The organism is Clostridium mucosae, assembly GCF_024622765.1.
Taxonomy (GTDB): Bacteria; Bacillota; Clostridia; order Clostridiales; family Clostridiaceae; genus Clostridium.
The window spans coordinates 57,672-115,342 of record NZ_JANKAF010000006.1 but is presented as its reverse complement, the minus strand read 5'-3'; the positions used below and the strand labels follow the sequence as shown (position 1 = coordinate 115,342).

57 protein-coding genes (2 of these 57 cut by a window edge) are annotated in these 57,671 nt (G+C 27.4%); 45 read left to right on the top strand and 12 right to left on the bottom strand.

Features of this window, described 5'->3' with window-relative positions:
- Positions 1 to 124 carry the 5' portion of a CD3324 family protein gene (locus NSA50_RS09070; RefSeq protein ID WP_257444551.1) on the bottom strand. 152 nt of this gene lie to the left of the window's left edge, so 124 of the gene's 276 nt are visible here — the first part of the coding sequence; the start codon lies at positions 122 to 124; its stop codon lies beyond the left edge, outside the window.
- Positions 125 to 764: 640 nt separating this feature from the next.
- On the opposite strand from NSA50_RS09070, the gene NSA50_RS09065 reads away from it, so the two are divergent.
- The 6 genes from NSA50_RS09065 (at position 765) to NSA50_RS09040 (ending at position 6,392) form a co-directional block, all read left to right on the top strand.
- Positions 765 to 1,613, top strand: a complete 849-nt coding sequence (locus NSA50_RS09065; protein WP_257444549.1) for a ligand-binding sensor domain-containing protein — start codon at positions 765 to 767, stop codon at positions 1,611 to 1,613.
- A 63-nt stretch (positions 1,614 to 1,676) separates the two neighbouring features.
- The gene (locus NSA50_RS09060; protein WP_257444547.1) at positions 1,677 to 2,924 is read left to right on the top strand and encodes a ligand-binding sensor domain-containing protein; all 1,248 of its coding nucleotides are present in this window, start codon (positions 1,677 to 1,679) and stop codon (positions 2,922 to 2,924) included.
- Positions 2,925 to 2,952: 28 nt separating this feature from the next.
- Positions 2,953 to 3,282, top strand: a complete 330-nt coding sequence (locus NSA50_RS09055) for a triple tyrosine motif-containing protein (RefSeq protein WP_257444544.1) — start codon at positions 2,953 to 2,955, stop codon at positions 3,280 to 3,282.
- 23 nt (positions 3,283 to 3,305) lie between these two features.
- The gene (locus NSA50_RS09050; protein ID WP_257444534.1) at positions 3,306 to 3,527 is read left to right on the top strand and encodes a hypothetical protein; all 222 of its coding nucleotides are present in this window, start codon (positions 3,306 to 3,308) and stop codon (positions 3,525 to 3,527) included.
- On the top strand, positions 3,490 to 3,909 hold the full coding sequence (locus tag NSA50_RS09045; protein WP_257444533.1) for a sensor histidine kinase: 420 nt from the start codon (positions 3,490 to 3,492) through the stop codon (positions 3,907 to 3,909). Before NSA50_RS09050 ends, NSA50_RS09045 begins: the two co-directional genes overlap by 38 nt.
- A 260-nt stretch (positions 3,910 to 4,169) precedes the next feature.
- Entirely contained in the window at positions 4,170 to 6,392 is a 2,223-nt protein-coding gene (locus NSA50_RS09040; RefSeq protein ID WP_257444531.1) for a bifunctional diguanylate cyclase/phosphodiesterase, read from the top strand.
- 115 nt (positions 6,393 to 6,507) lie between these two features.
- On the opposite strand, the gene NSA50_RS09035 is transcribed toward NSA50_RS09040, so the two are convergent.
- Positions 6,508 to 7,059: a TetR/AcrR family transcriptional regulator gene (locus NSA50_RS09035; RefSeq protein WP_257444529.1), complete on the bottom strand. Its 552-nt coding sequence runs from the start codon at positions 7,057 to 7,059 to the stop codon at positions 6,508 to 6,510.
- Between the two features lie 215 nt (positions 7,060 to 7,274).
- Between NSA50_RS09035 and NSA50_RS09030 the strand changes: the two genes are divergently transcribed.
- The 9 genes from NSA50_RS09030 (at position 7,275) to NSA50_RS08990 (ending at position 16,819) form a co-directional block, all read left to right on the top strand.
- A complete protein-coding gene (locus NSA50_RS09030; RefSeq protein WP_257444527.1) occupies positions 7,275 to 7,976 on the top strand; it encodes an ABC transporter ATP-binding protein in 702 nt (233 codons plus the stop codon).
- A 9-nt stretch (positions 7,977 to 7,985) separates the two neighbouring features.
- Complete coding sequence (locus NSA50_RS09025; protein ID WP_257444525.1) at positions 7,986 to 11,393, top strand: FtsX-like permease family protein; 3,408 nt, start codon at positions 7,986 to 7,988, stop codon at positions 11,391 to 11,393.
- Positions 11,394 to 11,630: 237 nt separating this feature from the next.
- Entirely contained in the window at positions 11,631 to 12,173 is a 543-nt protein-coding gene (locus NSA50_RS09020; RefSeq protein ID WP_257444523.1) for a hypothetical protein, read from the top strand.
- Positions 12,174 to 12,439: 266 nt separating this feature from the next.
- Positions 12,440 to 13,030, top strand: coding sequence for an ECF transporter S component (locus NSA50_RS09015; RefSeq protein ID WP_243241960.1), 591 nt, complete (start codon positions 12,440 to 12,442; stop codon positions 13,028 to 13,030).
- 151 nt (positions 13,031 to 13,181) lie between these two features.
- Positions 13,182 to 13,724 carry a UBA domain-containing protein gene (locus NSA50_RS09010; protein WP_195262920.1) on the top strand — a complete coding sequence of 181 codons (543 nt, stop codon included), beginning with the start codon at positions 13,182 to 13,184 and terminating at the stop codon, positions 13,722 to 13,724.
- A gap of 129 nt (positions 13,725 to 13,853) precedes the next feature.
- Positions 13,854 to 14,153, top strand: coding sequence for a hypothetical protein (locus NSA50_RS09005; RefSeq protein ID WP_207733748.1), 300 nt, complete (start codon positions 13,854 to 13,856; stop codon positions 14,151 to 14,153).
- 210 nt (positions 14,154 to 14,363) lie between these two features.
- Positions 14,364 to 14,903 (top strand): UBA domain-containing protein, encoded by a 540-nt coding sequence (locus NSA50_RS09000; RefSeq protein ID WP_195262921.1) that lies wholly within the window; start codon positions 14,364 to 14,366, stop codon positions 14,901 to 14,903.
- The gene (locus NSA50_RS08995) at positions 14,896 to 15,576 is read left to right on the top strand and encodes a response regulator transcription factor (protein WP_195429833.1); all 681 of its coding nucleotides are present in this window, start codon (positions 14,896 to 14,898) and stop codon (positions 15,574 to 15,576) included. Before NSA50_RS09000 ends, NSA50_RS08995 begins: the two co-directional genes overlap by 8 nt.
- The gene (locus tag NSA50_RS08990; RefSeq protein WP_195429832.1) at positions 15,569 to 16,819 is read left to right on the top strand and encodes a sensor histidine kinase; all 1,251 of its coding nucleotides are present in this window, start codon (positions 15,569 to 15,571) and stop codon (positions 16,817 to 16,819) included. The genes NSA50_RS08995 and NSA50_RS08990 overlap by 8 nt, the downstream gene beginning before the upstream one ends.
- Positions 16,820 to 16,945: 126 nt before the next feature.
- On the opposite strand, the gene NSA50_RS08985 is transcribed toward NSA50_RS08990, so the two are convergent.
- Positions 16,946 to 17,785, bottom strand: coding sequence for a helix-turn-helix domain-containing protein (locus tag NSA50_RS08985; RefSeq protein WP_195429829.1), 840 nt, complete (start codon positions 17,783 to 17,785; stop codon positions 16,946 to 16,948).
- A 143-nt stretch (positions 17,786 to 17,928) separates the two neighbouring features.
- Here NSA50_RS08985 and NSA50_RS08980 point away from each other — a divergent pair, with 143 nt between their 5' ends.
- The 3 genes from NSA50_RS08980 (at position 17,929) to NSA50_RS08970 (ending at position 21,188) form a co-directional block, all read left to right on the top strand.
- A complete protein-coding gene (locus NSA50_RS08980) occupies positions 17,929 to 18,990 on the top strand; it encodes an FtsZ/tubulin family protein (RefSeq protein ID WP_195262925.1) in 1,062 nt (353 codons plus the stop codon).
- 549 nt (positions 18,991 to 19,539) lie between these two features.
- Positions 19,540 to 19,986, top strand: a complete 447-nt coding sequence (locus tag NSA50_RS08975; protein ID WP_347707746.1) for a helix-turn-helix transcriptional regulator — start codon at positions 19,540 to 19,542, stop codon at positions 19,984 to 19,986.
- 32 nt (positions 19,987 to 20,018) lie between these two features.
- Positions 20,019 to 21,188, top strand: a complete 1,170-nt coding sequence (locus tag NSA50_RS08970; protein ID WP_195429827.1) for a macrolide family glycosyltransferase — start codon at positions 20,019 to 20,021, stop codon at positions 21,186 to 21,188.
- 106 nt (positions 21,189 to 21,294) lie between these two features.
- Here NSA50_RS08970 and NSA50_RS08965 read toward each other — a convergent pair whose 3' ends face one another.
- A complete protein-coding gene (locus NSA50_RS08965; protein ID WP_195429826.1) occupies positions 21,295 to 22,050 on the bottom strand; it encodes a MurR/RpiR family transcriptional regulator in 756 nt (251 codons plus the stop codon).
- A 185-nt stretch (positions 22,051 to 22,235) separates the two neighbouring features.
- Here NSA50_RS08965 and NSA50_RS08960 point away from each other — a divergent pair, with 185 nt between their 5' ends.
- The 6 genes from NSA50_RS08960 (at position 22,236) to NSA50_RS08935 (ending at position 29,409) form a co-directional block, all read left to right on the top strand.
- Positions 22,236 to 23,558: a 6-phospho-alpha-glucosidase gene (locus tag NSA50_RS08960; RefSeq protein ID WP_111927970.1), complete on the top strand. Its 1,323-nt coding sequence runs from the start codon at positions 22,236 to 22,238 to the stop codon at positions 23,556 to 23,558.
- 164 nt (positions 23,559 to 23,722) lie between these two features.
- Positions 23,723 to 25,282, top strand: a complete 1,560-nt coding sequence (locus NSA50_RS08955) for a PTS transporter subunit EIIC (protein ID WP_257444518.1) — start codon at positions 23,723 to 23,725, stop codon at positions 25,280 to 25,282.
- Positions 25,283 to 25,582: 300 nt separating this feature from the next.
- A complete protein-coding gene (locus NSA50_RS08950) occupies positions 25,583 to 26,911 on the top strand; it encodes a family 4 glycosyl hydrolase (RefSeq protein WP_195262930.1) in 1,329 nt (442 codons plus the stop codon).
- Between the two features lie 29 nt (positions 26,912 to 26,940).
- Positions 26,941 to 28,500 (top strand): PTS transporter subunit EIIC, encoded by a 1,560-nt coding sequence (locus tag NSA50_RS08945; protein WP_195262931.1) that lies wholly within the window; start codon positions 26,941 to 26,943, stop codon positions 28,498 to 28,500.
- A 102-nt stretch (positions 28,501 to 28,602) separates the two neighbouring features.
- The gene (locus tag NSA50_RS08940) at positions 28,603 to 28,839 is read left to right on the top strand and encodes a MurR/RpiR family transcriptional regulator (RefSeq protein ID WP_257444513.1); all 237 of its coding nucleotides are present in this window, start codon (positions 28,603 to 28,605) and stop codon (positions 28,837 to 28,839) included.
- A 51-nt stretch (positions 28,840 to 28,890) separates the two neighbouring features.
- The gene (locus tag NSA50_RS08935) at positions 28,891 to 29,409 is read left to right on the top strand and encodes a MurR/RpiR family transcriptional regulator (RefSeq protein ID WP_257444512.1); all 519 of its coding nucleotides are present in this window, start codon (positions 28,891 to 28,893) and stop codon (positions 29,407 to 29,409) included.
- Between the two features lie 148 nt (positions 29,410 to 29,557).
- Here the strand turns inward: NSA50_RS08935 and NSA50_RS08930 are convergent, their stop codons facing one another.
- On the bottom strand, positions 29,558 to 30,184 hold the full coding sequence (locus NSA50_RS08930) for a hypothetical protein (RefSeq protein WP_195429824.1): 627 nt from the start codon (positions 30,182 to 30,184) through the stop codon (positions 29,558 to 29,560).
- Between the two features lie 232 nt (positions 30,185 to 30,416).
- Here NSA50_RS08930 and NSA50_RS08925 point away from each other — a divergent pair, with 232 nt between their 5' ends.
- The 3 genes from NSA50_RS08925 (at position 30,417) to NSA50_RS08915 (ending at position 33,853) form a co-directional block, all read left to right on the top strand.
- A complete protein-coding gene (locus NSA50_RS08925; protein ID WP_257444511.1) occupies positions 30,417 to 31,538 on the top strand; it encodes an SGNH/GDSL hydrolase family protein in 1,122 nt (373 codons plus the stop codon).
- A gap of 13 nt (positions 31,539 to 31,551) precedes the next feature.
- On the top strand, positions 31,552 to 32,634 hold the full coding sequence (locus tag NSA50_RS08920; RefSeq protein WP_257444510.1) for an SGNH/GDSL hydrolase family protein: 1,083 nt from the start codon (positions 31,552 to 31,554) through the stop codon (positions 32,632 to 32,634).
- A gap of 199 nt (positions 32,635 to 32,833) precedes the next feature.
- The gene (locus NSA50_RS08915; RefSeq protein WP_257444509.1) at positions 32,834 to 33,853 is read left to right on the top strand and encodes a glycoside hydrolase family 130 protein; all 1,020 of its coding nucleotides are present in this window, start codon (positions 32,834 to 32,836) and stop codon (positions 33,851 to 33,853) included.
- 71 nt (positions 33,854 to 33,924) lie between these two features.
- Here the strand turns inward: NSA50_RS08915 and NSA50_RS08910 are convergent, their stop codons facing one another.
- Positions 33,925 to 35,064, bottom strand: a complete 1,140-nt coding sequence (locus NSA50_RS08910; RefSeq protein ID WP_257444507.1) for an SLC13 family permease — start codon at positions 35,062 to 35,064, stop codon at positions 33,925 to 33,927.
- A 182-nt stretch (positions 35,065 to 35,246) separates the two neighbouring features.
- Between NSA50_RS08910 and NSA50_RS08905 the strand changes: the two genes are divergently transcribed.
- Positions 35,247 to 36,206, top strand: a complete 960-nt coding sequence (locus tag NSA50_RS08905; protein ID WP_257444505.1) for a tRNA dihydrouridine synthase — start codon at positions 35,247 to 35,249, stop codon at positions 36,204 to 36,206.
- Between the two features lie 366 nt (positions 36,207 to 36,572).
- Here the strand turns inward: NSA50_RS08905 and spoVAE are convergent, their stop codons facing one another.
- Genes spoVAE through NSA50_RS08880 form a run of 5 tightly spaced genes read right to left on the bottom strand, consistent with a single transcriptional unit; the run spans position 36,573 to position 39,522 of the window.
- A complete protein-coding gene (gene spoVAE, locus NSA50_RS08900) occupies positions 36,573 to 36,926 on the bottom strand; it encodes a stage V sporulation protein AE (RefSeq protein WP_195262939.1) in 354 nt (117 codons plus the stop codon).
- A 22-nt stretch (positions 36,927 to 36,948) separates the two neighbouring features.
- Positions 36,949 to 37,950 (bottom strand): stage V sporulation protein AD, encoded by a 1,002-nt coding sequence (spoVAD, locus tag NSA50_RS08895; RefSeq protein ID WP_195262940.1) that lies wholly within the window; start codon positions 37,948 to 37,950, stop codon positions 36,949 to 36,951.
- Positions 37,951 to 38,430 (bottom strand): stage V sporulation protein AC, encoded by a 480-nt coding sequence (spoVAC, locus tag NSA50_RS08890; protein WP_195262941.1) that lies wholly within the window; start codon positions 38,428 to 38,430, stop codon positions 37,951 to 37,953.
- A gap of 12 nt (positions 38,431 to 38,442) precedes the next feature.
- Entirely contained in the window at positions 38,443 to 39,303 is an 861-nt protein-coding gene (locus tag NSA50_RS08885; protein WP_257444503.1) for a DUF421 domain-containing protein, read from the bottom strand.
- 12 nt (positions 39,304 to 39,315) lie between these two features.
- On the bottom strand, positions 39,316 to 39,522 hold the full coding sequence (locus NSA50_RS08880) for a DUF1657 domain-containing protein (RefSeq protein WP_097033275.1): 207 nt from the start codon (positions 39,520 to 39,522) through the stop codon (positions 39,316 to 39,318).
- Between the two features lie 261 nt (positions 39,523 to 39,783).
- Here NSA50_RS08880 and NSA50_RS08875 point away from each other — a divergent pair, with 261 nt between their 5' ends.
- The 7 genes from NSA50_RS08875 to NSA50_RS08845 all read left to right on the top strand — a co-directional run bounded on the left by NSA50_RS08875 (position 39,784) and on the right by NSA50_RS08845 (position 45,720).
- Positions 39,784 to 39,987: a DUF1657 domain-containing protein gene (locus NSA50_RS08875; protein WP_195262943.1), complete on the top strand. Its 204-nt coding sequence runs from the start codon at positions 39,784 to 39,786 to the stop codon at positions 39,985 to 39,987.
- A gap of 374 nt (positions 39,988 to 40,361) precedes the next feature.
- The gene (locus NSA50_RS08870; protein WP_195429821.1) at positions 40,362 to 41,258 is read left to right on the top strand and encodes a Cof-type HAD-IIB family hydrolase; all 897 of its coding nucleotides are present in this window, start codon (positions 40,362 to 40,364) and stop codon (positions 41,256 to 41,258) included.
- Positions 41,259 to 41,417: 159 nt separating this feature from the next.
- A complete protein-coding gene (locus NSA50_RS08865) occupies positions 41,418 to 42,080 on the top strand; it encodes an HAD family hydrolase (protein ID WP_257444502.1) in 663 nt (220 codons plus the stop codon).
- A 123-nt stretch (positions 42,081 to 42,203) separates the two neighbouring features.
- Positions 42,204 to 42,476, top strand: a complete 273-nt coding sequence (locus NSA50_RS08860; protein ID WP_195262945.1) for a hypothetical protein — start codon at positions 42,204 to 42,206, stop codon at positions 42,474 to 42,476.
- A 162-nt stretch (positions 42,477 to 42,638) separates the two neighbouring features.
- On the top strand, positions 42,639 to 43,211 hold the full coding sequence (locus NSA50_RS08855) for a hypothetical protein (RefSeq protein WP_257444501.1): 573 nt from the start codon (positions 42,639 to 42,641) through the stop codon (positions 43,209 to 43,211).
- Positions 43,212 to 43,307: 96 nt separating this feature from the next.
- Positions 43,308 to 43,877, top strand: a complete 570-nt coding sequence (locus tag NSA50_RS08850) for a TetR/AcrR family transcriptional regulator C-terminal domain-containing protein (protein WP_195262947.1) — start codon at positions 43,308 to 43,310, stop codon at positions 43,875 to 43,877.
- A 148-nt stretch (positions 43,878 to 44,025) separates the two neighbouring features.
- Complete coding sequence (locus NSA50_RS08845; protein WP_195262948.1) at positions 44,026 to 45,720, top strand: oleate hydratase; 1,695 nt, start codon at positions 44,026 to 44,028, stop codon at positions 45,718 to 45,720.
- Positions 45,721 to 45,836: 116 nt separating this feature from the next.
- On the opposite strand, the gene NSA50_RS08840 is transcribed toward NSA50_RS08845, so the two are convergent.
- Entirely contained in the window at positions 45,837 to 46,358 is a 522-nt protein-coding gene (locus tag NSA50_RS08840; protein WP_195262949.1) for an excisionase family DNA-binding protein, read from the bottom strand.
- Positions 46,359 to 46,679: 321 nt separating this feature from the next.
- Between NSA50_RS08840 and modA the strand changes: the two genes are divergently transcribed.
- From modA to NSA50_RS08790, 10 genes are all read left to right on the top strand, one after another.
- Positions 46,680 to 47,480 carry a molybdate ABC transporter substrate-binding protein gene (gene modA / locus NSA50_RS08835; RefSeq protein WP_257444496.1) on the top strand — a complete coding sequence of 267 codons (801 nt, stop codon included), beginning with the start codon at positions 46,680 to 46,682 and terminating at the stop codon, positions 47,478 to 47,480.
- A gap of 9 nt (positions 47,481 to 47,489) precedes the next feature.
- Complete coding sequence (gene modB, locus NSA50_RS08830) at positions 47,490 to 48,161, top strand: molybdate ABC transporter permease subunit (protein ID WP_195262951.1); 672 nt, start codon at positions 47,490 to 47,492, stop codon at positions 48,159 to 48,161.
- Between the two features lie 11 nt (positions 48,162 to 48,172).
- Positions 48,173 to 49,240, top strand: a complete 1,068-nt coding sequence (locus tag NSA50_RS08825; RefSeq protein ID WP_195262952.1) for a sulfate/molybdate ABC transporter ATP-binding protein — start codon at positions 48,173 to 48,175, stop codon at positions 49,238 to 49,240.
- Positions 49,241 to 49,501: 261 nt separating this feature from the next.
- A complete protein-coding gene (locus NSA50_RS08820) occupies positions 49,502 to 50,668 on the top strand; it encodes an iron-containing alcohol dehydrogenase (RefSeq protein ID WP_195262953.1) in 1,167 nt (388 codons plus the stop codon).
- Between the two features lie 156 nt (positions 50,669 to 50,824).
- On the top strand, positions 50,825 to 52,624 hold the full coding sequence (locus NSA50_RS08815) for a WG repeat-containing protein (RefSeq protein ID WP_195429806.1): 1,800 nt from the start codon (positions 50,825 to 50,827) through the stop codon (positions 52,622 to 52,624).
- A gap of 745 nt (positions 52,625 to 53,369) precedes the next feature.
- Positions 53,370 to 54,440: an ABC transporter ATP-binding protein gene (locus tag NSA50_RS08810; RefSeq protein ID WP_195262955.1), complete on the top strand. Its 1,071-nt coding sequence runs from the start codon at positions 53,370 to 53,372 to the stop codon at positions 54,438 to 54,440.
- Positions 54,440 to 55,321 carry a carbohydrate ABC transporter permease gene (locus tag NSA50_RS08805; protein ID WP_257444492.1) on the top strand — a complete coding sequence of 294 codons (882 nt, stop codon included), beginning with the start codon at positions 54,440 to 54,442 and terminating at the stop codon, positions 55,319 to 55,321. Before NSA50_RS08810 ends, NSA50_RS08805 begins: the two co-directional genes overlap by 1 nt.
- 8 nt (positions 55,322 to 55,329) lie before the next feature.
- Entirely contained in the window at positions 55,330 to 56,148 is an 819-nt protein-coding gene (locus NSA50_RS08800; RefSeq protein ID WP_195262957.1) for a carbohydrate ABC transporter permease, read from the top strand.
- Positions 56,132 to 57,427 (top strand): MBL fold metallo-hydrolase, encoded by a 1,296-nt coding sequence (locus NSA50_RS08795; protein WP_257444489.1) that lies wholly within the window; start codon positions 56,132 to 56,134, stop codon positions 57,425 to 57,427. The genes NSA50_RS08800 and NSA50_RS08795 overlap by 17 nt, the downstream gene beginning before the upstream one ends.
- A 19-nt stretch (positions 57,428 to 57,446) precedes the next feature.
- A protein-coding gene (locus NSA50_RS08790) for an ABC transporter substrate-binding protein (protein WP_195262959.1) crosses the window boundary here: on the top strand, positions 57,447 to 57,671 show its start. 1,032 nt of this gene lie beyond the right edge of the window; only the first 225 of its 1,257 coding nucleotides appear in the window; its start codon is at positions 57,447 to 57,449; its stop codon lies off the right edge, out of view.

The window sequence follows — 57,671 nt, the reverse complement described above, 5'->3', positions numbered from 1 at the left end:
CTTCACCCCAGGATTTATGAGTAGCACTTTTTTTAGGAATATAAAGATATTTTCCATCTACATATTTTTGTATTAGTTCAATTATTTCATCTGGTAACACATCATTTGCTTTTGCGTATTTCATTTTTCTTACTCCTTAATTTTTTATAAAGAATTAAGGCAAAGAATACAATTAAGCTATGTGTTACAGAACCTAAAAAGTATAGAACTTTCAGCTAATTAAACAGTTTAGGCTCCAAACAAAGCATAGCTGACTTTTGTAATCCTTGCAAAGAGCAAACTGACTTAAGGCTGAATGTATTACTAACCTTCATAAAAAAACACCCCCTAACATAAAAAGTTTAGAAATATTATAGCATAATTAATATAAATCAATAAGTTATTTGCGTAATTTATAACGATAAAATTTATTAGAAAATTTTTAGCTCTTGTTAAAGTTTAATAATGAAAAAAGAATCTTAGAGCATGTTAAATCAGGAAAAAATAAATATGAAATTAAATTTATTAAAGATAAGGCTTTTATATCAGAATCGAAAGGGCTAGAATGTTTAGTTATGTAAGGAATAAAAATAAATAGAGATAACAATTAACACAAGGATAATAATGTCGAAAAAAATAACAAAATGTATTTTTGTGTTAATAATTGATGTAGTTGGATGAAATTATATAAGAAAAATGTTATTATTAGGTATATAATTGGTTATTTTATAATTGAAATTATATTAAAAATAAATGATGTTTCGGAAATGTGAGGTAATAATTTAATGAAGTTAACATTGTTAAAATGTAAATTGCTGATATTTATTTTAATAATAACTTTAATTAGTAACTTAATCAATATAAAAGTATCAGCAGAAATATTAATAAGAGAACAGTTTGAAAGTTTATCTATTGATGAAGGGCTTTCTAATGAGTATGTAACAACAATATTTCAGGATAGCAGGGGATATATGTGGATAGGCACAGTAGATGGTCTTAATAGGTATGATGGCGAATTTATAAAGATATATAACTGTAGTTATGAAGATGAAAATACTTTAAGTTCCACATATATAATGGGCATAGAAGAAGATAAATATGGGAATATGTGGATAGCTACAGACCATGGATTAGATTTCTTAATTAGGGACAAAGATACTATAGTAAGAATGAAGGATTTACCAGAAGATAAATATAATTTAGGTAAATTAAAGATTACATCGTTATTAAAAAGTAGCTATAATGACAATATTATGTGGGGTGGTACGGAATATGGATTAATGCAAATAAATCTTGAAAGTAATGATATTAAAGCATTCTATTATGATAAAAATAATGAAAAATCTTTAACTAACTCATCAATAACTTGTTTAGTAGAAGGAGAAGAGGGGGAGGTATGGGTTGGTACAAAATATGGAGTAAATATCATAGACGAAAATTTAAATATATTTGTTAACAAATATAAAATTCACTCGGATAAATTGTATATTTATAATATAGAGATTGATAATTTAGGAAGAGTATGGATTTCTATAAAAGATAGTACTATTATGTGTGATATAAAATCAGAAGAAATAGGAGTAATATGGGTAGTAGATTTTGATGGAATAAAGCAATATAATATTGAAGAATAAGAGATAAAGACCGTTTATAATTGCTCTATTGATATAGGAAAAATTAATAGCAACTATTTTGTTATGAATGATAGTAAGGATAATATATGGACGGCTAGCAATAATGGGATAGTAGTGTATTCACCTGAGAGAAATAATGTGGATATATTAAGAAAAAATGTAAGTGTATCTTCATCTCTTACAAGTAATGTTATAACATGCTTTTATGAAGATTTTAATGGAACAATATGGATTGGAACAGATAAAGGTGTGAATATATTAAATACTAATAATCAATTCAATTACATATTAGATCAAGTGAATTTAGGGGATAAAAGTATAGTATCTATACTTGAGAATAAGGGGAAAATATGGGTAGCAACTAAATATAATGGAATATATATATTTGAATATCCTACTGGTAAATTATTAAAGTCAATATATGAAATTAATGATGAGATAAGCTTAAAAGATAAATATATAAAGAGTTTATTTAAGATAAATGACAGGTATATTATTGTTACAACTAATAATGGAACAATATCATTTGATACAGAAAAGTTGTTAAGTAAACTACATCTGGTTGAAGACGGTTATGCTTCCGAGTTAAATTATGTATATAGTGATGGAGATATTGTTTGGGTTGCGTCCACATTTAATTTTTTTAGTTGTGATCTTAATACTGGAAAAAAAATATATCATAGTGATAATTTAATAAAATTTAATATAAATCCTGGACGCATAAACTATATATTGCCAGATTATAAAGATAAAGATATTCTTTGGTTAGGTGGAGTTGATACAGGCTTAATAAAGTATCATAAGAAAAATGGAGTTATAGAGCAATATTGCAATGATTGTTCCTATGGGAATTCCTTAATAGATAAATATATAAATTGTATGGCATTTGATAGGGAAGGAAAAATGTGGATAGGGACAAATATAGGACTTATCAAATTTGATATAGAAACAAATCAAATTACTCAATACACAACAGCTAATGGATTAACAAATAACTTTATAAATTCGATTTTATTTGATGATAACAATAGTGTTTGGATAAGCACAAATAAAGGGTTAAATAAGTTTGATATAGAAAAAGAAAGCTTTACTAAGTTAGATGGATTAAGCGGCTATCAATTTAATTTAAATTCAGGTATAAAGCTTGAAAGTGGATTTATGATTTTTGGAAGTACAAATGGCGTAGTATATTTTAATCCTAAGGATATAGTTTCTCCTAAGGGATCTAACAATAAAGTTGTAGTTGGTGATATGTATATTGGCAAAAATAAAGCTATTTATGATGGAAATGAATTAGTTTATAAAATATAAAAATAGAGATTTATATATTAATTATTTCTTGCCTAACTATGAAAGATTAAATCAAATAACTTATGAATATATGCTTAAAGGAGTTGATTCTGATTGGTCATATATAGAATCTACAAGTAATTTATATTTTAAATCCTTAGAACCCGGTAAATATACTTTGAAATTAAGAGCTAGAGATGGGCATGGGGAATTAACTGAAGAGGCAAGTATGAATATAAGAGTTAAAAAACCAATTTGGAAAAGTCCATTAGCTTATTTAATATACTTAATTTTAATAATATTAATAGCTTTTTATATATTAAATTATGTTAAAATACTAAAAAAATTAGTAGATCAAAAAATCGAGATAAATCATTAACACAAGAGAGATCTAATAAATATATGAATATTATAAATAAAAGCTGTGGCAATTTATTAAAAATAATAAATGATATTATAGATAGTTCAAAAATAGAGACAGGCCAGTATAAAATTAATAAAACAAATAATGATATAGTATATGTAGTTGAAGAAGCTGCACTTAATATGAGTAAGTTCATAGAAGACAAAGGGCTATCTCTTATAATTGACCCAGATATGGAAGAAAAAAATTATTTCTTTTGATGATACTGAAATAGAAAGATGTGTAATTAACTTATTAGGAAACGCAGTTAAGTTTACTCCAGAAGGTGGGAAAATCCGAGTATTTATTAAAGAGGTTGAAAATAATATTGAGATTACTATAGAGGATACAGGAATAGGAATATCAAAAGAAGATCAAGAGTTTATATTCCAAAGATTTTCACAAGTTGAGGGAACTGGTGTTACGAAGGCAAGTAGTAGTGGTATTGGACTTACCCTTGTTAAACATATAGCAGAACTTCATGGTGGTTATGTTAAACTTGAAAGGGAACCTAATAAAGGTAGTAGATTTACAATAGGACTACCAGATGTAGCAGAAAATATTACTTGTGATAATGAAGATTATCATGAAATGAAACTTTAAAAAAATATAAGTATCGTTATTAGATAGATAAGCTAGATGAGGTGAGAATTACTTCATCTAGCTTATTTTTTATAAAGATAAAGTTAATAAGATAATTAGGATGAATTCATTAATAACAAAAAAAAGTATACAAAAGTGTAAAAATGGTATTGATATAGGTTATAAAATGGTTGATAAATGAGTAGATATATTTTGAAAACTCTTTTTATAAAGAGAATTTAATCTTAAAAATAAGAATTTGGTATGGAGAGCAAAATTTTATGATAAGTGTAGCAAAGTTTAATAACAAATATAAAAAAGGATTATCTATATCAATATGTATAGTGTTTATTTTAATTTTAATTATAGGAGTATTTTTATTTAGATATCACAATAGACGTTTAAGTGATTTGATTGATAAAGAGGCTAGGGCAAAACTTAAAAATGTTTCTTCACAAAATGTTATAGCAATGCAGGCAGAAATTGAAGCAAAACAAAAAGTATTAGAATCTTTAGCGAAAAGTATAGAAGATATTAATAGTAATAAAATTTTGAATATAGTTGAGAATTTAAAAATTTATAGTAAATCTTATGGGTTTTACAATATGGGTATTATTAACAAAGGCGGTATTTGCTATACGACTTTAGGTGAAGTATTAGACTTAAGTAAATATGATTATTACAAAAATGGAATGAATGGGATTGCGGGCGTATCTAAAAGTTATTTTAGTGAAGATAAACAATTTATGTTAAATATATTTACATTTCCAATTTACAATGGAAATGATGTAGAGATGATATTAACAGCTACATATAAATCTGAAGATTTTTATAATATTTTAAATATCGATTCTTTTAATGGAGAAGGAAAAAGCGTTGTAGTTGATAAATTAGGAAATCTTGTTTCTAATCCTAATAAAATATATGATAGGGATTTCAATGTCTTTCATAAGTTAAAAGTAGAGGATTCAGAATTATATAAAGTAGTTCAAGAAAATGTTTCAAGAGAAGAAAGTGGATTTATTAGTTATAATTATGAGGAAGAAGATTATTTGATATATTATGAGCCTCTTAATATAAATGATTGGTATTTAATATCTTATGTACCTAATAGGCGTGTATATCAAAATGCGGATATAATATTTAGAGGTATTCATATAGAGAGTGCATTATTTTATATTACGTTTATTTTGGCTGCTGGAATATTTATTTTATCTTATAACAAATATCAAAAGAAGATTTCTTATCTTATCTTTATAGATGAATTGACAAAAGAAAGAAATTATCAATGTTTGAGATTGCATTTTGAAAATATGAAGCAGATTGATAGAAAAAATAAATCATTAGTGGTTTTTGATATAGATAAGTTTAATGTTATAAATATAATGCATGGAACTGATATAGGAGATGATGTTTTAAAATATATTGTTAGAATATTTAAGGAAGTGCTACCTAATGATGAGTTATATAAGGATAAGGCAGACGCGTTTATAGGAATTCTATATCATGATGACAAAGAAGAAATAATTAAAAAATTAAATATGCTTGATTATAGAATTAAAACGGATATTGAAAGAAATGAAGTAATACCTATAAAAATATCTATGGGTATATGTTCTTTAGATAACTCTGAGAGTCTGCATAGTGTATATAGTAACGCTCTTATGGCAAAAAGAGAGATAAAAGATAAAATGAATCAAAGTTATAAGTTTTTTGATGAGCAAAATAAAAGAACTATAATAGACAATAAAAGAATAGAATCTGAGTTTTCAGAAGCTTTGAAAAATGATGAATTTGAAGTTTGGTATCAGCCAAAATATGATATGAGAAATAAGAAAATCTGTGGAGCAGAAGCATTGATAAGATGGAGAAAAAAAGATGGTTCTTTAATATCTCCTGCTAAATTCATACCTGTGTTTGAAAATAATGGACAAATTATTCAACTAGATGAGGAAGTTATAAGAAAAGTATGCAAAGATATTAAGGAAATGAGTTATTTAGGATATCAAATTCATCCGATTTCTGTTAATTTATCAAGGATGCATCTTGAATATCAGGGAATTGTAGAAAGAATTGAAGCTTTGTTAGAAAAATATGATATAGATTCATCTAAAATTGCTTTTGAAATAACAGAAAGCGTATTTATTAATAATAATGATAAATTAAATAGTATTGTTGATGAATTGCATAAGTTGGGGTTTAAAGTAGAAATGGATGATTATGGTACAGGGATTTCTGCACTTAGTTCAATATCAAGATCAAGTTTTGATACTTTAAAACTTGATAAATCATTTATAGATAATATAGGAAATCCTAAGATGGATATTATTATAAAATCTACGATAGATATGGCAAAAAAATTAAATATGAAAATTATTGCGGAAGGAATTGAAACTCAAGAACAAGTTGAATTTTTGATAGCAAATAATTGTTTTGTTGCTCAAGGATATTATTTTTCTAAGCCTGTTCCTAAAAACGAATATATTTCGTTATTATCAAAATAAGTGTTTAGTTAATATTTAATTTCTAAATACCCTATAAAATACTCATATCAAATTGGTATGAGTATTTTATATTTTAATGCACTTATCTAAAATAAGATTATGTTTTTTATTAAAATTAAGGATGAAATGAAATAATATCATTTATAATTTTAGATATTTCTTTTGGGTGTTCCTTTAAATCATTTTCTAACCACGTTTGAATAACTGAAACAACTCCTCCTACAGTATATTTTATAAAATAATCTAAAAACGCAGCATCAATATTTGCACTTCCAACCAGCTTATCAATTTCAGATTTGCTTGTCACGTAAATAATACGATCCATAATGTTAGTCTCCATTTGTTTACTGAATAATATTTTGCATAAATCTTTATTCTCGTAAATCAATTCAAGGGCTTTGAGTAATAAAACTTCTTTGTAATCTTCTACAGGGGTTTCCTCAATATATATGGATATTTGATTAAATATCTCATCTTCTATTGATTTAAGTAAATCATAAGAATCTTTATAATGAGTGTAAAAAGTTCCCCTATTAATATCTGATTTTTTACAGATATCAGTAACTGTAATTTCATGAATTTTTTTATGTTGAAGTAAATCAATTAAACTTTCTTTTATTATTTTTTTAGTATATAAGGTTCTTCTGTTTCCTTTAATTCCTGCCATTTAACCCATCCTTTTATGTATTTATTTAAAAGTTTTAATTATATGTTAATAAATCAACAAAAACAATCAAAATGTATATTTAATAACATTAGAAAAATATGTGATTATTGTAATTAGAGTATATATTATTTATACTTAATTATAGCATTAACCAAACAAGGTGTCTATTTAATAACGTTGAGTATTTTGAGTAGATAAAGATAAGGGAGAGAGAGATGTCATATATAGAAATAAGAGACGAATATAAGAGATACAAAATTGGAGAAAACACTATTATTGCAAACAATGGAATTGATTTTTCAATAGAAAAAGGAGAGTTTGTTATTATTTTAGGACCAAGTGGTGCTGGGAAAACAACTGTATTAAATATTCTTGGAGGAATGGATACTTGTGATGAAGGTAAGGTAATTATTGATGATGTTGATATATCAAAGTTCAATAATAAACAGCTTACAAATTACAGAAGATATGATGTAGGGTTTGTATTTCAGTTTTATAATTTAGTTCAAAATTTAACTGCAAAGGAAAATGTGGAACTTGCTACACAAATTACAAAAAATGCTTTAGATGTTGATAAAACTCTTGAGTTAGTTGGACTTGGTCATAGAAAAGGTAATTTTCCATCTCAATTATCAGGAGGGGAACAGCAAAGAGTATCTATAGCAAGAGCCATAGCTAAAAATCCTAAATTACTTTTATGTGATGAGCCAACTGGTGCCCTTGACTATAAAACAGGAAAGCAGATTTTAAAGACTCTGCAAGATACATGTAAAAATACAGGAACAACAGTAATTGTTATAACACATAATTCAGCTCTTGCACCAATTGCAGATAGAGTTATAAAAATAAAAGATGCAAAGGTTAGAAGCATAGAAGTAAACGAAAATCCTGTTTCAGTTGATTCTATAGAGTGGTAGAGGATAAGGATGAAAAATATAGCATATAAAAAATCAATAACAAGAGAAATACTATCTTCAAAAGCAAGGTTTATTTCAATATTAGCAATAATATTTTTAGGCGTAGCTGTTTATTCTGGAATAAAATCAGCTGGTCCAGACTTAAAAGATTCTATAAATGAATTTTTTAATCAGCAAAAATTAATGGATAGTAAGATAGTATCTAGTATAGGTCTTAATGATAATGATTTAAAGTTACTTGAAAATAACGATAAAATTTTAGATTATTATGCAACACATAGCATAGATGTAAATTTAACTAATACAAATAATGTTGTTAGATTTATGGAGTATAATCCTAATGATTCTATTAATATGAATAATCCTATTGTTATAGAAGGTAAGTTACCTGAAAATAGTGGAGAAATAGCTTTAGATAAAAATGCTTTAAAGGAAAATGAAAATATAAAAATAGGCGATAATTATACAATAGAATCTGATATAAACTTAGATGAGTATTTTAGTAAGAAAACTTTTAAGATAGTTGGATTTGTTCAAAGTCCTATGTATATAGAAAATATATCTAGAGGGACAACTACTGTTGGAAAAGGAAGTATTGATTATTTTGCAATTTTAAATAGTAGTGATATATCAATGGATGTATATACTGAAATATATGTACGATTTAAAAATGTAGAAAGTCTTGGCTCATATAGTGATGAATATAAAGAAAAGATGGAAGAAAATAATAAGTATCTTGAAGATTTATATTCAAATAGAGCTATAGAAAGAGTTGAAGAAATAAAATCAGAAGCACAAAAAGAGTTTGATAAAGCTTATAAAGAAATAGAAGATGGTGAAATAAAGCTTGAAGATGCTCAAAAAGAAATAGATGATGGGAAGATTCAACTTATTGACGGGAAAAATCAATATAGAGAAGCTGTAGAAAAATATAATCAAGAAATTAAAGATGGTGAATTAAAACTAATTGAAGGTGAAAAGCAATTAGTTGATGGACAAAATGAATTAGATAAGCAAAAAGAACAATTTTCAAATGGAGAAATAAAGCTTCAGTCAGCTAAAGTTGAACTTGATAATGCAAAGCAGGAATTTTTAAATAAAGGAATTGATCCTACTAAAAGTACAAAAGAATATGAGAATCAAATAGAAGGATTAAATATGTTAATTAAAACATATGATGAACTTTCAAATAATATAAAAGAAACAACAAGCAATCTAAAAGATGGTGATAGAATTCCAAATGAGAAAATTCAATATTGGAAAAGAATTATATCTAACCAAGGCTTAGGATTAACTGCTTTAAATGATTTAGTAAATGCTTTAGAACAAAATCCAGAAAATATTTCTCTAGCACTTAATATTTCTAATGCTATAGAAGAAGCTAGTAAAACTGTAAGTGAAAATAAATCCAAATTAGATACTTTAGTGGCGGGAATAACTAAGTATCAGCAAGGAGTAACTGCTTATGAAGAGCAAGTTAAAGTATTTAATGAAGGTAAGATAAAACTTGAAGAAGCCGAAAAGCAATTAGATAAAGGACAAGAAGAAATTATAAAAGGAAAAGCAGATCTTGAAGAAGGGAAAACTCAAGGTCAGTTAGAGCTTGATAAGGCTAAGAAAGAGCTTGAGGATTCAGAACAAAAACTTCTTGATGGAGAAAAAGAAATTGCAGAAAATAGAGAAAAGCTAATAGATGGACGAAAAGAAATAGATAAGGAAAAGGAAAAACTAAATGATTTAGATGATAGCAAATATTATTTCTTTGATAGGGAGGATAATCCTGGTTATACAACTTATAAAGGTTCAATTGATAGCTTAGATAAGATAGCTTTAGTATTTCCTGTGTTTTTCTTCTTAGTTGCAGCACTTATATGCTTAACTACAATGACTAGAATGGTAGAAGAAAATAGAGTAGAAATAGGAACACTAAAAGCTTTAGGATATAGAGATTTAGAAATAGCTAAAAAGTTTGTAGTTTATGCAGCATTAGCTAGTATTATAGGAAGTATTCTTGGTATAGCAATTGGAAGTAGCATGCTTCCGTATATAGTTAGCCAAGCGTATTCAGCTTCATTTACTTTACCAAATGTAAATATATATTTTTATCCATCTTATATAATTCAATCTTTAGTAGCTTCAATAGTTTGTACAGTAGGAGCAGCTTTAATTGTATTAAAAGGAGAATTAATAGATAGTCCTTCTAACTTGATGAGAATAAAAGCTCCAAAGGTTGGTAAGAAGATATTATTAGAAAGAATTACACCATTATGGAAAAGATTAAACTTTAATCAAAAGGTTACTTTCAGGAATCTTTTTAGATATAAACAAAGGATGTTAATGACAATACTTGGTATATCAGGATGCATGGCTATGCTTGTTGCAGGATTAGCCCTTGAAAAATCTAATTCTTCAGTCATGGGTATTCAGTTTGGTAAATTAATTAAATATGATGCTATGGTAATATTTAATGACAAGAATATTGAAAAAGAAAATGAAGAATATAATGAGTCTTTAAATAACTTAAGAGGATATGAAAGTAGCTTAAACATTTATCAAGATTCAGTTACTTTTAGCAAAGAAGGTGTAAGCAAGCAAACTGCCACTATTTATGTACCAGAAAATACAGATGAATTAAATAAGTATATATTATTAAATGATAGGGAAAGTGGTATTGAGTACAAATTATCAAATAGTGGAGTAATTATAAATGAAAAACTAGCAAAAATTTTAGATGCATCTGTAGGTGATAATATAATTGTAACAGATTCAAAAAATAATGATTATGAAGTTAAGGTAGATAATATAGTAGAAAATTATGCTGGACACTATATGTATTTATCACCAGACTATTATAAAGAAGTATTTAATAGTGAGCTAATATATAATGCGCAATTATTAAATTTAAATTCAGAAAGAGAAGATGATGATAAAGTATCTACTACTCTTATGGATAATGATAAAGTAATAAATGTTACACTTGCCTCAAAGATGAAGAGTTTAAGTGAATCTGCTGATTTAGGATTAGTTATGATAGTAATAATAGTAGCTTCAGGAAGTTTAGCATTTGTTGTATTATATAACTTAATAAATATAAATGTATCTGAACGTATAAGAGAAATATCTACAATAAAGGTATTAGGTTTTTATGATAGTGAAGTAGCAATGTATATATTTAGAGAAAACATAATACTTACTATATTAGGAATACTTTTAGGTACAGTCCTTGGTAAAATACTATATGTATTCTTAGTAAGTACGGCAGAAATGGATAATATGATGATGATACCAACTGTAAATATAAGTGGCTATATAATTGCTGGATTAATTACAATGTTTTTTGCAATATTAGTTATGATAATGATGCATATAAAACTAAAAAAAGTAAATATGGTAGATGCATTAAAATCTATAGAGTAAAGGTCAAAGTAAAGGAAGTCGCGTTTCGCGACTTCCTTTATTTATGAATAGGTTAACTTACTATAGATGGATTATGATGGAGATTTTTAATTCTTTAGAGGATATTATTTGTGGTACTATTATACAGAAATAAAAAATTAGAAGAATATATAAATGAATTAATATTTTAGTAACATAATTATATATTTGTAATACACTATATTACAAAGCTTTTATATAATTTTGAGGTGATTCAAGATGTTAAATGATTATTGTTTTAATAATAAACTAGAATTCAAATCATTAATATTCAATGCTGGAACAATTAATGATGCTGAAGAAACTTCACCTGACACTGTACCTCTAGGAAGTGCTACTTCTAGTATTAGAATATTAGGATGGCTTCTTCCTCAAGGTGATACAAATGAGTATTCACTAACTTTTAGCGTTCCGAGGGATGCTATTAGGTCTTCAAGAACTAGGGTGTTTGTTCATTTATTAACCGATAATTCAAATACTTCAATTGGAAATAGGTTTGCAATAAGGTTGTCATCATTATTTACTAGAGTTAATGGAGTAGTAAATATAGCAAATTTAAGGACTATGAATAGAGTTAATATTCCAATACAAAACTCACCAGGAAATTTTCAATATAATCATTATGTATTAGAATTTGAATTAAATGATATTATTAGAGCAGAAGATTTTGCTCTTTTAAGTGTTGCACGTATTCCAAACAATAATGACTTTGCTGGTGCATTACTTCTAACAAGTATAGAGTTTAGATATTTAAGCAATTAAGTTAAAAAGTAAATTAAAAAGTAAATTAAAAATAAGTGGGGCTATTGAAAAATAGCCCTTGTTATTATATTTTCAATAATTACATAAAAATATTGGTTATCCTGTACATTATTATTTCAAAATTTATAATAAACCAAATAATAATATTTATTTATAATAAAAAAAATAAATATATAAGTGATTGCAGTATTGTATCGATAAAATTGATTTTAAGATTAGAAAGTGTAAAATTTATAGTAAGTTTTACCAGTAAAGGGGCGGTTGTTTTGAATAAACAAACAAGAATAAAAAAATTAAATCAAACAGCATTATTAGCAGCATTATGTTTTGTATCATTTACTTATTTACAAATTAAAATACCAATCCCGGGAGGAAATACAACTTCACTTCATATTGGGAATGCATTTTGTGTCTTAGCTGCATTATTACTTGGTGGATGGTATGGAGGACTAGCAGGAGCAATAGGGATGACTATTGCAGATTTGTTGGATCCTGTATATATAATGGTAGCACCAAAAACATTCATTTTAAAATTGTGTATTGGATTGATAACTGGATTAATTGCACATAGAATTGCAAAAATTAGTGAAAATAATGATAAAAAGTATATTTTTAAGTGGAGCATTATTGCATCTGTTGGTGGGTTGGTTTTTAATGTAGTAGCAGACCCTATAGTTGGATTTTTTTATAAACAATTTATATTGGGACAACCACAAGATGCAGCAGCTATTTTAGCTAAAATAAGTGCAGTTACTACATTGGTAAATGCAATAGTTTCTACAATAGTAGTAGTAATTATATATAATGTATTAAGACCTATATTAAATAAAGAAGGGTTATTAATGAAAATAGACTAAAGATAATATTATGTAGCTTTTCAATTAATTTTTAGTGATAATTATTTTAATTTTTTAATCTAATTTTAATCTTTCTTATATTTTAGATTAATCTTTCCAAAGTATTATATAACCATGATGAATGATTAATAAATACATGGAGGTAAATCAAATGGAAAGAAATGAAATGATTGAAATTATAATTGCAAAAGCTAAGATAACTCGTGAAGAGGCAATAGATGCTTTGGAAAAATGTAACTGGGATGTTGTAGATACTATTATATATCTAGAGAGAAATGGGAAAATAGAAAATAATGAAACTACTACAATAATTGAAGTTAAAGAAGAAGATCAAAAGCAAGAAAAAAATGAAAATAGTAAAAGGTATAAAGAAGGATATGGTGGAATTGGAGAAATCATAGGTAGAATATTTAAATTTATAGGTAAATTTATAAAAAAGGGGAATGAGAACTTTTTTGAAATAAAAAAAGATAATGAAAAGCCAATAAGAGTATCAATAACAGTATCAATACTTCTATTAGTATTTTTATTTGCACCAACTATAGTATTATTAGTAATTGGACTATTCTGTGGATATAAATATTCATTAGCTGGTGCTAATATTAATTATGATGGAGTAAATAGTGTTTTTGAAAAAGCATCAGAATCAGCAGATACTATTAAAAAGGACTTTAAAGAAGGCTATGAGAAATAATGAATGATAATTAGACTTAATGATATGTATTAACTTTCCGATTTTTATAATGACATCTTATAATTTCTGAATTGCCAATTAAATTATCATTAGCAATCAATATTTTTAGCACTAATACTATTTATATCATTGCCTAACATTGTTAGTGCAAGTACTACATCTAATTATTATAAGCCTATACCAACTATTTCAAAAACATATACAGAGGGTTTTCATAAATTTAATAATGCAACTGATGTTGATATAGGCGTAACACTACTTACTCAAGTTCCTACTAAAATTATGATTCTTGATGAAGATATGAATATTCAATTTATTAGCTCAATACCATATAACACTAGATTTTATCTCCGTAATATTGCACCAAAAAAAATAATAGCAATAATTGGTGATGGCGAAGTAGCACTATCATTTGAAAAAAGTAAATAGATTATACTATAAAATTATCTAAATACCGTATATTAAGAAATGAATATACGGTATTTTTTATTTCGAAATAATATCAAATTGGTTATGAGATTATTATTTGTAAAAGTATTGTGCAATTTATTAAAAAATTAATATACTTATCATAAGTAAAATAGTAAAATTTAAATAATATATGTTATTTTTATATGCCATAGATATGGAGGTTTATTTATGGATAAGCATAAGCTAGTAGAGAAATTAAGAAAAAAAACAAATATAAGTTATGAGGAAGCTAAAAAAGTTTTAGAAAATAGCAATTGGGATATATTAGATGCTTTATTGTACTTAGAGGAAAGTGGAAAAGTTGAAAAGCCTTCTGTTAGCATTTTTTATACTAATGAAACAAGATATACTGGAGAAATACAAGTTATTAGAAATAATGAAGAATATAAGTATAAAACTAACAGCAGTTTTCAAGGAATATTTGAAGCTATATGTAAGTTTATAGATACATGTAATAATATTTTCCTAGAGATAAAAAAGGCAAACAAGATATTTTTAAAGATTCCACTTACAGTAGTGATTTTACTTTCGTTTTTTATGTTTTGGATTATTATTCCTTTAATTATTGTTGGACTATTTTTTGATATAGAATTTTATGTTTATGCAAATAGTATCAATACAGATAAAGTTAATAAGATACTAAATGAGATTTCAAAATATGTAAAAGATATAAAAGAGAAGTTTAAAAAGGGTGTTAAGAATGACTAAGATTTTAATAGTTGAAGATGAAGAAAAGCTAGCAAGGTTTATTGAACTTGAGTTAAAACATGAAGGATATGAAGTAGTAAAAGCTAATAATGGAAGAACAGGTCTTGAAATTGCAGAAAAAGGTGAGATGGATTTAATCCTACTTGATATAATGCTTCCAGAAATCAATGGTCTTGAAGTATTAAGAAGGCTTAGAAGAATTTCAGATATTCCAGTTATAATGCTTACTGCAAGAGATGCGGTTATGGATAAAGTTTCAGGCCTTGATGCAGGTGCAGATGATTATATAACTAAGCCATTTGCAATTGAAGAATTGCTTGCAAGAATAAGAACAGCGCTTAAAAAGAGAATAGTTACAGTAAAAAAGGATGAAGACATATTAAGATGTGGGTTATTATCATTAGACAAAATGAAGTATAAGGTAATTTATGATAGTACAGAAATAGAGCTTACAAATAGAGAATTTACTTTGTTGCAAATATTAATGGAAAACAAGAATATAGTACTAACTAGAAATACACTTATGGAAAAGGTATGTGGATATGATTATATTGGAGAAACAAATGTTATAGATGTTTATATAAGATATTTAAGAACAAAAATAGATGATATGTTTAAAGTAAAAATAATAACTACAGTTCGTGGTGTGGGGTACGTAATTAAGGATGAGTAAAAAGATTAAAAACAAAAATGTTACATCTATTGCAATAAAGTTAAATTCCATTTTTATAAGAGATTTATTTTTTAAGTTTATTTTAATTGATATATTTATAATTATTATATTTATTGGTATTTGGTGTGTTGAAAGTGAATTAAGTTTTTATGGTGAATTTATAAAAAATGCTCAAAGGTCTTTTAACTTTTATCCTATAGAAACAGCAACTTATAAAGTTGTCTTTGATGATGGAAAGGTCATGATTAAAGAAGCTAGTACTTTTTTAAATCTTGTTATAAGAGCTATTAGTGTTATTGGAATCATAGAATTTATTATGCTATTAAATGAAATAATATTTGGTACTTCAAAAAATAGAAAAGTTTTAAAACCACTTAATGAAATAGCAGAAACTGCAAGTAGACTTAGTGATATGGCTTTTGATGAAGAAAAATTTCATAGTCTTGAAGATGCTATATCTAAGATTAGTCCAATTGCATCTGATGAAAGAATTCATATTGGAGATAGTGAACTTCAGGGGTTAGAGGAAGCAATTAATAACTTATTAGATAGAATGAGAGAATCTTATAGACAACAAGCAAGGTTTGTTTCAGATGCTTCACATGAGCTTAGAACTCCTATTTCTGTAATTCAAGGATATGCAAATATGCTAGATCGTTGGGGAAAAGATGATGAAGAAGTATTAGAAGAATCTATTGTAGCTATAAAAAGTGAATCAGAAAATATGAAAAACTTAGTAGAGCAGTTGTTATTTCTAGCTAGAGGTATTAATGGTAAAACTCAACTTAAACTTAGAGGATTTTCACTTAATGATATGATGAAAGAAGTATTAGAAGAATCTCAAATGATAGATAAATATCACACATACACATATATAGATTCAGAAGATATAAAAGTTTATGGTGATATATCCTTACTTAAACAAACAGCTAGAATATTAATAGAAAATGCAGCAAAATACACGGATAAACGTGAAGAGATAATATTAAAATGTGGCAAAAATGATAATAATGAACCTTATTTTTCAATTCAAGATAATGGAATAGGAATGGATGAAAATGACGTAGTTCATATATTTGAACGCTTTTTTAGAGCAGATACTGCAAGGGTTAGAAAAAATGGTGGCACAGGGCTTGGACTCTCTATTGCTAAATGGATTATTGATAGTCACAATGGATATTTTAGCGTCTTGAGTAGGAAAGAAATAGGTACGAGAATAACTGTTTTTCTTCCAGAAAGATAAGAAATGTACTTAAATAGTAAACTATGTACAATATTGATAGATGTAAATTTGAAAAAGTACAATATTAAATGTAAGCTCTACGACAAATGTTGTAGAGCTATAATTTTCATTGAGATAAAAATGTAACTAATTAACTTTTAATGCTTGAAATAGTCTAGCAAAAAATCCTTTATTTGCATCTTCCTCCATTTCAACTTCACATTTAGTATAATAAGCATCTTCCATAACTCTTTTAAAGGATTTAACTTCATTTATTAAACGGTCATTATTATTTGAAGATAGCTTAGTAAAATCATCAAAATTATTTTTGAAATCAATTATTAACTCTTCATTTTTATTATCAATTTTAGTTGATATAAACTCTTTAGCATCATTAATTATATTATTATGTATATCATTATTAACTTCATTGATTTTATCTAATTTAACAGTTAGGTATTCTGTAATTTCCTTAGATAAATCATTTTTAAGTTCATTAAGTTTTTTATTTTGAGATTCAATAATCATTGAACTAATGTTATTAAGATATAGGGAGTTTACATTTTGTAAATCGTTAATTAATTGGTCTTTAAAAATATTTAGTTGAATTTGTTGATTTTCTTTAATTAAATCAATTAATTCTTCAACAGATAATAAGTTTCCTTCACTATATTGAAGCTCACTATCATTTAAAGGTAATTTGTTATAATATTCATATATTTCTTTTATTGACATGCCTCTATTTTTTAGTTTTATTAAAAGTTCTAGTTTATCTATATCATTATCTTTATAGCGTAATTCTTTATCTAGTATTTCGATTTTTAGTATATCGTCAAATATGTTAGTGTAGTATTTTATATTATCTATACTTTCATTTAATAAGTCAGATACTTGATCTATAGAATAATATAATATTTCTCCTCTTTTTTTATTTAGGATTTTAGAATTGATTTTTTGATTACTTATGTATTTTTCTTTATTATCCATAATAATTTATTCACCCCATTATATTTTCGAACGAACAATAGGATAGCTTAAGTAATAATTATAATTTGATTAAAAAATAAATATAAGGTTATTTTACTTTTTACCGATAATAAATCTATATAGTATGATAGAGGAGAGTTATTATGGAAAAAGACAAAATGTTATTAGTTTCATTAGGGCAAGGTGCTGGAAATATAGTAGATGGACTATTAAGTAAAAATCCAAGATATAATGGATTATTTATAAATAGCAGCTTATTTGATATTAAGCCATTAAGAAATGCAGATATAACAAAAAATGTATATGTTTATCCTGGAGAAGATGGTTCAGGAAGAGATAGAAATAAATCTAAGGAAATGATTAAAGACAACGTCAATTCATTAGCAGCGTTATTAAGTAAATATCCGTTAACAGAAGCCATAGTAGTATTTACAACTATGGCGGGAGGGACAGGCTCTGGTGCAATAAAAACATTCATACAAATAGCGAAAAAAGTACTAAAAAATGCAAAGATTAATGTAGTAGCTATTTTACCTAGCTTAAAGGAAGATGAGCTAGCATTTAAAAATACTATAGAATGTTGGAATGACATAAATAGTGTAATGAATTTAATAAATGACGTTAAATTTGTAGATAATAATAGAAGGAATACATATAAAGAAATAAATAATGAAGTAATTGAAAGTTTAGATCTAGCCTATAATATAATAGGTATTCATGCTGATGGTTGCATTGATAATAAAGATTCTCTAAGAATAAATACTGCAGAGGGATCAGGGCTTATTTTAAAGTTATATGATGGATTAAAGGATGTTAAAACAGCTGTTGATTTAGCTATAAAAAATAGTGTGTTTGTTCAACCAGATATATATGATTGTGATTACTTGGGAATTAATTTAAAAATTGATGGATACGATCCATATGAATTATCTAAGCTATTTGAAGTTTATAGAAGTACATATATAACATATAATGATAAAAATAATATAGTAGTTCTTGGAGGATGCGAAACTCCTACCGAATCAATAAATTTAATAAAGATGGCATTAGATGATAAAAATAAGAGAAAATCAGCACGAAATAGAAAAAGAAGCGTTATTATTGATGTTAATACAGATGATGAAGACAATATTAACATTGAGGAAATGGTTGTAGCTACTAAAAGTGATTTAAATAGTTTATTGGATGAAAACTATAATTTTTAGTTATATAATACATAAAAATACATATAAATAATGTAGTTTCCTTGTTATAAGGAAATTTATAAAAAAGTGACAGCAAATCTACTATAATCTTAGATTTGTTGTCACTTTTAATATTATCATAAAAATTTAAAAGAATTAAATCAAAAGTTTTTAATTTTTATCTTGTAAATTATATACTATGGTATAGAATTTACTTTACTTGATTATTTCCCTTATCCTTGTTATTGTTGTCTCTATTTTTCCCAAAGTTACTTTTATTATTCTTATTTTTGTTATATTGAGAACTACCCATATATATCACCACCTTACTTTAATATTTATTATTTGCGAAAAAGTTTTTGATATTCTATAAAAGCAAGTGTAAATTAAAGCAAATTAGTAATATATAGCTTATTTGTTTGTAGTAGCAATGCAAGGTAGTTTAGAGAAAAATTTTTGTATAATTATTTATTAATTTTTGTATAATTAATTAAAAATAATGCTATGAATATATACTTTGATGTTAAGATTGGTTGATAGAAATTAAGGGTAAAGTTAAATATAATAAGTATGAAAGGTATGATAAATATGATTTGCGAAAATTTAAAAAGATTAAGAAAAATATATCAATATACTCAAGAGCAATTAGCAGAAAAGATAAATGTTTCAAGGCAATCTATTGCAAAATGGGAAAGTGGTGAATCTGCACCTGACATAGCTAGTTGTATTGAACTTGCAAAATTATATAATGTAACAATAGATAATTTAGTTAGCCATTCAGAAGAAGAGACAGGCATTGTAATACCACCAAAAGGAAAATACTTTTTTGGAGCTGTTACAGTTGGTGAACGTGGACAAATTGTTATTCCTAAAGATGCAAGAGAAGTTTTTAATATTAATTCAGGAGATAAGTTATTAATATTAGGAGATGAAGATAGAGGTCTTGCTATTGTACATCAGAGAGACTTAATAAACTTCATAGGGGAAATAGGAATTCCAAGAAAAAATGATGATTAATAGTAAAATAAATTGATAAGGGATGGGTTAATATGAGTAAGATAATATTTTTTTGTATTCCTGCAAGTGGACATACAAATCCTACAATTGAAGTAGTAAGAGAATTAGTAAGTAGAGGCAATGAAGTATGGTATTATTCATTTAATGAATTTAAAGATAAAATTCAAGATGCAGGTGCAAATTTTATAAGTTGTGATGATTATCTTCCAGAATTAAGACCAGAAGATGAGAAAAAAATAGGTAAGGATTTCCCTGCTTTAATAGAAATGGTAGTGGATACGACTATATCTCTAGATAAAAAAGTATCTGCTGAATTAGAAAGTATTAAGCCTGACTGTATTGTATCAGATTCTTTATGCTTTTGGGGGAAATTATTTGCTAAAAAATTGAACATTCCTTATATATGCTCAACAACAACTTTTGCATTTAATAAATATACAGCAAAAATGATGAAGCAAGGGCCTAATGAAATTATACGTATGATTTTGGGCATGGGAAGAATTAATAAAAAATTAGAACTATTAAGAAGTCATGGATATTATGTTAAGGACTTTGTTTCTATGATTCAAAATGATAATGAAACAAATACTATTGTATATACTTCAAAAGAATTTCAACCAATGGTAGATACATTTTCTTCTAAGTATTATTTTGTTGGGCCATCAGTTGCAAATCTTGAAGTTAAACAAGGAGAAAGAATACGCAAAAAAATATACATTTCACTTGGAACTGTAAATAATAAAAATATTAAATTTTATCAAAATTGTATTAAGGCATTTAAAGATTGTGATATAGATGTTGTTATGTCTATTGGAAAGGGTACTTCAATTTCAGAATTAGGTACTATACCAGATAATTTTGAAGTTAGAAATAGTGTAGAACAAATTAAAGTACTTCAGGATATAGAGGTATTTATTACTCATTGTGGAATGAACAGTGTTAATGAAAGTTTATATTATGGAGTTCCTATGGTTATGTATCCTAGGCAATCAGAACAAGGAATGGTATGCAGAAGAGTTGCTGATTTAGATGCTGGAATAGTTTTAAAGCGTAATAGTCCTAAATGTATTAAGGAAGCAGTGTTAGAGGTTTTTAGTAACCATAAATATAAAGAAAATGCAGAAAAATTAGGGAAGAGTTTTAGCAGTGCAGGAGGATATAAAAAAGCCGCAGAAGCTATATTAAAAATTATAGAGAATTAATAGTTAATAGAATATGGAGATATCTCAAAAAAATAGTTTTGAGATATCTCCTAAATTTATAACCAAGCGCTGCTATTAAAGAAATCTTTAATATTTTTATATTACTTTAATAGATATATTTTTCAAGGTATCTAAAAAATATATATTCTGAAATTATTAAAGCTTGAGTACGAGAAACTATATTATAATTCTCGTGAACAAAAGATGTTGAAGTAACATAAAGAGATTTATCAGCAAGTTTTGATTGAGAATTATTGCTTAAATCGGTAAGCGATATTATTTTAGCACCTCTAGTTTTGGCTATATTTAATGCCTTTAATACTTGTATAGTTTCTCCTGACATAGAGACTGCAAATATAAGATCATTAGATGTTAAAGATGCAGCAGCTATGTACATCATACTACTATCATCATAGTTAAATGCTGTTTTTCCTATGGTTCTAAATTTTTTTGCCACCTCAGAGCAAACTATTCTAGATGAGCCTTCTCCAAAAAATTCTATTCTATTTGCATTATGTAAAAGATATAAGATTTCTTCTAAAATATCTTCATTAATAAGTTCAATAGATTTATTTATATCTTTAAAAAGGTTAGGTGAATTTTCATTAAAGTGATTGTTAAAAGTTTCTTCGGTGTTTTTTATATTTAATACAAAAGATGCTTTAAATTCTGCAAAACCTGAAAAACCTAATTTTTTGCAGAAGCGAACTATAGAAGCTGGAGATGTATAGGTATTTTCAGCTAAATCATTAATTTTAATTGATTTAATATCATTAGCATTTTTCATGCAAAAATTTAAAATGTCTAATTCATTTTTATTTAGTTTATCCGTATTTGTACTTATCATTTTGTAGAAATCCATTGTTTGTCCCCTTTTAAGTTAGTGATAGTCTTATAGTGAAAATTATTTCATCAAATGAAAATTTTTTAACTTTTGAATAAAATTGATAAAGGCTTCAAGAGCCTTTAAAAACATTTTCATACCTAATATAATTATACCTGTAGCCGGTACTACAAACAATAATTTAATCTAAGGAGTTGGTAGAGATGAAGAAATTTAATGTGACACTAGTTGGTGGAGGAAGTACTTGGACACCAGGTTTATTACAAACACTATGCAAATTAAAGGAAAGATTTCCGTTAAATAAATTAGTTTTATTTGATATAAATGAAGAAAGACAAGCTGTTATAGGAGAATTTGCTAAAGTATTATTTAAAGAAGAGTATCCTGAATTAGATTTTAAATATACAACTAAGGTTGAAGAAGCATACAATGAGGTTGATTTTGTATTTATGCAAATGAGAACTGGTGGATATGAAATGAGAGAAAAGGATGAAAAGATACCACTAAGCATGGGACTAATTGGACAAGAAACTTGTGGTGCAGGTGGATTTGCTTACGGGTTAAGATCAATTAGAGATATGATTAATACAGTTAACGATATCAGATCTTATTCAAAAGATGCATGGATATTAAATTATACTAATCCAGCAGCAATAGTAGCTGAAGCAATTAGAAGAGAATTTCCAGAAGATAAGAGAATACTTAATATCTGTGATCAACCTGTAAACCTTTTAAGATCTTATGGAAGAATATTAGGTAGAGACTCAAAGGATTTTGAACCAGTTTATTTTGGATTGAATCACTTTGGATGGTTTACTAACCTTTATGATTCAGAAGGTAATGACTTAGTACCAGAATTGAAGAGTTTGATAAAAGAAAGAGGGTTCTTACCAGTTGATGCCGAACAAAGAGATCAATCTTGGTTAGATACCTATGGCATGGTTAAGAACATGTGTGAAGATTTTAGCGATTATCTTCCAAATACTTATCTTCAATATTACTTATATCCAGATTACAAGGTAAAAAAATTAAATCCAGAATATACAAGAGCAAATGAAGTTATGGATGGTAGAGAAAAAAGAGTATTTGAAGAATGCCAAAAAGTAATTGAGCATGGAACTATGGAAGGATGCGAGATGGTCCATAATGATGCACATAGTGAATTTATGATTCAAGTTGCAGAATCTATAGCATATAATCAAGGAAAAATCTTTATTGTAATAGTAGAGAATAATGGAGCAATATCAAATATTCAAGATGATGCAATGGTAGAAGTCGCTGCAGTATTAACAGCTAACGGACCAAGACCACTTAGAGTAGGTAAGATAGGAACTTTCTATAAAGGTTTAATGGAAGCACAACTAGCTTATGAAAAATTAGCTGTAGATGCTTATTTTGAAGGATCTTATGCAAAGGCACTTCAAGCATTAACTTTAAATAGAACAATTGTAGACGCATATAAAGCAAGAAAAGTTTTAGACAAATTGATTGAAGCAAATAGGGAATACTGGCCAGAATTTAAGTAATGATTAAATAAATTAAAAATATTAAAAGAGGATATAAGTTAATAGATTAACTAAATAATACAATGGCAAACTTGACCTGATTGAGGTATATGTGGAATAGAAAGAAAAATAGCAATATCTTAGTCAGGTCATATAAATATTATAAAGAGGGAGAGATATAATTTATGAAAGATTCAAAGTATTTTGCAGCTTTTCAACAATTAGGAAAGGTTCTTATGACACCAGTTATGTTATTACCAATAGCAGGTATTTTACTTGGGATTGGAGCAGCATTTACAAGTACAAATTTAGTAAGTACATTTCCAGTTCTTGCAAACGATTACTTAAAGCTAATCTTTAATTTGTGTAAATCAGCAGGAAATTCAGTGTTTAACTTCTTACCAATAATATTTGCTGTTTCTATAGCAATTGGATATGCAAAAAAAGAAAAGGGGATAGCGGCATTAGCTTCAGTGATAGCGTTTGTAACTATGCATAATGTTATGAGTACATTATTAATACATTTAGGAAAGCTTGATCCAAGTAACTTAGCTACAGGTCAATCATTAGTTTTAGGAATACCTTCATTGGATGTCGGAGTATTTGGTGGAATTATAGTAGGTTTTATGGTAGCTTTTCTACATAATAAATTTTATAATATTGCTTTACCACCAGTATTAGGAATTTTTAGTGGAACAAAATTTGTACCAATGATTTCAATATTATGCTCAGTAATTTTAGGTTTTATAATGGCGGGAATTTGGCCAGCAATTCAAGGGGGATTAACTTCATTAAGCAATTTAATTAATTCTACAGGTGCATTTGGAACGGTTATTTACGGTTTATCAGAACGTGCACTTTTACCTTTTGGATTACACCACTTTGTTTATTTACCATTTTTCTTTACTAATTTAGGTGGATCAGCAATAATTGATGGAAATATAGTAGAGGGGGCAGTTAACATATACCAAGCTCAATTGGCTTCTCCTTCAGCCATGTTTGATATTGATGTAACAAGATTTATAATGAATGGTAAAATAATTGTAGCTGCATTTGGTTTAACAGGTGGGGCTTTGGCAATGTATAAAACTGCAAAGTCAGAAAAGAAAAATATAGTTAGGGGATTAATAATTGCTGCAGCAATACCAGCGTTCTTTACAGGCATTACAGAGCCAATTGAATATTCATTCTTATTTGTAGCACCAATGTTATTTGTTGTTCATTCACTTTATTCAGGACTTGCATATTTCTTAACTTATATCTTACAAGTAAACGTTCCAGGAACATCAGCATTTGGGGGACCGTTCTTAAGTACGATATTTAATGGTATAATGCAAGCTGATAAAGGGTCAAACTGGATTTGGATACCTATTTTGGGTATTATTTTCTTCTTTCTATACTACTTTACATTTAAATTTATGATATTAAAGTTTAATTATAAAACTCCAGGAAGAGAAGATGATGTAATAAATGAGACATCAGAAAATAATAATTTATCTAAAGCAGATATACTATATGATATTATAGAGGGACTAGGTGGACAAGATAATATACTGCACGTGGATGCATGCTTCACAAGATTAAGAGTAAAGGTTAAAAATAAAGAAATTGTAGGTGATGCAAATCTTTGGAAAAAGCTTGGAGCTAATGGGGTTGTTCAAGTAAGTGATGGTGTACAAGTTATCTATGGTTCTAAAGCGGATGTATACAAAACTCAAATCAGAGAAGTATTAGGGGTTGAATAAATAGATTAAAAGTTAATTAGTAAATACCTTATTATAAATTTTACAATAAAAAATCGTCTTTTAACGAAGAAATTATATAGATAAAAAATCTCTCAATTTTAAATTGAGGGATTTTTTATATTAAGTAATAAATTTTGAATCAGATTTAAATTTCAGTGATCTTTTTATTTTTTAGAAAGCCATGAGCAACAAAAAATTTCATAATGTGAAATTTTTTTATTTTTGTTTATGTAAAGTGATATAGTATAAACATCAAGAGAAAACATTTACAAAACATTTACAAAAAGGGAGATGATTGCAATGAAAAAAAATGCAGTAGTTATTGTTGGTGCAGGAAGCACGCACACACCAGGTATAATACAAAGTTTATTACAAAAAAAGGATGATTTTCCTTTAAGAAAATTAGCACTATTTGATATTGATGAGAAAAGATTAAATTTAGTATATGATATTATGAAACAATTTATTGGAGAAACTTATCCAGATCTTGAAGTAATTGTAACAACAGACGAAGAAAGAGCTTATACAGATGTAGATTTTGTTTTTGCTCAAATTAGACAAGGTGGATTAAAATTAAGAAGTTCAGATGAAAAGATTCCATTAAAATATGGAGTAGTGGGACAAGAAACTTGTGGACCAGGAGGATCAATTTCTTATGGTATTCGTTCAATTCCAGCTATAATTCATATGATAAAGACGGCAAAGAAATATTCTCCTAATTGTTGGGTACTAAATTACTCTAATCCAGCAGCAGTTGTTGCAGAAGCTACAAGAAGAGAATTTAATAATGAGAGAGTACTAAATATATGTGATATGCCAACAGCTATTCTTTTATCTTATTCTAAAATGTTAGGTTTAGAAAGCTGGCAATCTTTAGATCCATGTTATTTTGGACTAAATCATTTTGGATGGTTCACAGCTTTATTTGATAAAGATGGAAATGATCGTTTACCAGAATTAAGAGAAATGATATTAACTTCTGGAATGACAGCTTCAAGTGATAAACATCATAAAGATCCAGATTGGCAAAAGACATGGAAGCAATATGCTAAGATAGTGAAAGATTATCCAGATTATTTACCAAATAGTTATCTTCAATACTATTTATATTCATCAGATATGGTATCTAAAATGAATATAAATCGTACAAGAGCAGATATGGTTATAGAAGGCCGTGAAACAGAAATGTTTGAAGAACACAAAAAATACTTAGAATCACCAGAAACTTATAAGAGCCCATTACAAGAATTTACAGTATTCGGAGATTTTATAGTTGATGCAGCAGCATCTATTGCATACAATAAAGGAGAACGTTTCCTAGTAATCGTGGAGAATAATGGGGCTATTCCTAATATTCCAGCTGATGCTATGGTAGAAGTACCAGCATATATACGTTCATGGGGACCAGAGCCTGTATCAATATCTGCAATACCAACTTTCTATAAAGGAATGATAGAAAATCAAGTAGCTTCAGAAAAATTAGCTGTTGATGCATATTTTGAAAATTCTTATGAAAAAGCATTACAAGCTATAGCAATAAATAAAACGGTACCATCTACAACAGTTGCAAGACAAATATTAGATGATCTAATTGAAGCAAATGGTGAGTACTGGCCAGAGTTAAAATAGTATTGACTTCAGATAAAGGGGAGATTTTTATGGATAAGCAAAAATTATTTAGCTCATTTCAAAAGCTAGGTAAAGTTTTAATGGCACCAGTTTTATTACTTCCTATTTCAGGAATACTTGTTGGAGTAGGAAGTGCATTCACTAATGCGAGCTTAGTTAAAGTAGCTCCGTTTTTAGGAAATGACTTTTTCTCTTTACTTTTTCAACTTATGAAAGATGCGGGGAACGTTGTAAATAATAATATTTCAATAATATTTGCAATATGTATCGCTTATGGATATGCTAAGTCAGAGAAAGCTACAGCAGCATTATCAGGTTTCTTAGGATATATGACAATGAATACTGTTATGGGGAGCTTCTTAATTGCTAGGGGAATTATAGATACAAGCAACTTACTAACAGGTCAAAAGGCAATTTTAGGTGTAGTAACACTAGATACAGGAGTATTTGGTGGAATAATAATTGGTCTTATAGTAAGTTATCTTCATAATAAATATTATAAGATTCAATTACCACCAGTATTAGGTATATTTAATGGAACTCGTTTTATACCAGCAATTACTATTATCGTAGCAAGTTTTGTAGGAATAGCTTTATCATTTGTTTTTCCACCAATACAAAATGCTTTACAGCTTTCTTCTGAATTCATTAACGCAACAGGCGTATTTGGAGCCTTTGTATATGGATTTGCTGAACGTATATTGCTACCTTTTGGGTTACATCATTTTATATATCTACCATTCTTCTTTACATCACTTGGTGGAGTAATGGAGATTGGCGGTCAAACAGTAGAAGGTGCAGTAAATATATATAATGCTATATTAAATACTCCAGGAGCGATGTTTGATATCAACATAAGCCGTTATGTAATGAATGGAAAAGTATTATTTGCAATGTTTGGTTTGGTTGGAGCAGCACTTGCTATATATAAAACAGCTCATAAACAAAATAGAAAAAAGGTAGCTTCCCTTATGATAGCTGCAGTAATACCTTGTGCATTAATGGGAATTACAGAACCATTAGAATATAGCTTCCTATTCGTAGCACCTATACTTTTTGGAGTGCACGCATTATTATCAGGTATAGCTTATATACTTACTTATATTGTTTCATTTAATATAGCTGGACCATCAGCATTTGGAGGACCATTACTATCATGGATATTCAATGGAATACTAAATGCAGATAAAGGATCAAATTGGTATTGGTTACTTATTCTTGGACCTATATACTTTGTTATATACTACTATGTATTTAAATTTGTAATAATTAAGTTTGATTTAAAAACTCCAGGTAGAGAAGTTCAAGAAAGTAAAGATGAAGTAGTAAGCGAAAGTTGTACAGGTGATTTAATTCCTAGAATAGTAGAAGCTGTTGGTGGCAAGGAAAACATTTTAAAAGTTGAAGCATGTTTTACAAGATTACGTTTATCCTTGAAAGATAAATCAATAATAAAACCAAATGAGTACTTTAAAAATGAATTATCTGCTAATGGAATCGTTAAGGTTGCAGATGGAGTACAAATAATTTATGGTAATAAGGCTTCTGTTTATAAGACTGAAATGAGAGAATTTTTAGGATTAGAATAATAATAATACAAAAAATATAGGTTAGTTTTCACTACCCTATATTTTTTGTATTATAAGCATGTATAATATAAATTGTATATATTAAATAAAGCGGAGGGAATCATGTACTCATTTTTTTCTAATTTGAAAAGATGTGTAGAAGAAATAACAGAATATTCTTCTACTGATAGTTATATAGCTCAATTTATTTTACATAATCATGACAAGATACCTAAAATGACTATATTTGACATTGCAAAAGAATGCAGCACGTCAGCAGCTACGGTAACTAGATTTTGCAAGCGCGTCAACAATTCAAGTTTTAAGGAATTAAAAGAGGATGTTGTAGTCTATAACTAATTTTTAGAAGGTGAAATAAATCATAAGAGTATTGATAATAATGAAATAGATATGAATAGTAATGAGATTTTAGAAAACTATTTTGAATCAGTTTATAAATCATTTAATGAAACTAAAAAGTTAATTAATGAAAACAAATTGGTTAGAGCAGTTGAATGGATTTATGAAGCTAAATCTATTTATGTTTTTGGTAGCTCTTTTTCTAATATTGTTGCTAAAAATTTGAGTGAAAAATTTACTCGCTTAGATAAAACTACGTATTCTTTTCCTACATTAAAAAGCCAACTATTAGCTATAGAGAATATGAAAAATGATGATGTTGCAATAATAATATCATTTTCAGGTACAACAAGACATATAAAACAGATACATACAATGTTAAAAGAAAAGAATATAAGGGTAATTTGGATTACATCTCAAAGGGAAACCAATAACTCATTTAAGGAAATAAGATTATTAGTGAGTCCAATAAAAATGGATTATTTCCAAACTGCAATAATTCAAGATCATGCATTAAATAGTGTGGTTGATATTTTATATATCTATTATGCGCAATTGTATAATCAATAATTATAGCAAATTAAAGTAAAGAATAATTTGTGGTATATGGGAGCTGTCACACAATTTTTAATTTTATATGCTACATTAAATGGATTTATAAGACAGCTCCCTAGATTTATATATTTTAAGATATTATATTTATTACTACATATCTATATTAATTCACACCATCTCTAGTGCAAGTATACTTAAAAGGGGGCTGAGTTTGAAGGTAAAATCCATTTCTAACTTGAGAAATCCAGTTTTGAAAAATTTCTAACCATGCGTTGCTATTGAAGAAGTCTTCTAAAGGTAAATTTGGATTCCATTCTAATAATAAGAAAGGTCCTATTCCAAAGGACCAAATTCCAGTTTGTTCAACAGTTGATTCTCTAATTAAAAGCATAGGAAGGCCGAATTGAAAAGCCATAGCAGGTTCAATTTGTGCAAAAGGGCTACCTTCCCAAGTTGTAAAATTTAGCTCTTCACCTAAATTGTTTTCTAGAGCCCTAACTTCTCTTTGAGCAAGGTTAAGAGCTATAAAACCATAACTTGATAATATCATTCTTCTTATATTAGTTAGAGGTGGTTCAGGGTATTGTTCAGTAACTGGCAAAGTTCTTGGAAATAACAAAGCTTTTTTTATTTCTATAATAATTCTGCTTACAAAGTCTTGCTGAGTTGAGTTTAACCTACTTGGATGGCTAAGAAACACTGGGATTCTATATAGAAGCCTTGAACATTCTTGTATTATATTAGTGCTCATTGGCGTAAAAGTATTTTCGGAATTTAGTTTACTTAACATATCTAGTTCATCTCCATAATAATTATTATTTTATCTTTTGATATATACTACAGTATATAAAATATGCAAGTGAAATGTTAATTAAAATAGATAATTTTCTAAAGTAATAAAAAATAAACAATTATTCAGATTTATATATAATAAATAAGGAACATATATACTTTCAATAAATAAAGATATACAATTAATATATATTTGACAAGTTATATTGACGTTTTCAAGGAGGTTTAATATGGATTATATAATTACTGAAGAAATGATAAAGAATTCATTAGTTAGTAAAGGTGATACATTAAGACTTGCTAAAGTTTTAATGAAAGCAGGAAGTGGACAGGATATAACAGTAGCTTTTTTAGGTGGGTCTATAACGCAAGGCTGTAATGCAACGAAGCAAGAAGATTGTTATGCAAGCAGGACATATTTATGGTTTAAAGATACATTTAGTAATATAAATATCAATTTTATAAATGCAGGGGTTGGAGCAACAGGATCAATTATAGGAGTTCATAGAGTCCAAAAGCAGGTATTGGATAAGAATCCAGATATAATATTTATTGATTTTGCTGTAAACGATAAAAGTACTAATTATGATAAAGTAGCTTATGAAAGTTTAATAAGAAGAATATTATCAGTAGAAAATCCTCCAGCTATAGTGGAAGTGTTTATGAGTAATTTTGATGGAAGCAATGTACAAGCACAACAAATAGAAATTGGGGGAAAATATAATATTCCAATGATAAGTTTTAGAGATACCGTACACTCAGAAATAGAAAAAGGAAATTTAAAATGGCAAGATGTAGCTAGTGATGAAGTTCATCCAAATGATTATGGTCATTTCATAATATCAGAGTTACTAATTGATTTTATGAAAAACATATTAGCTGATATTAATAAAGAAGATAATACTGAAGTGATAGTAAAAGAAGTTGAGTCTGTAAATCCAGTCTTTGGAGAAAGATATAAGAATGGAATTATAAAAAATAATAAAACCATAGATGTTAATAAAATAAAAGGTTTTATTGAAGATTCTGAAGGCTTCCAGGTTTTTCAGCATGGATGGAAGTGTAGTTTAAAAAAAGGAAATACAGCTTTTTTAGAAGTTGATATTGAATGTAAAGATTTATTTTTATTATATAAAAAGTCAGTTAAAGATTCAGCAGGCAAAATAGAAGTAATAGTAGATGGAAATAATCCAATTATAATTGATACTTATTTTGAAGATGGATGGGGAGATTATTCAGCAACAGAGTTATTAGTTGAATTTGAAAATATATCTAATCATAACATTAAAATAAATGTACTTGATGAAGAAAAGGAGACAGAAACATATATAATGGGATTTTTAGTATCTTAGGAGGTGAGAGTTTATGTACTTAGAAGAACTTAATAAAGAAGATTTTGAATTTATAGAAGCCGATAATTCTCATTATAAATATATGGGAAGAATTGATTTTGAAAATTCTAAGGCTCCAACAATTATTTATGCTGGTAGTATGATAAAAATTAAATTTAGTGGGGCAAGTTTGAAAATTGCTTTAAAGAATTATCATAGCCATTATGAAAATGCTATTGGATTTATTATTGATGATGAAATAGAAGGTAAGGTAGTAATAAAAGAACATTATAAAGATATAGTAATAGATATTGCAGAAGGTTTAGAAGATAAATTGCATGATTTAGTTTTATATAAAAGGTCTGATGCAGCACATTATTTTGACTTTTACGGAATTATAATAGATAAAAATTCTTATACTGAAGCAGCAAAGAAAAACTATAATAGAAGAATTGAGTGTTTTGGTGATTCAGTTTCAGCAGGAGAAGTATGTGAAGCTATTGATTACGTTGGTAAAGTAGATCCGGAAGGTCATGAGGGAATTTATTCTAACGCATGGTATTCATATTCAATGATAACAGCAAGAAACTTGGGAGCAGAAATTAATAATAATGCTCAAGGTGGAATTGCAGTTATGGATGGAACAGGGTATTTTAACCCATCAAGAGGATATTTAGGGTCTGAATCTACTTATGATAAGCTTAGATACAGTTCAGAGCTTGGTGAATGTAATGAGTGGGATTTTTCAAAATATACACCACATGTAGTAATTATGGCGCTAGGGCAAAATGATGCTCATCCTGAAAATTATATAGATGCTGATAAAGAAAAAAGAGAAGTGTGGAAATCTAAATATGCTGAAATAATAACAGATTTAAGAAGCAAATATCCAAAGGCTCTGTTTATAGTTATAACAACTATTTTATGCCATAGTAATGGCTGGGATGATGCTCTTGATGAAATGGTTGATAAGTTAAATGATGAAAAGATAGTTAGATATAAGTTTAAAAGAAATGGATGTGGAACTCCGGGGCACATAAGAATTCCAGAAGCAGAAGAAATGGCAACTGAATTAACTAACTATATAGAATCTTTTGGAGAGGATATATGGAAGTAAGTTTGTTGTTTTAAAATATAACATTATTACAGAAATATAAACAATAATAAAGTATAAATAACATAAATATAGAAATTAAAGCCAATAGATAGTAAATTTAATTTGTAATTGTTAACAAGTTTATTTAGCTTGTAGAGTTATTAATTTATGATTAGTAATAAATATTTAATTTAAAAATGGCAAGATTGGGAGGATCTTTATGGAAAATGTAAAGATATTTGGAGAAAAATTAAGTAATATACCTTGGCAAGAAAAGCCAGAAGGTTTTGATGGAGTAGTATGGAGACACGATGGTAATCCAATTATAAAATGGAATCCTACAAAAAAATCAGCAAGAATATTTAATAGTGCAGTATTACCATATGAAGATGGATTTATAGGAATATTTAGAGCGGACCATAAAAATGGTAAGCCACAATTACATGTTGGTAGAAGTAAAGATGGACTAGATTGGGATATTGAGGATGAAGAAATTCATTGGAAAGATGAAGAAGGTAATGACTATCAACCAAACTATTCTTATGATCCTAGATTAGTTAAAATTGAAGATACCTATTATATTGTTTGGTGTGCTGAATTTGGTGGAGCTGCACTTGGACTTGGAACAACTAATGATTTTAAGGAATTTGTTAGACTTGAAAATCCATTTATTCCTTTTAACAGAAATGGAGTTTTATTTCCAAGAAAGGTTAATGGAAAATACATGCTTTTAAGTAGACCAAGTGATAGTGGACATACTCCATTTGGAGATATATTTATAAGTGAAAGTCTAGACTTAGTTCACTGGGGAAGACATAGAAGAGTTATGAGTAAAGGTGGATCAGGCTGGTGGCAAGGAACTAAAATTGGAGGAGGAGCAACTCCAATAGAAACATCAGAAGGATGGTTAATGATTTACCATGGTGTATCTGGAACTTGTAATGGATTTGTTTATAGCATGGGAGCAGCTATTTTAGATAAAGAAAATCCTTCAAAAGTTTTATATAGAACAAGAGATTACTTATTAACTCCAGAAAAGGATTATGAAACAACAGGATTTGTTCCAAATGTAGCATTCCCTTGTGCAACATTACAAGATGCTGAAACTGGAAGAATAGCTATTTATTATGGAGCAGCAGATACTTATGTAGCAGTAGCATATACACAAGTTGATGAGTTAGTCCAATATATAAAAGAAAACTCAGAATTAGTATATGGGGATGACATAGAGTTTAGATAGGCATTATTAAGTGTAAAGAAATAAAAGAAGAGTTCTTGCTTGATTAGAAAACAAGTAAGAACTCTTTTGATTTATATTTTAATCATAATATAAATTATTGGGACTAATATTAATAATCCGTAAAGATTATATAAGGTAAAGCTTTTTAAGAATTTTCCACTACTTTCAGGATATTCTTTTATATAAAGTTTATATGAGATAACACTAGCTAATGAAGCTATAAGTGTACCAAGGCCTCCTATATTAACTCCAAGCAAAAGTTCTTTATAATATGGAGTAAATCCTGAAATAAGCATAGTTGCAGGTACATTACTTATACCTTGACTTACAATTATTGATGAAAAGTAAGTACTTTTACTAGAAGAAAGTATTGATTCCATAATATTTTTAATATAATCCATTGAAGATATATTGCCTATAAATATAAAGAAACAAATAAAAGTTAATAATAAAGAGTAGTCCACTAACTTAAATAGTTCTTTATTTAAAAACAATACTGTAATAATAGTAAAAACAAAAGTAATTTTATAATCAATAACATGAAAAACTGAAAGTAATATTATTAAAAGCAACATTAAATATATTGCAAATTCTTTTAAATTTGAAATTTTAATAGTTTCAATTGTAAATGAGTATGTGTTATTTTCACTTTTAAAAATTATTGTAATTAAAAATAAAGTTGAAAGTATTACTAATGGAAGTGTTATTTTAAAGAACTCCAGTGGATTAACTTCAAAGAAAGAATAAATAAAAAGATTTTGCGGGTTACCCATAGGAGTTAAAGAGCTTCCTAAATTAGCAGCAATTGTTTGAAATATTATTATTTTAAAAGGGTTTATTTTAATCTTTTTTCCAATTATTAATGTTAATGGTACAAATGTAATTAAAGCAACATCATTTGTAACAATCATAGAAGAAAAGAAAGTTAAAAATATTAAAGTAAAGCATATAGATCTATAGCTTGTACATTTGGACAATAAGGATGTAGCAAAGGAATCTAATACTTTTAATTCCTTAAAAGCAGCTACAATAAGCATTAAATTAAATAAAAGAACCAAAACATTAAAATCGATATATTCTAATTTAGGCATAGAAAAAAATGAAGATACAATTGCTAATGTTAATGCAATAATTAGCAAAATATCTTTTTTTATAAATGTAATAATTTTTTCAGTGAATTTAATTTTTTCTAGATTTAATATAGAATTCATTTAAAACCTCGCTGTAAATTTATTTATGCAAAATACTTAATAAATTTTACACTAATGAAGTTATTAAATTCAAGTGGTAAGAATAATATACATTTTATTAATATTAAGTAGATAAGAGGCTATAAGGCTGATATAATGTTTCTTGAAATCTTTATATAAAGAATATAGTAAGGAGTTATTCTATGAAATATTATTTAGCACCAATGGAAGGAATCACTGGATTCATATATAGAAATACATATAAAAAATTTTTTGATGATATTGATAAGTATTTTACGCCATTTATTGTTCCAACAAGTAGTAAAAGTTTTAAGACTAAGGAATTAAGAGATATTTTGCCTGAAAATAATAAGGGCGTTTATATAGTTCCTCAAATACTTACTAATGATTCTGAAGGTTTTATTACTACTGCTAGAAAGTTACAACAATTAGGTTATAACGAGATTAACTTAAATTTAGGATGTCCTTCAGGAACAGTAGTTTCTAAAAATAGAGGATCTGGGTTTTTAGCTAAAAGAGATGAGCTAGATATGTTTTTAGATGAAATATATAAAATAGATGATATGAAAATTTCAATAAAAACTAGAATAGGAAAAGATAGACCAGAAGAATTTTATGAATTAATAAAAATTTATAATAAATATCCCTTAGAAGAATTAATTATTCATCCTAGAACTAGAGAAGATTTCTATGGAAATAAACCTAACTTAGAAGTGTTTAAAGATGCCCTAACATTAAGTAATAGTAAAGTATGTTATAATGGTGATATTTTTAAATTAGAGGATTATAATAAATTATCAACAGAGTTTCCTGAATTAAATACAATAATGTTAGGAAGAGGAATATTATCAAATCCAGGGCTAATTAATGAAATTAAAAATAATATAAATTTAGATAAAAAAGTATTAAAAGAGTTCCATGATGAAATCTTCAATAATCATAGAGAAGTGTTTAAAGATGATAATATTGCACTTTATAGAATGAAAGAGCTATGGGGATACATGATTTACATATTTTCAGATAATAAGAAATACGCTAAAAAAATAAAAAAATCACAAAAGGTAGAAGATTATAATGAAGCAGTTTCAAGTTTATTCAATGAACAAGAAATCATAAAAGGAGCAGGACTGTTTAGTAATTAATATAAAGGCTATGATAAATAGTATATGTTCCATAAGCTAAATAGCTGTGCAAAGAAGTACTAGGCTTGGAAAAACTACTATGCCAAGAGTTTTGGTTAACTCGCTGTGCTCAAACAAACCAACAACACTAAGGCCTAGTAGTTCTTCCTTCACCAAGTACTTCTAATTGCTTGCTATATGCTTATTCCACATATGCTATTTATCTTCGCCATCTTATATTAAGTATCTAAATTAATAATGAAAATAAGGAATTAAGGGGAAAAATCCTTATAGGATTTTTTGAGAAATTGATTTTAGAATAGTTAACCAAAGGTGAACTATCATTTTAACTCTTTCACTTTTCACTATTTAACTCTTAACTTTTGATCATCCTTTAGGTTTGAATATTATTGCAGCAAAGAAACCAAATATTATTGCAGCAGCAACACCTCCGCTTACTGTCTTTAGCATACCAGTAAATATTCCTACAAATCCTGTTTGTTGAGCTTCATTTATAGCTGCCGTTACAAGTGTATTTCCAAAGCTACTTATTGGAACAAATGCTCCTGCGCCAGCAAATTTAACTAGGGGATCATATAGACCAAACCCTCCTAAAATTGCACCAATTACTACTAATGTACAAGTAGTATGTGCAGGAGTAATTTTCAAAGTATCCATTATAAGTTGCCCAATAACACAAATTATACCACCTATTATAAATGCAAAAATAAATTTTTCCATAAGTTAAATCACACCTTCTTTTTTACATTTCTATAGAAACCGCATGGGCAACGCAAGGAATGCTTTCCTTTTGTTGAAAGGAGATAGGGGACATTAGAGCGCCTGTTGCCACAACTAATATCTTTTTTAACTCTCCTTTACGCATGCGATTAAGTAAATGTCCATAAGTTACAGTAGCAGAACAACCACAACCACTTCCACCAGCAAAACTAGGTTGATCTTTTGTATATATTAAAAGTCCGCAGTCTGTAAATATATCTATTGGCATGTATATATTGTGTTTTTCAAATAAAGCATTAGCAATTTCATGCCCAACTTTTCCTAGGTCACCAGTAGCAATAAGGTCATAATTTGAAGCATCAATGTTTAAATCTCTAAAATGAGCTTCTATAGTATCTACAGCAGCTGGAGCCATAGCAGCGCCAACGTTATAGGGATCTGAAATTCCCATGTCTACAACTCTTCCAATAGTAGCAGAAGTAACCTTTGGACCGTTGCCTTTTTGTGCAAGCACTGCTGCACCAGCACCAGTTACTGTCCATTGAGCAGTAGGTGGTCTTTGAACCCCATATTCTGTGGGATATCTAAATTGTTTTTCAGCAGCAGCATTATGACTACTTGCAGCTGTCACAACATATTTTGCAGATTTACTATCTATAAGTTGAGCTGCTAATGCTAAACCTTCCATGGAGCTTGAGCAAGCACCAAATATTCCCAGATAAGGAATTCCTAAAGTTCTTGCAGTAAAGCTGCTAGAAATAATTTGATTCATTAAGTCTCCGCTAAAGAAGAAGTTAATATCTTCTTTTTGCAAGTTTGCTTTTTGTATTGCTCGTTGGCAGGCGTGTTCAAGAAGGGCTTTTTCTGCTTTTTCATAGCTATCTTGACCAAGCCATAAATCTTCTGTAAGTATATCAAAATCATTAGCTAAAGCTCCATTAGCTTCGAATGGTCCGCCAATAGCTGCTGAAGATAATATTGTAGGTTTAGAATCAAAAATCCAAGATTGATGTCCTTTAAGCATTTACATCGCCCCCAACCATATTATTATCATTTTTATAGTTGCAACTATAAAAGCAGAGAAAACTCCATAAACAACTATTGCACCTGCAAGGCTAAACATATTTCCAGCTACTCCAAGTACAAAGCCTTCACTTTTATGTTCAATTGAAGCAGATGCAATTGAATTAGCAAATCCTGTTATTGGGACAGCAGTTCCGCATCCAGCCCATTGACTAAGGTGATCATAAATTCCAAGCCCAGTAAATAAAGCTGAAAGAAATATTAAGAGTATGTATGTTGGGGCCATTGATGTTTTTTCATCAAAATTAAAATAGTTCATAAATATCCATTGAAATCCTTGGCCGATTGTGCATATTGCTCCACCTACAAGGAATGCTCTAATACAATTTTTAAAAATAGGTCTTTTAGGTTCTATGCTTTTTACTAAAGCATCATATTGTTGCTGAGATGTAGTCATTTTTTTCTTTTTCATATTTGACATATATTTCACCTTCTAACGTAATAAATATGGTTCTAATTTTGCTAGAATTCGTTCTAAAGATTTTGAGTCTTTTAAATACATATTTTTAGCATCTTTATTATCAGTATCTATAGAAAATGACATAAGATCTGATTGGCTCTTTTCTAAGCTAGCATATAACATTTCTTTAATTTCAGTTTTAGGAACTTGTATCATATCATCAAATAAGTCAATGTATAAATCTCCAGAAGAATCAACTTGCCCTAGAAAAACATTCTCAAGGGAAACACCTTTAATTTCTAGTTGAGTTGTAAGCCAACCTTGATTTAATCCAGCATTAGTAAGTCCTTCATTTAATATATTTCCATCTAAAATAACTGTTTGTGGCTCTGCTTTAGGAGATACTTTTTTTCCTAAATCATATGAAGTAACAGGCTTTTTATCAGCTTTTAAACTAACATTTATGTCTCCATTTGTTTCCATAACAGCAAACTCGACATCAGCTAAATTAAATGCTTTTTTAGAACGTAATTCTTGTAAAAATTCGTGACCTGTTATTCTTTCTTTAGATAAGTTATCTTCCATTATTTTTCCATTTTTTATTAATACTCTTTCTTTACCGTGAATTGAATTATAAATATATTTACTCTTCATTGAAGCATAATCTAAGGCAAGAGGCATTAGTGCCCAAACAGCTAAAGGTATTAATCCAAAATAAAAATTATCAATTAAATTTAAAGAAAGTAAAGAAATTATAATGGCTATTGAAGCATAAGAAATAAAATCAAAAGGGGTAGACCTAGCTAAGGTCTTCTTTTTTATGAATCTTGCTATTACTAAAGCTAAAAAAAATAGAACTATTGATTTAAATAATACTATTAACCAAGAATCCATAGTCCACCTCACTTAGTTACCTTTATATTGGGGTTCTTCAAACTCCATAAAGCCTATTCTTTTTTCTAGATCTTTTTTTATATTATCTATTTCTTTAGCTGCTTCTTTATAAGTGTTTCTAGATTTTTCATCACGTTCTTGTAATGAATACATTTCTAAAGTAGATTGAGCGCCTTTTAATGTGGCTAACGTTTGTTTTACTTTTGAAATAGCAGTCATATAAAAGCCTCCTTTATATATAAATCTTTCTCACTTACTTTAACCAGTAATATTAGTTTTAATTCATTTCTTATATAAATATTTACTTTAATTCATTTCTTTCTTATATAAATATTTACTCAAATTATTGAAAAGGATTATCTAATAGAAGTTAGGCTAAAAAGGAATATATTTCATTATAAAAAGAATATTTAAATTGAATATTAAAATTGATAATGAACAAAATAAAATTGCAATACAAAATATAAAGGAGGAAATATTATGCCTACAGGAACTAAACTTGAAACAGCATTAGCTAGTGCAAAAGGATTAGCTGCTGATATGAAGACTTTTTCTTTAGACACAGATAATCAACAAGCAAAACAAATGTTTAATCAACTTGCAAGTACAATGGATGGTGTTGAGCAATCACTTCAATCAAGACTTGATTTTGTAAAACAACAAGAACCACAATATAATAAATAGTAAAAATACTCCTATATCTATAACATCAACTAGATATGGGAGTATTTTTATGAATAATTTTTTATGTAAACTTTAAAATATTTATAAATATAAGATAAATTATTCTTTTCAATAAATTATGAAATTTTTATTCTATAACGAAGGTATTTATTCAGACATTTGGAGTAGTTAAATGAAAGATTAAATAATCAATTATTTCAGATCTGATATTTTACTTAAATAAATATATTAATTATTTAATATATCTTAAGTTTTAATTATATGGCTTAGTAATTAAAGCTTAAAAGTAATTAGTATAAATTTATGTAAAATTACAAATGTATGATATTATATAATATAATAGAATCAAATATATCAAAAACGGAGGAATAGTTATGATAAGATTAATAGCGTCAGATATGGATGGAACCTTATTAAATAGTGATCATGACATAGATGTTGAAACTGTAAAAGCAATTAAAAAAGCCGAAGAAGCTGGAATAATATTTGCAATATCTACAGGTAGAGAATATGACAGTGTTAAGGTTTTATTAGATAAACATAATATAAAGGCTCAATGTGTGCTTTCAAATGGAGCGGAATATAGAGATGAAGATGGAAATATCTTAGATGTAATAAATATAAAAAATGAAACTGCAAAGAAGATAATCGAAATTCTAGATAAAAATAAAATGTCAGCTCGAATATTTACAGAAAAGGGTGTATTTACTACATCTACAAGAGAAATGGCTCTTCAAGAGGTTATCTTTAGAACTATGAGTTTTAATCCATCATTAACTGAAGAAGAAGCAAGAGAAGTTGCAGAAAATTTAGGTTTCTTTACTTGTTTACAATTTATTGAGGATTTAGATAAATTCTTTGAAGAGGGAGTAGAAGTAAGAAAATTTGTTGCTTTTCATAATGATATAGAGCTTATAGATAAAATGAAGAAAGTGCTTGGAGAAATTGAAGGATTGGCTATCTCATCATCATTCAGAGATAATATAGAAATTACTGATATAAATGCTCAAAAAGGAATAATCTTAGAACAGGTTGCAGCTAAAATGGATATAGCAAGAGAAGATGTTATGATATTAGGTGATAGTTTTAATGATTATTCAATGTTTGAGATATTTGAAGAAACTGTTGCAATGAAAAATGCTATACCAGAGGTGAAGGCGATAGCTAAATATATAACAGATAGCAATGATAATTTAGGAGTTGCTAAAGCCATTTATAATGTACTTAATAATGAAATGGATAAAATGCTTAAGTCAGAAGAAAATTTTTAATAAGATATTAAAATTAAAATAAACTCAAAGATAATTAATTATTCATTATCTATGAGTTTATTCTTAATTGTAATCTAAATAAATAAACTTTATTTTTATAAAGTTTAGAAATATTGATATTTAAAAAATTAATATTTGTAGCAAAATACGGAGGAGAATATGCAGCTTAATATGGATGAAATAGACTCAGTAATTTTTGATATGGATGGAGTTCTATTTGATACAGAAAGAATATATTTAAAGGTTTGGACAAGGGTTTGTAAAAAGTATGGTTATAAAATGACTAAGGAAATATATTGCAGGGTTATAGCAACTGGGCGTGAGAATGTTAAGAAGGTATTTAAGCAGGAATTTGGCATGGATATTCCAATAGAAGAAATGTATAAAGAAAAGGATGAGGCTTTAGCCAAAGAAATAGAAAAGAAAATACCATTAAAAGAAGGAGCTTATGAATTACTTACATATTTAAGAAAAAATAATTATAAAATAGCTTTAGCTACTTCAGCTACAAGAGACAGAATGGAAAAACAACTAAATAGAGCAAACGTTAAGCATTTATTTGATGATTTAGTATGTAAAGATGATGTTGAGAAAACTAAGCCTAATCCTGATATATTTATAAAAGCAGCAGACAAGCTTAAAGTTAATCCTGAAAATTGTATTGTAATAGAAGATTCATCATCTGGGGTTAAGGCTGCTTATAATGGAAATATGAAGGTGGTACATGTAGTTGATTTAAAAGAGGCAGATGATGATATAAAAAAGCTTTGTTATAAAAGCTTTAATAACTTAATTGAAGTAAAGGAAGCAATATTTCATTAAAATTAAGATTTTAGGCTGTTTATGAGTAAAATATAAGTTTTGTATTTAATATTTATTATAGTAACATTAAAATATACAACTTGAAAAAGTATAAAAATAAAACTAAAGAAGGAAGTGTCTGTTATGGAAGAAAAATATGATTATATTTTTAAATGGTTAAAAAATGCGACAAAAGAAGAAAGGCACATAGATGAAATGGAAGCTTTTGCAAAGAAGCATCCGATATTATTTATGAAATTTCATAAGCTATTTAGACCAATAGTACAACTTGATGAGAATAACGAAGAATACATAGAAGCAAAAGAAAAACTTGTAAAATTATTTTCAGAAAATGAAGAAGATTTTAAAGTAGTTACTGAAGCTGTAAAAACTAAATTTGCAGGTAAATATTTTTAGAATATAAATATTCCTAGACTTTCAAATTATGAATTTAGTTGGTAGATTTGTGTAATTATATAAAATATATTACAATGAAGTTATAAATATTGAATTTATCAATAAGTAAAAAAGAAAGTATCGTATTAACTTTCTATTGAACTATTTAAGGAGATGTGTAATATGAATAATTCACAAAAAAATAAAAGTAAAATCAGTAAATTATTTAGTTCAATTGATAATTTTCTAATTGAAGAAAAGGAACAAAAGTTAAAAGCAAAGCTAGGTAAAAAAATAAAAGACTCTATATTTACAGATGAAATTTTAACAAAACTTAATGAACATGATTTTAGTGGAGTAGCAGATAAAGAAGAAGATGTAGTTATGCTTTTTTCAACTATATTCCCTATATTTATAAAGGATAAGGGAATAATATTTAGGCTGTACAAGCATAAAATTGAAGTGGATTTATCTGATGAAATGAAAGATAGATATATCTATATGTTTTCTGATGGGAGATTAACATCAGGATTATTTAAGTGTTTTAGTATTAGTGATGATGAATATGTATACGGAATAAAAAGAATAATAGATGTCATTCCACTTTTTAAAGCTGAAATATTAGATACTTTATCAAACTATGAAAGTATTATAAATTCCAATAATAAAATAGAGGATTTTAAATCAAAAGAATCAGTAGCTGAAAATAATTATGATGAATTAATATTATATTTAACAAAGGCAGAAAAAAAATAAAGTGAAAATTAGAAGTGTTGTAAAATGATTAACTATTAATCAAATACAATGCTTCTTTTTAGATATAGTTATAATTTTATAATAAAGGAGAGGAACATGTCTAATTCACAAATAACAGAAATGGCTTTGGCTAATGCCTTAAAGAAACTAATGAATAAGCATTCTATAAATAAAATTACAGTCAAAGAAGTTACTGATGAATGTGGGATTACAAGACGTACATTTTATAATCATTTCAATGATACTTATGAATTACTTGAGTGGATTTATGAACATGAAGTGATAGAGGAATTAGAACAATATTATAATTTGGATGGGTGGAAGACAGCTATAACTATAGTTCTTCAGTACACTATAGACAATAAAAAAATATGTCTTAATACATTTAATTCTTTGGGGCGAGATCATTTAGAGAAGTTCTTATATAATATTTTTTATAATGCATTACAAGGTGTGACCCTAGATATTATAAAAGATATGGATATTGATGAAAATATAAAAAATGAAACTATAAGGTTTTATACACTAGCTATAGTAGGAGAATTTATATTGTGGCTTAAGGATAACTTAAAAGAAGAACCACAATGTATTTTAGATAGAATAGAAATAATAATGACAGGGACCATTTCTTATGTGATGATGAGAAATGATAAAAGAAGAAAATAATAATATATTAGAGAAGATTGACTAAATATTACACAGTTAATTAAGCATGTGCAATATTTTCTCAATCTTCTTTTTCTGTTTATTGAAGAAATTTTATTACAGGAATAATCTATTAAATGTAAAGAATTTAAAGAAGAGGTGTTTAATTATGGGAAATTATCAAAAAATCAATCCTCTTACACCTAATAATATTGATGTAAGAAAAGCATATTTAATTGGAGGAGGAATAGCTTCATTATCTGCAGCAGCATTTTTAATAAGAGATGCGCATATGCCAGGTGAAAATATTCATATTTTAGAGGAATCTAAAGTTTATGGAGGTTCAATGGATGGAGCTGGAACTGCAACTACAGGATATACTGCAAGAGGTGGAAGGGAAATAGAAGAACACTTTGAATGTTTCATGGAATTATTTAGTTTTATACCATCCTTAAAGGATAAAAATAGAAGTGTATTAGATGAGTTTAGAGAGTTAAATCTTGAAGAACCTATTGAGTCACACTGTCGTTTAGTTCATAATCAAGGAGAAAGAACTGATTTTTCTAGTTTAGGTTTATCAAAGGAAAATGCTATGGAACTTGCTAAACTTCATATGTTAACAGAGGAAGCTCTTGGAGCAACAACAATTGATGAATACTTTTCACCATCATTTTTTGAAACAAACTTTTGGTTCTTTTGGGCTTCAATGTTTGCCTTTGAAGAATGGCATAGTGTTGTAGAAGTAAAACGTTATATGGAAAGATTCATGCATTTAATAGGTGGGATGAATAGGTTAGAAGGAATTTTGCATACTGAATATAATCAATATGATTCATTAATTCTTCCTTTAATAACATGGTTAAAGGATAATAATGTATGCTTTAATAAAGGATATAAAGTTACAGATATAGATTTTGATTTTTCAAATAATAAGAAGATAGCAACAGCAATTCATTATATAAAAGATGATTGCTATGAAAAAATAGAAGTAAATAGGGATGATTTAGTATTATTTACAAATGGATCAATGACTGAAAATACAACAAGAGGCGATTTGGATAATCCTGCAGCTCTAAATACTTCAGATGATAAGGGATGTTTTAGTGTATGGCAAAAGCTTTCAAGAAAATCAGAAGACTTTGGAAGACCAGAAGTATTTTGTAGTAATATAGATAAAACTAAATGGTTGTCATTTACAATTACATTAAAAGATGATGATATAGTTTTCCCTTATTTATATAATTTAACTGGAGATAAGCCAGGAATGGGAGGGCTTGTAACAATAAAAGATTCAAAATGGTTTATGAGCTGGGTTGTACCAAAGCATCCTCACTTTATTAATCAACCTGATAATGTTAAAGTTTTATGGGCATATGCATTAAATATGGATATAAAAGGTGATTATATAAATAAAACAATTTCAGAATGTACAGGCCGTGAAATGTTTGAAGAGTTATTATATCACATGGGATTAAAGGATAGAATTCCAGAAATCCTTGAACACACTGTTAATGTAATTCCAAGTATGATGCCATATATAACTTCTCAATTTATGCCTCGTGTAAAAGGAGATAGGCCTCAGGTTATTCCTTATGGTAGTGAGAACTTTGGATTTATAGGACAATATGCAGAAGTAGAAAATGATTGTGTATTTACTGTAGAGTATTCTGTTAGAAGTGCAATGATGGCTGTATATGGATTAATGAAGCTCGATAAAGTTGTTGATCCAGTATTCCCTAGTCAATATGATATACGAGTATTAGTTAATGCAGCTAAAACATGTCTTGGAGTAGATAAGCTATCACTAAAAGATATTGCATTAAAGGATATTTTGAAAAATACAGAAATATTAAAGCTTTTATAAATTTAAAGATTAGCCTAAGAAGTGAAAATAACGCATTCTTAGGCTTGTTGTTTTCTTATTAATTAATATTTCATTTGTTTTTAGATATTATTAATTTAAAATATAAATAGTAAGTATTATTTATAAACTTTTACAGACATAGTTTTAAAAATAGCATAAAACTCAGTACCTTTTTCTATACACATTTCATTTAAGGATTTTTTAGTTATTAATGCTATTAGTGGAATCCCAATATCTAAAACTACCTTTGCGCTATTACCATCTAATATAATGTCAGTTACAATACCTTTATGAACATTTCTTGCACTACTTACAAATGTACCTTTACTTAAGATAATATCTTCAGGGCGAATAGAAATTCTTACATTACCTCCTAATTCAGTACTTACTTGGATTTTTACAGAATCAATTAATGCAAAAGTTTCGTCATCTTCAGAAATTAAAGTTGCTTCATAGCTATTTTCATAACCTTTAGATTTTAAAAGATAAATTTCAAATTGGGATTTAGATATACGAAGGTGCTTCCCCATACGGTGAGCATCTAAATCACCACGTTTTATCATTTCATATACAGTACCTTTAGTTATTTTTAATTTTTGAGCAATCTCATCTGGCGTATATAAGATATCTTCATTCATTTTATTCACCTTTTCATTCTATTAGTATAAAAATAATTTAACATATTATTTAGTATATAACAATTAGAAAATGGTTTATAAATTTAAGGGTTATAGACTTCTATATCAATATATTTATTAAAAATATTTGAAAGGTTTAAATTTAAATATTTAAGGAAAATGAATATAAAAATCAAAATTAATTGACACTAGAGAGTATTTACAATATAATTACAATTGTTTGGTTTTGTTAGGTTTAGTTCTGTTTTAGTTTGTTTTGGCATAACTAAATCAGTTTTATTTATTGTAATGATAGTATTTCATAAATTAGGAGTGTGTAAAATGAAAAAGAAAATATCATTAATTTTAAGTATGCTATTATTAGCTTTTTCTTTAGTTGGATGTAGTAAGAATAATGTGTCAAATAATACAAATAACTCACAAGAAAAAGAATCAATTATTACTATTGCAGCAGCAGCAAGTTTAAAGAATTGTATGGATGATAAGTTAATTCCTATGTTTAATGAAAAGTATCCTAATATTAAGGTTCAAGCAACTTATGATAGCTCAGGAAAGTTGCAAACTCAAATTGAAGAGGGAGCAGAAATAGATGTATTTATGTCTGCAGCAACAAAACAAATGGATGAATTAAATAAAAAGGGTTTAATTCAAGAAAGTTCTATTGTCGAACTTCTTGAAAACAAAATTGTACTTATAGTTCCAAAAGAGAATAGTAAAGATATAAAAACTTTTGAAGATATATTAAAATCTGATAAAATAGCTATAGGAGATCCAGAAAGTGTACCAGCTGGACAATATGCAAAACAGTTATTTGAAAATCTTAAAATTTGGGACCAAGTGTCCTCAAAAGCAAGCCTTGGAACAAATGTCACAGAGGTTTTAACTTGGGTTGCTGAGGCAAGTGCTGATTCAGGAATTGTTTATTCAACAGATGCAGCATCAAATGATAAAGTGAAAGTAGTTTTAGAAGCACCAGAAGGAAGCGTTTCTAAAGTTATCTATCCGCTAGGAATAGTAAAGGCAACTAAAAATCAAGAAGCAGCCAAAAGCTTTACTGAGTTTTTACAATCTGAAGAAGCAATAAAAGTATTTGAATCTTACGGATTTTCAGGTAATAAATAGGAGAATATAATGGATATATCACCAATAATAATTTCTTTAAAAACTGCAACTGTATCTATGGTTTTTACTTTTTTGTTGGGACTTTTTATAGCAAGAGGAATTGTAAAAATAAAGTCTGAAAAAATAAAAATGATTTTAGATGGTATTTTAACATTGCCATTAGTATTACCACCTACAGTAATGGGATTCTTTCTTTTACTTATATTTGGCGTAAATAGACCAATAGGTAAGTTTTTACTAGAGTTTTTAGGCGTAAAAATAGTTTTTTCTTGGACAGCTACTGTAATAGCTTCAGTAGTTATAGCATTTCCTCTTATGTATAGATCGGCAAGAGGTGCATTTGAACAAGTTGATCAAAATTTAATAATGGCGGCAAGAACATTAGGAATTTCAGAAAGAAAAATATTTTGGCGTATAATTATGCCTCTTGCATTACCAGGAGTTGCTTCAGGTGGAATATTAGCTTTTGCAAGAGGTCTTGGGGAGTTTGGGGCTACAGCAATGATTGCAGGAAATATAGCAAATAAAACAAGAACCTTGCCTTTAGCAATTTATGCAGATGTAGCATCAGGAGATATGGCATCAGCTACTAATTATGTTTTAATTGTTACCATAATTTCTTTTGTTGTTGTTGTTTTAACAAATTATTTTACTCTTAAAGAAAGAAAATATATAAAGTAAGGAAGAAGATAATGAGTTTATTTGTTAATATAAAGAAAAAATTAAAAGGATTTTCTCTTGAAGTTTCTTTTGAAACAAATGGTGATTATCTTGGTATTTTAGGAGCTTCAGGAAGCGGAAAAAGTATGACTTTAAAATGCATTGCAGGAATTGAAACTCCAGATGAAGGGCGTATTATACTTAATGGGAAAGTATTATTTGATTCTGAAAAAAAGATTAACCTAAAACCTCAAGAAAGAAATATTGGATACTTATTTCAAAATTATGCTTTATTTCCTAATATGACTGTAGAAGAAAATATTGGAGTAGGATTGAAGGAATCTAAAAAAGAAAAAGAAATTAAAGTGAAAGAAATTATAAAATCTTTTTATTTAGAAGGTCTCGAAAAGAAATACCCAAGTAAACTTTCTGGGGGGCAGCAGCAAAGAGTTGCTATAGCAAGATGTATAATATACAAACCAGATATATTAATGCTTGATGAACCATTTTCTGCTTTAGATTCATACCTAAAAGAGCAGCTTCAAAGTGAGGTTTTAGAATTTTTAAAGCTATATAATGGTGAAGTTCTTATGGTTACTCACAGTAGAGATGAAGTTTATAAGTTTTGTGAGAATATTGCTATTATTGATAAGGGGAATTCAATTTTATTTGGAAATACGAAGGATATTTTTGAAAAGCCAAAGCTAAAAGAAGCAGCAATACTTACTGGATGCAAAAATATTTCAAAGTGTGAAGTTATATCTTCAAATAAAATTTATGCTACAGAGTGGGGTATAAAGCTTGAAACAGAAAAAGTAGTTCCTAGAAATATAAATCATGTAGGAATTAGAGCTCATAATTTTGAAATTCTTGATAATGGCAATATAAATAATGAAAAAAACATTATAGAGTGTGAAATAAATAAGATAGTAGAAAATGTTTTTGAATATAATATAATGTTTGTAAATAAAAATTCTAGTGAAAAAAATGATAGTAGTGTAATGGTATATAAGGTTAAAAAAGAAGAGTGGGATAACAGAAAAAATAAATCTAATTTATACTTAAGAATACCTGAACACTCAATTTTATTTTTAGAATAGTATATTTATTTTGTAGTAAGTATAAAAAATAGAATATGATAAATAATAAAAAATCCACGAGGTAATATTATTAACTAATATATCGTGGATTTTTTATTATTTAAATATAATTTTAGAATTTTATAAAGCTTATTTTTAGGAGATCATAAAAATAGATCTATTTTTTAGAAAAAAGTAATTTATTTAGAAATATATAATTATATTTAATAATTAGAATATTAGGTGTATTATAAAATATAAGACAGAAAGGAGAGTCATAATATGATAAATTTTAATTATTCAATTCCGACTAAAATTTTCTTTGGAAAAGATCAAATAAATATACTTCCAGACCAAATAAAAAAATATGGAAGCAAGGTGCTTTTAGCATATGGAGGAGGAAGTATAAAGAAAATAGGACTTTATGATAAGGTTGTTAATCTTTTAAAAGATAATAATATTAGTTTTTTTGAACTTTCAGGTATTGAGCCAAATCCAAGAATAACTAGTGTAAGAAAGGGTATCGATATTTGTAGAGAAAATGATATAGATTTAGTTCTTGCAGTAGGAGGTGGTAGTACTATTGACTGTGCAAAGGTCATTGCAGGAGGAGTTACCTATGAGGGTGATGCATGGGACATAGTTGTAGATCCAAGTAAAATAAAAAGTGTAATTCCAATAGCAAGTATATTAACTCTTGCTGCAACAGGTTCAGAAATGGATTCAGGAGCAGTAATTACAAACCTAGAAACTAATGAGAAGTTAGGAACAGGGAATCCAGAAATGGCTCCTAAGTTTTCTATATTAGATCCAACATATACTTTTTCTGTACCAAAAAATCAAACAGCAGCGGGAACAGCAGATATAATGAGTCATATTTTTGAAGTGTACTTTAATAATACAGAAGGGGCTTATCTTCAAAACAGGATGGCGGAATCTCTTTTAAAAACTTGCATTAATTATGGCAGAATAGCTATGGATGAACCTGAAAATTATGAAGCAAGAGCAAATCTTATGTGGGCTTCCAGCTTAGCTATAAATGGGCTTTTAACTTATGGAAAAGAAACAAATTGGAGTGTTCACCCAATGGAACATGAATTAAGTGCTTATTATGATATTACTCATGGTGTAGGTCTTGCAATATTAACGCCAGCTTGGATGGAATATGTGCTAGATGATAGTACAGTAGATAAGTTTGTTGAATATGCTATTAATGTATGGAATTTAGATAGAAGTAAAGAAAAATATGAGTTGGCTAGAGAAGCTATAGACAAAACAAGAGAGTTCTTTATTTCATTAGATATACCTACTACATTAAGAGAAGTTGGGATAAATGAAGAAAAACTTGAAGAAATGGCAAATCAAGCAGTTAGAAGAAGAAAAACAATAGGTAATTTTAAACCACTTAATTCAGAAGATATATTGAACATATATAAAGCTTCTTTATAAGTTAAAGTTTTAATGTAAGAAAATTTAATAAAGATAGACTAATAATAAGAGAAGTGTATAAAATAAATGTATTTTATGCACTTCTTTTATAAATTGCCACTTTATTTATAAATTATTCATATATTGTATAAAGAATGATTTATTAGGAGAATTAAAGTGAATTCGAATAAAAATAATAAAGTAGAAAGTTTTGCAATAAAAAATAGAATAAATAGTGAGAAATTATATCCTGCTTTAAGAAATACAAAAGAAGGAAAAACTTATGGATATATAAATAGTAAAGGAGTATTTATTATTGATCCAATTTATTCAAGTGCATATGATTTTAATAGTAGTGGATTAGCTATAGTGGGATTAGGAGAAAGATTTGGAGTAATTAATAAAAATGGAGAGTTTGTATTAAAGCCAGTTTTTGATAGTATTAGAGAATTTAAAGAAAATAGAGCAATTTGGGTATATCGTGATTACATGGGAGTTATTAATGAAAAGGGGAATATTATAACCAATAAAAAATATAGTTTTATAAGTGACTATAGCGAAGGAAGGGCAATAGTTGGTTTTAGTAATAGTAATGGAAGCTATAGATATGGATATATTGATTTAGAAGGATATGATATAATTCCAACTATATATTTAGAAGCAAATAACTTTAATGAAGGAGTAGCATTAGTAAAATTAAAGGAAAATGAATATAGATTAATAAATCCTTATGGTCAAGTTGTAAATACTTATACCTATAACTATATATCACAATATGGGGATGGATTAATGGTATTTGGAAATTCATTTGAAGGTCCACTAGGTTATATAAATATTGCTGGACAAGTAATTATTAAACCAAGATTTAAATCAGCACAAGGATTTAGAGATGGTGTAGCAATAGTTAGCGAATCAGATAGCTTTCAAGGTCCATATGGCCTTATTGATAAAACTGGTAAATATGTATATGAAGCTAATTTTAGTGACATTAAGATTCTAGGAGAAGGCAGAGTAGCTTTAGGTATTCCAATAGGAGATGAGAGTTTAAAACTTAGAAGTATATATGCTATAGGAGATACAAATGGAAATAGATTAACAGAATTTATTTATTTAGCTGTTAGCGATTATAATGATGGATTAGCATATGTATCAGATAAAGCAGATACCTTCTTCATCGATTTATCTGGAAATCGAGAGGTAAATCTACCTAAAGTTAGCGGAAGTGGTGAATTATCAATAAAGAGTGAAGTAGTTTATGCTAATATAGATTATTCACCATATTATTTAGATAAGTCAGGTAGAATAATTTATAAATCAAATGATATTATATATCTTGATAATCGTTATAGTATACTAAAAGAAAAATATAAACCTAATATTAGTTATTTAATATATATACCTGAAGTACAAGGAATAAAAGATAAGAATGTAGAAATTGAGATTAATAACAAATTAAGATCTTTGTCTTATTTTAATCCTAATGAAGAAAACGGAAGTAAAGATAGCTTAGTTATTACCGAAAATGATGTTCTTAATTATGATTATTATGGTGATTTCAGGATAAAATACTTCAACAATAATTTATTAGTTTTAGAAATTGAAGGTTATTACTATCCATTAGGAGCAGCACATGGAATGCCATATAGAAAAACTCCAACTATCAATTTGCTAACTGGCAATTTTTACACATTAGGAGATTTATTTATGGGAGGAGTTTATTGGGTAGGTGAATTAAATAAGATTATTAGTAATATGATACAAAATGATAAACAATATGAATATGTATTTAAAGATCAATTTAAAGGGATAAAAGAAGACCAAGATTTTTATGTTGATAGTAGTAATTTATATATTTATTTTCCACCTTATGAGATTGGACCATATTCAGCTGGATTTATAACATTCAAAATTCCTTTTTCTGAAATTCATGGAATGATAAATAAAAGTGGGGATTTTTATAAAGCACTGCAAGCTTAAGTAGAGAGATTAAATAAAGAAAAAAGGCTGTTTTAAAAACAAATATTGTAAATAGCTCTTCAATAAATCACTAAATAATAAAATGAAACCAGATATTTCACAATGTATAGTTCGTGAAATATCTGTTTTTTTTCTTTTAAAATTAACATAATATTCGGAGCTCACTAGAAAGTATATCTATATTTTCCAGTGGATAAATACTTTTGCAACAGCTCCTTTTCTTTATTTAAATATATTCAAAGTTGTCATAACTTAAATTTTGTTATGATTCTATGTTAAAATCAACATCCAACCATAATTATGCTTTATAAAAAGGAAAAAACTAAATTAGTAAAATATGCTTGAACGAGGTCAATTTATAAAATAATTATTAATTTTCATTATGGGTATTATATTTAATTATTTTTAGGAGATTATATGATGTAGAAAGATATTTATTTTACAAATTTATAAATGAAATAAAAGAAGTTGAGATTAAACAAATAAATCTATTATAAGAGAAACATTCGGATATATTTATTAATATGTTAAATTAAATTTCTAATTGTAAATATATTTACCGGTTTTTCTAGAAATATTATATTTAATTAAAATAATTCTAAAAAAACATTAATAAATGTTAAAATTTTATTTATTAAAAGTTAAAAATACGAATAAATATTGTATTAATATAATAAATTTAGTATATTATATTTGTATTAAAACTTAGAGATTAAACATAAAAAATAAACACTAGAGGTGAAACATGATACATATTGAAAAACTTAAAAAAGTTTATAACAATGGTTATGAAGCTTTAAAAAGCATCAATCTTGAGATTAACGAGGGTGAACTTGTTTGCCTATTAGGACCTAGTGGTTGCGGAAAAACAACTATACTTAATCTACTTGCAGGACTTTTAGATCCTACCAGTGGAGATATAAGATTTGACAATGAATCTATAATTGGAAAGCATCCTAAAGATAGAAATATTGGTTTAGTATTTCAAAATTATGCGCTATATCCACACATGACAGTTTTAGAAAATGTTATGTTCCCTCTTACAGTTGGAAAGAAGAAAAAGCCAAAAAGTGAGGCACTTGAAATAGCTAAAAAGTATATGAAAATTACAAGTATTGAAGAGTTAGCTAATAAAAAGCCAGGGGAAATGTCAGGGGGGCAACAACAAAGAGTTGCTATAACAAGAGCATTAGTTCAAAATCCTAAAATATTATTATTAGACGAGCCTTTAAGTAATTTAGATGCAAGATTAAGATTAAAAATAAGAGAAGAAATAAGAAGACTTGTAAAAGAAATTGGTATTACTACTATTTTTGTTACTCACGATCAAGAAGAAGCTTTATCTATAAGTGATAGGATAGTATTAATGAATGAAGGTGTTGTTCAACAATTTGATATACCTCAAAATTTATACTTAGAACCTGCAAATCTATTTGTAGCTAAGTTTATGGGAAATCCTATAATCAATATATTTGAAGTTGAAAAAGAAGGAAATCTATTAAAAACAAAGGATTTCAATATTGATTTAAATTTATTAAATAAAGATAGATTTAAGCAAGATTTAAATGAAAATAAGTATTTTGTAGGAATTAGACCAGAATATTTTGAAATAAGTAAAAATCCATTATTTAAAGTTAAAGTTGAATCTATTGAATTAATAGGAAAAGACTGTATAGTAAACTTCAATGTTAATGATATAAATGCAAAATCAATTACTGATATAAGCAATAAAGTACTTGAAGGTGATGAATTAGGACTTGATATTGACTATAATGGAATCTACATATTCCAAGAGAATGGAGTTAGAGTGTACTAATGAGAAAGTTAAAGTATAGAGCAGAAAATTCACCACAAGCATGGTTATTTCTTTTACCTGCTTTAATAGTAATTGGGATATTTAATGTATTACCATTAATCAAAACATTTATTATGTCTTTTCAAAAGGGAACTTTAAATAATTTAGCATTCAATGGATTTAAGAATTATGGGGTTGTTTTAAAAGATCCAAAGTTTCACACTGCAGTAGGTAATACAGCTATTTTTGCCTTTGTGGTTGTGCCTGTGGGATTAATTATTTCAATGTTTATTGCAATTACAGTTTATGAAAGAATCAAACATAAAGATATTTTTGAAACTATATTCTTTATACCATATTTAACGAGTGTAATTGCCGTTGGTATAGTTTTTAGATTTTTATTAAATGGTGAATATGGATTTGTAAACTATATATTAGGATTTTTTAATGTTGGACCAATAAATTTCTTGGATGATCCTAATATGAGTATGATAACACTAGTTATATTTGGTATATGGTCAGGACTTGCATTTAACATAATTATATTACTTTCAGGTTTAAGAAATATTGACAAAAGTTATTACAAAGTAGCAGATATGTTTGGAGCAACAAAGGTTGAACAATTTTTTAGAATAACATTACCTCAAATGATACCAATTATTACGTTTTTATTAATGGTTAATTTTATTAATGCATTTAAGGTTTATGCACAAGTTTTTGCAATATTCAATGGAAAAGCAGGTATTGCAGATAGTGCTACTACAGCAGTATTCTACATATTCAATAAGTTCTATGTTGAAAATCGTTATGGACAAGGAATGGCAGCTGCAGTTATCTTATTTGGTTTAATTTTAATTTTCACATTAATTCAAAATCGTATATTAAAAAGATTATCTAAGTAGGTGAAGTGATGAAAAAAGTAAATTTAGTTTTATCAAAGACGTTTATTCTTATTATGGCGTTGATTACACTATTTCCTTTTGTATATATGATTTTATCAAGTTTAATGACGTATCAAGAGGCAACTAGTATTCCACCAACGCTATTTCCAGAGAAGTTTCAATGGGGAAACTTTGTTTTAGCAATGGAGCAGGCTCCTTTTGTTAGATATTTCTTTAATACGATTTTAGTTGCTGGAGTATCAACAATTGGAACAATAATAACTTCAATATTAGCAAGCTTTGCTTTAGTAAAATTAGAGTTCAAATATAAGAATGCTTTAGTACTTGGTATGGCAGCTTTACTTATGGTACCATATGAAGTTACTGTTTTCACAAATTATCAAACAATTGCACAGCTAGGATTATTAGATACATATACAGCACTAATACTTCCATCTTTAGCAAGTGTGTTTTACATATTTTATTTAAAAGAATATTTAACAAGTATCCCAATTTCCTACTATAAAGCTGCAAAGGTTGATGGATGTAGTGATTTGGAATTTGTTAATAGAATTTTAATTCCTTTAGCAAAACCAGCATTATTTACAATGGGTATCTTAAGCTTTATTAATGGATGGAATTCATTCCTATGGCCAATACTAGTAACAAATAGTAAGGAAATGAGATTGTTAAGTAATGGATTAAGTTCCTTTGCTACTGAAAGCGGGTCAAATGTTCATTTACAAATGGCTGCATCAACAATTGCTATAGTTCCTATTTTAATTTTATATTTAATTTTTAGAAAACAAATCATTAGAGGAGTTGTTAAGAGTGGCGTTAAAGGATAAAAAAACAAAGATTACGTTTCACAATGGTATTTTAACTATTGGAGGAACAATAATAGAAATAACATATGAAGATAGTCATATATTCTTCGATTTTGGAAGTGAATATGATCCGAAATCACCAGTACAACCAACTAATTTACAAGAATTATTAGATGAAAATTTAGTTCCATATTTAAATAATATGTTTGATCCTAAAATTCCACTAAAAGGTTATGAGTCAAAAGAAGATAACTTTAAAAATACAGCAGTATTTTTATCACATGTGCATTTAGATCATTCAAAGATAGTAAATTATTTAAATCCAGAAGTACCTTTATATACATTAGAGGGTACTAAGTCTCTATTAAATACTTTGAATATAAATAATGATTTTCTTTTCCCTCTACATGAGAATAAAGGAAATAATACGAGAGATATAATTGGAGTTAAAGAAAATGAAGTGATAGAAATTGGCAAAATAAAAGTTAAAGTAATGCCAGTTGATCATGATGCATATGGAGCATGTGGATTGTTGATTGAAACTCCTGATCTAGTAATATCTTATACAGGAGATATAAGACTTCATGGATATAGAAAAGAAGCTACTTTAAACTTCTGTAAGGAAAGTGAAAATTGTGATGTTTTACTAATAGAAGGTGTAAGTGTCTCTTTCCAAGAGTTTGATGATGATGTTAGTGATAAGGAAATTTCAAATGAACCAGAACTAATAGAAAAGATAAATGAAATTGTTAATAATAATCCTAACAAACAAATAACATTTAATTATTATATTTCTAATATAGAAAGAATTTTAAATATAATAAAAACCAATTCGAGAAAAGTTGTTTTAGATGCATATTATTCTTATGTACTAAAGGAAGCAACTGGATATGAATCTTATTATTATCAATTAGATAATGGAGATTATGGATTGGATGAAAATCTTAAAGTTAGTTTTGAAGATTTATTAAATGATGAAGGAAGCTTTTTCTGGCAACTAGATAAACTTGCAATTAAATATATGGATAAATTAAAAGAAGGTGGAATATATATTCACTCAAATGCAGTTCCATTAGGTGAATTTGATCCTGCATATGCACCATTCGTAAACAAATTTGAAGAAAAGAATATTAAATTCGAAAGAGTTTCATGTAGTGGGCATGCTCATCCTTATGATTTAATTGAAATAATTAACTTAATTAAACCTAAGTTACTAGTTCCAATTCATTCATATCGTCCTGAAAAACTTTATAATGAATTTGGGGATAGGCTATTACCAGAGAAAAAGCAAACAATTTAACAACAACGGAGGGTGAAAAATGAAGTTCAAAAAATTATTAGCATTAGCCCTATCAGTAGGACTATTAACTGGATGTTCTACTAAAGGTGCTGAATCAAAAAATGAAGAAATAGTAACAGAAATAACAAATCCAGTAGAAATAACATTTTGGCATGCTATGAGTGGAGACTTAGAAAAATCTCTAATAAAATTAACAGATGAATTTACTGCACAAAATCCTAATATTAAGGTTACTTTACAAAAC

Bases quoted from the DNA above. Each gene is read 5' to 3' on its own strand.
- NSA50_RS09065 (WP_257444549.1), top strand. From the start codon at position 765: ATGAAGTTAACATTGTTAAAATGTAAATTGCTGATATTTATTTTAATA.
- NSA50_RS09060 (WP_257444547.1), top strand. From the start codon at position 1,677: ATGAATGATAGTAAGGATAATATATGGACGGCTAGCAATAATGGGATA.
- NSA50_RS09050 (WP_257444534.1), top strand. From the start codon at position 3,306: ATGAATATTATAAATAAAAGCTGTGGCAATTTATTAAAAATAATAAAT.
- NSA50_RS09040 (WP_257444531.1), top strand. From the start codon at position 4,170: ATGATAAGTGTAGCAAAGTTTAATAACAAATATAAAAAAGGATTATCT.
- NSA50_RS09035 (WP_257444529.1), bottom strand. From the start codon at position 7,059: ATGGCAGGAATTAAAGGAAACAGAAGAACCTTATATACTAAAAAAATA.
- NSA50_RS09030 (WP_257444527.1), top strand. From the start codon at position 7,275: ATGTCATATATAGAAATAAGAGACGAATATAAGAGATACAAAATTGGA.
- NSA50_RS09025 (WP_257444525.1), top strand. From the start codon at position 7,986: ATGAAAAATATAGCATATAAAAAATCAATAACAAGAGAAATACTATCT.
- NSA50_RS09020 (WP_257444523.1), top strand. From the start codon at position 11,631: ATGTTAAATGATTATTGTTTTAATAATAAACTAGAATTCAAATCATTA.
- NSA50_RS09010 (WP_195262920.1), top strand. From the start codon at position 13,182: ATGGAAAGAAATGAAATGATTGAAATTATAATTGCAAAAGCTAAGATA.
- NSA50_RS09000 (WP_195262921.1), top strand. From the start codon at position 14,364: ATGGATAAGCATAAGCTAGTAGAGAAATTAAGAAAAAAAACAAATATA.
- NSA50_RS08995 (WP_195429833.1), top strand. From the start codon at position 14,896: ATGACTAAGATTTTAATAGTTGAAGATGAAGAAAAGCTAGCAAGGTTT.
- NSA50_RS08990 (WP_195429832.1), top strand. From the start codon at position 15,569: ATGAGTAAAAAGATTAAAAACAAAAATGTTACATCTATTGCAATAAAG.
- NSA50_RS08985 (WP_195429829.1), bottom strand. From the start codon at position 17,785: ATGGATAATAAAGAAAAATACATAAGTAATCAAAAAATCAATTCTAAA.
- NSA50_RS08980 (WP_195262925.1), top strand. From the start codon at position 17,929: ATGGAAAAAGACAAAATGTTATTAGTTTCATTAGGGCAAGGTGCTGGA.
- NSA50_RS08975 (WP_347707746.1), top strand. From the start codon at position 19,540: ATGAAAGGTATGATAAATATGATTTGCGAAAATTTAAAAAGATTAAGA.
- NSA50_RS08970 (WP_195429827.1), top strand. From the start codon at position 20,019: ATGAGTAAGATAATATTTTTTTGTATTCCTGCAAGTGGACATACAAAT.
- NSA50_RS08965 (WP_195429826.1), bottom strand. From the start codon at position 22,050: ATGGATTTCTACAAAATGATAAGTACAAATACGGATAAACTAAATAAA.
- NSA50_RS08960 (WP_111927970.1), top strand. From the start codon at position 22,236: ATGAAGAAATTTAATGTGACACTAGTTGGTGGAGGAAGTACTTGGACA.
- NSA50_RS08955 (WP_257444518.1), top strand. From the start codon at position 23,723: ATGAAAGATTCAAAGTATTTTGCAGCTTTTCAACAATTAGGAAAGGTT.
- NSA50_RS08950 (WP_195262930.1), top strand. From the start codon at position 25,583: ATGAAAAAAAATGCAGTAGTTATTGTTGGTGCAGGAAGCACGCACACA.
- NSA50_RS08945 (WP_195262931.1), top strand. From the start codon at position 26,941: ATGGATAAGCAAAAATTATTTAGCTCATTTCAAAAGCTAGGTAAAGTT.
- NSA50_RS08940 (WP_257444513.1), top strand. From the start codon at position 28,603: ATGTACTCATTTTTTTCTAATTTGAAAAGATGTGTAGAAGAAATAACA.
- NSA50_RS08935 (WP_257444512.1), top strand. From the start codon at position 28,891: ATGAATAGTAATGAGATTTTAGAAAACTATTTTGAATCAGTTTATAAA.
- NSA50_RS08930 (WP_195429824.1), bottom strand. From the start codon at position 30,184: ATGTTAAGTAAACTAAATTCCGAAAATACTTTTACGCCAATGAGCACT.
- NSA50_RS08925 (WP_257444511.1), top strand. From the start codon at position 30,417: ATGGATTATATAATTACTGAAGAAATGATAAAGAATTCATTAGTTAGT.
- NSA50_RS08920 (WP_257444510.1), top strand. From the start codon at position 31,552: ATGTACTTAGAAGAACTTAATAAAGAAGATTTTGAATTTATAGAAGCC.
- NSA50_RS08915 (WP_257444509.1), top strand. From the start codon at position 32,834: ATGGAAAATGTAAAGATATTTGGAGAAAAATTAAGTAATATACCTTGG.
- NSA50_RS08910 (WP_257444507.1), bottom strand. From the start codon at position 35,064: ATGAATTCTATATTAAATCTAGAAAAAATTAAATTCACTGAAAAAATT.
- NSA50_RS08905 (WP_257444505.1), top strand. From the start codon at position 35,247: ATGAAATATTATTTAGCACCAATGGAAGGAATCACTGGATTCATATAT.
- spoVAE (WP_195262939.1), bottom strand. From the start codon at position 36,926: ATGGAAAAATTTATTTTTGCATTTATAATAGGTGGTATAATTTGTGTT.
- spoVAD (WP_195262940.1), bottom strand. From the start codon at position 37,950: ATGCTTAAAGGACATCAATCTTGGATTTTTGATTCTAAACCTACAATA.
- spoVAC (WP_195262941.1), bottom strand. From the start codon at position 38,430: ATGTCAAATATGAAAAAGAAAAAAATGACTACATCTCAGCAACAATAT.
- NSA50_RS08885 (WP_257444503.1), bottom strand. From the start codon at position 39,303: ATGGATTCTTGGTTAATAGTATTATTTAAATCAATAGTTCTATTTTTT.
- NSA50_RS08880 (WP_097033275.1), bottom strand. From the start codon at position 39,522: ATGACTGCTATTTCAAAAGTAAAACAAACGTTAGCCACATTAAAAGGC.
- NSA50_RS08875 (WP_195262943.1), top strand. From the start codon at position 39,784: ATGCCTACAGGAACTAAACTTGAAACAGCATTAGCTAGTGCAAAAGGA.
- NSA50_RS08870 (WP_195429821.1), top strand. From the start codon at position 40,362: ATGATAAGATTAATAGCGTCAGATATGGATGGAACCTTATTAAATAGT.
- NSA50_RS08865 (WP_257444502.1), top strand. From the start codon at position 41,418: ATGCAGCTTAATATGGATGAAATAGACTCAGTAATTTTTGATATGGAT.
- NSA50_RS08860 (WP_195262945.1), top strand. From the start codon at position 42,204: ATGGAAGAAAAATATGATTATATTTTTAAATGGTTAAAAAATGCGACA.
- NSA50_RS08855 (WP_257444501.1), top strand. From the start codon at position 42,639: ATGAATAATTCACAAAAAAATAAAAGTAAAATCAGTAAATTATTTAGT.
- NSA50_RS08850 (WP_195262947.1), top strand. From the start codon at position 43,308: ATGTCTAATTCACAAATAACAGAAATGGCTTTGGCTAATGCCTTAAAG.
- NSA50_RS08845 (WP_195262948.1), top strand. From the start codon at position 44,026: ATGGGAAATTATCAAAAAATCAATCCTCTTACACCTAATAATATTGAT.
- NSA50_RS08840 (WP_195262949.1), bottom strand. From the start codon at position 46,358: ATGAATGAAGATATCTTATATACGCCAGATGAGATTGCTCAAAAATTA.
- modA (WP_257444496.1), top strand. From the start codon at position 46,680: ATGAAAAAGAAAATATCATTAATTTTAAGTATGCTATTATTAGCTTTT.
- modB (WP_195262951.1), top strand. From the start codon at position 47,490: ATGGATATATCACCAATAATAATTTCTTTAAAAACTGCAACTGTATCT.
- NSA50_RS08825 (WP_195262952.1), top strand. From the start codon at position 48,173: ATGAGTTTATTTGTTAATATAAAGAAAAAATTAAAAGGATTTTCTCTT.
- NSA50_RS08820 (WP_195262953.1), top strand. From the start codon at position 49,502: ATGATAAATTTTAATTATTCAATTCCGACTAAAATTTTCTTTGGAAAA.
- NSA50_RS08810 (WP_195262955.1), top strand. From the start codon at position 53,370: ATGATACATATTGAAAAACTTAAAAAAGTTTATAACAATGGTTATGAA.
- NSA50_RS08805 (WP_257444492.1), top strand. From the start codon at position 54,440: ATGAGAAAGTTAAAGTATAGAGCAGAAAATTCACCACAAGCATGGTTA.
- NSA50_RS08800 (WP_195262957.1), top strand. From the start codon at position 55,330: ATGAAAAAAGTAAATTTAGTTTTATCAAAGACGTTTATTCTTATTATG.